This window comes from Flexithrix dorotheae DSM 6795 (assembly GCF_000379765.1).
Lineage (GTDB): Bacteria > Bacteroidota > Bacteroidia > Cytophagales > Flammeovirgaceae > Flexithrix > Flexithrix dorotheae.
The window spans coordinates 230685-288355 of sequence record NZ_KB903454.1 but is presented as its reverse complement, the minus strand read 5'-3'; the positions used below and the strand labels follow the sequence as shown (position 1 = coordinate 288355).

General features: G+C 36.1%; 45 protein-coding genes and 2 tRNA genes (2 of these 47 cut by a window edge). 31 read left to right on the top strand and 16 right to left on the bottom strand.

Annotated features, from left to right (window positions below):
• The 8 genes from A3EM_RS0123350 to A3EM_RS0123315 form a co-directional block, all read left to right on the top strand.
• A protein-coding gene (locus A3EM_RS0123350) for a TrmH family RNA methyltransferase (protein ID WP_020530677.1) crosses the window boundary here: on the top strand, window positions 1–165 show its end. It extends 588 nt beyond the left edge of the window; the window shows 165 of its 753 coding nt (coding positions 589–753); its start codon lies off the left edge, out of view; the stop codon is at window positions 163–165.
• A 34-nt stretch (window positions 166–199) separates the two neighbouring features.
• A complete protein-coding gene (locus tag A3EM_RS0123345; RefSeq protein ID WP_020530676.1) occupies window positions 200–808 on the top strand; it encodes a SprT-like domain-containing protein in 609 nt (202 codons plus the stop codon).
• A gap of 412 nt (window positions 809–1220) precedes the next feature.
• On the top strand, window positions 1221–3800 hold the full coding sequence (locus A3EM_RS0123340) for a circularly permuted type 2 ATP-grasp protein (RefSeq protein ID WP_020530675.1): 2580 nt from the start codon (window positions 1221–1223) through the stop codon (window positions 3798–3800).
• A complete protein-coding gene (locus tag A3EM_RS0123335) occupies window positions 3797–4669 on the top strand; it encodes a transglutaminase family protein (RefSeq protein ID WP_026210542.1) in 873 nt (290 codons plus the stop codon). Before A3EM_RS0123340 ends, A3EM_RS0123335 begins: the two co-directional genes overlap by 4 nt.
• A gap of 13 nt (window positions 4670–4682) precedes the next feature.
• A complete protein-coding gene (locus tag A3EM_RS0123330) occupies window positions 4683–5519 on the top strand; it encodes an AraC family transcriptional regulator (RefSeq protein WP_020530673.1) in 837 nt (278 codons plus the stop codon).
• A gap of 106 nt (window positions 5520–5625) precedes the next feature.
• Window positions 5626–6171 carry a peroxiredoxin family protein gene (locus A3EM_RS46170; protein ID WP_020530672.1) on the top strand — a complete coding sequence of 182 codons (546 nt, stop codon included), beginning with the start codon at window positions 5626–5628 and terminating at the stop codon, window positions 6169–6171.
• Window positions 6172–6302: 131 nt separating this feature from the next.
• Window positions 6303–6374: transfer RNA gene (locus A3EM_RS0123320), tRNA-Glu, on the top strand.
• A 31-nt stretch (window positions 6375–6405) separates the two neighbouring features.
• A tRNA-Glu gene (locus tag A3EM_RS0123315) sits at window positions 6406–6477 on the top strand.
• Between the two features lie 44 nt (window positions 6478–6521).
• On the opposite strand, the gene A3EM_RS0123310 is transcribed toward A3EM_RS0123315, so the two are convergent.
• The 3 genes from A3EM_RS0123310 to A3EM_RS46165 all read right to left on the bottom strand — a co-directional run bounded on the left by A3EM_RS0123310 (window position 6522) and on the right by A3EM_RS46165 (window position 11800).
• The gene (locus tag A3EM_RS0123310) at window positions 6522–6992 is read right to left on the bottom strand and encodes an OsmC family protein (RefSeq protein ID WP_020530671.1); all 471 of its coding nucleotides are present in this window, start codon (window positions 6990–6992) and stop codon (window positions 6522–6524) included.
• 66 nt (window positions 6993–7058) lie between these two features.
• A complete protein-coding gene (locus tag A3EM_RS0123305) occupies window positions 7059–8735 on the bottom strand; it encodes a sulfatase family protein (RefSeq protein ID WP_020530670.1) in 1677 nt (558 codons plus the stop codon).
• Between the two features lie 71 nt (window positions 8736–8806).
• The gene (locus A3EM_RS46165; RefSeq protein WP_020530669.1) at window positions 8807–11800 is read right to left on the bottom strand and encodes a family 10 glycosylhydrolase; all 2994 of its coding nucleotides are present in this window, start codon (window positions 11798–11800) and stop codon (window positions 8807–8809) included.
• A gap of 78 nt (window positions 11801–11878) precedes the next feature.
• Between A3EM_RS46165 and A3EM_RS0123295 the strand changes: the two genes are divergently transcribed.
• A complete protein-coding gene (locus tag A3EM_RS0123295; RefSeq protein ID WP_157638046.1) occupies window positions 11879–12799 on the top strand; it encodes a hypothetical protein in 921 nt (306 codons plus the stop codon).
• Between the two features lie 52 nt (window positions 12800–12851).
• Here the strand turns inward: A3EM_RS0123295 and A3EM_RS43450 are convergent, their stop codons facing one another.
• Complete coding sequence (locus tag A3EM_RS43450) at window positions 12852–14906, bottom strand: OmpA family protein (protein WP_052323381.1); 2055 nt, start codon at window positions 14904–14906, stop codon at window positions 12852–12854.
• Window positions 14907–14908: 2 nt separating this feature from the next.
• Window positions 14909–16054 carry a tetratricopeptide repeat protein gene (locus A3EM_RS0123285; protein ID WP_020530666.1) on the bottom strand — a complete coding sequence of 382 codons (1146 nt, stop codon included), beginning with the start codon at window positions 16052–16054 and terminating at the stop codon, window positions 14909–14911.
• A gap of 652 nt (window positions 16055–16706) precedes the next feature.
• Here A3EM_RS0123285 and accC point away from each other — a divergent pair.
• Entirely contained in the window at window positions 16707–18206 is a 1500-nt protein-coding gene (gene accC, locus A3EM_RS0123275; RefSeq protein ID WP_020530664.1) for an acetyl-CoA carboxylase biotin carboxylase subunit, read from the top strand.
• The gene (locus A3EM_RS46160; protein WP_157638045.1) at window positions 18203–18586 is read left to right on the top strand and encodes a hypothetical protein; all 384 of its coding nucleotides are present in this window, start codon (window positions 18203–18205) and stop codon (window positions 18584–18586) included. The genes accC and A3EM_RS46160 overlap by 4 nt, the downstream gene beginning before the upstream one ends.
• Window positions 18587–18592: 6 nt before the next feature.
• Here A3EM_RS46160 and A3EM_RS0123265 read toward each other — a convergent pair whose 3' ends face one another.
• The 3 genes from A3EM_RS0123265 to A3EM_RS43440 form a co-directional block, all read right to left on the bottom strand.
• Window positions 18593–19108, bottom strand: coding sequence for a YcxB family protein (locus A3EM_RS0123265; RefSeq protein WP_157638044.1), 516 nt, complete (start codon window positions 19106–19108; stop codon window positions 18593–18595).
• A 76-nt stretch (window positions 19109–19184) separates the two neighbouring features.
• Window positions 19185–21701 carry a DNA gyrase/topoisomerase IV subunit A gene (locus A3EM_RS0123260; protein ID WP_245576545.1) on the bottom strand — a complete coding sequence of 839 codons (2517 nt, stop codon included), beginning with the start codon at window positions 21699–21701 and terminating at the stop codon, window positions 19185–19187.
• A 267-nt stretch (window positions 21702–21968) separates the two neighbouring features.
• Window positions 21969–22463, bottom strand: a complete 495-nt coding sequence (locus A3EM_RS43440; protein WP_157638043.1) for a hypothetical protein — start codon at window positions 22461–22463, stop codon at window positions 21969–21971.
• 455 nt (window positions 22464–22918) lie between these two features.
• Between A3EM_RS43440 and A3EM_RS48370 the strand changes: the two genes are divergently transcribed.
• Window positions 22919–25126 carry a sensor histidine kinase gene (locus A3EM_RS48370; protein ID WP_020530659.1) on the top strand — a complete coding sequence of 736 codons (2208 nt, stop codon included), beginning with the start codon at window positions 22919–22921 and terminating at the stop codon, window positions 25124–25126.
• Window positions 25127–25136: 10 nt separating this feature from the next.
• On the opposite strand, the gene A3EM_RS0123245 is transcribed toward A3EM_RS48370, so the two are convergent.
• The gene (locus A3EM_RS0123245; protein WP_020530658.1) at window positions 25137–26510 is read right to left on the bottom strand and encodes a sigma-54-dependent transcriptional regulator; all 1374 of its coding nucleotides are present in this window, start codon (window positions 26508–26510) and stop codon (window positions 25137–25139) included.
• A gap of 319 nt (window positions 26511–26829) precedes the next feature.
• Between A3EM_RS0123245 and A3EM_RS0123240 the strand changes: the two genes are divergently transcribed.
• From A3EM_RS0123240 to A3EM_RS0123230, 3 genes are all read left to right on the top strand, one after another.
• Window positions 26830–28299 carry a cellulose synthase family protein gene (locus A3EM_RS0123240; protein WP_020530657.1) on the top strand — a complete coding sequence of 490 codons (1470 nt, stop codon included), beginning with the start codon at window positions 26830–26832 and terminating at the stop codon, window positions 28297–28299.
• 74 nt (window positions 28300–28373) lie between these two features.
• Window positions 28374–28898, top strand: coding sequence for a TrmH family RNA methyltransferase (locus A3EM_RS0123235; RefSeq protein ID WP_020530656.1), 525 nt, complete (start codon window positions 28374–28376; stop codon window positions 28896–28898).
• 24 nt (window positions 28899–28922) lie between these two features.
• Window positions 28923–29672 (top strand): hypothetical protein, encoded by a 750-nt coding sequence (locus A3EM_RS0123230; protein ID WP_020530655.1) that lies wholly within the window; start codon window positions 28923–28925, stop codon window positions 29670–29672.
• A gap of 163 nt (window positions 29673–29835) precedes the next feature.
• On the opposite strand, the gene ruvC is transcribed toward A3EM_RS0123230, so the two are convergent.
• On the bottom strand, window positions 29836–30399 hold the full coding sequence (gene ruvC, locus A3EM_RS0123225; protein WP_020530654.1) for a crossover junction endodeoxyribonuclease RuvC: 564 nt from the start codon (window positions 30397–30399) through the stop codon (window positions 29836–29838).
• Window positions 30400–30447: 48 nt separating this feature from the next.
• The gene (locus tag A3EM_RS0123220; protein WP_020530653.1) at window positions 30448–31392 is read right to left on the bottom strand and encodes an alpha/beta hydrolase; all 945 of its coding nucleotides are present in this window, start codon (window positions 31390–31392) and stop codon (window positions 30448–30450) included.
• A gap of 399 nt (window positions 31393–31791) precedes the next feature.
• Here A3EM_RS0123220 and cyoE point away from each other — a divergent pair, with 399 nt between their 5' ends.
• From cyoE to A3EM_RS43430, 7 genes are all read left to right on the top strand, one after another.
• Window positions 31792–32694, top strand: coding sequence for a heme o synthase (gene cyoE, locus A3EM_RS0123205; RefSeq protein ID WP_020530651.1), 903 nt, complete (start codon window positions 31792–31794; stop codon window positions 32692–32694).
• An 11-nt stretch (window positions 32695–32705) separates the two neighbouring features.
• Entirely contained in the window at window positions 32706–33293 is a 588-nt protein-coding gene (locus tag A3EM_RS0123200) for a cytochrome c oxidase subunit 3 (RefSeq protein ID WP_020530650.1), read from the top strand.
• A gap of 175 nt (window positions 33294–33468) precedes the next feature.
• The gene (locus A3EM_RS0123195; RefSeq protein WP_020530649.1) at window positions 33469–34218 is read left to right on the top strand and encodes a cytochrome c oxidase subunit 3; all 750 of its coding nucleotides are present in this window, start codon (window positions 33469–33471) and stop codon (window positions 34216–34218) included.
• A 62-nt stretch (window positions 34219–34280) separates the two neighbouring features.
• Window positions 34281–34613 (top strand): cytochrome C oxidase subunit IV family protein, encoded by a 333-nt coding sequence (locus A3EM_RS0123190; RefSeq protein ID WP_020530648.1) that lies wholly within the window; start codon window positions 34281–34283, stop codon window positions 34611–34613.
• Between the two features lie 163 nt (window positions 34614–34776).
• A complete protein-coding gene (locus tag A3EM_RS0123185) occupies window positions 34777–35409 on the top strand; it encodes a hypothetical protein (protein ID WP_020530647.1) in 633 nt (210 codons plus the stop codon).
• Between the two features lie 20 nt (window positions 35410–35429).
• Entirely contained in the window at window positions 35430–35978 is a 549-nt protein-coding gene (locus tag A3EM_RS0123180) for a DUF420 domain-containing protein (protein ID WP_020530646.1), read from the top strand.
• Window positions 35979–36035: 57 nt separating this feature from the next.
• On the top strand, window positions 36036–36320 hold the full coding sequence (locus A3EM_RS43430) for a hypothetical protein (RefSeq protein ID WP_044239487.1): 285 nt from the start codon (window positions 36036–36038) through the stop codon (window positions 36318–36320).
• 187 nt (window positions 36321–36507) lie between these two features.
• On the opposite strand, the gene A3EM_RS43425 is transcribed toward A3EM_RS43430, so the two are convergent.
• The 3 genes from A3EM_RS43425 to hutG all read right to left on the bottom strand — a co-directional run bounded on the left by A3EM_RS43425 (window position 36508) and on the right by hutG (window position 41186).
• Window positions 36508–37902 (bottom strand): LptF/LptG family permease, encoded by a 1395-nt coding sequence (locus A3EM_RS43425; protein WP_245576540.1) that lies wholly within the window; start codon window positions 37900–37902, stop codon window positions 36508–36510.
• Between the two features lie 264 nt (window positions 37903–38166).
• Complete coding sequence (locus A3EM_RS43420) at window positions 38167–39915, bottom strand: LptF/LptG family permease (protein ID WP_020530643.1); 1749 nt, start codon at window positions 39913–39915, stop codon at window positions 38167–38169.
• A gap of 269 nt (window positions 39916–40184) precedes the next feature.
• Window positions 40185–41186, bottom strand: coding sequence for a formimidoylglutamase (hutG, locus tag A3EM_RS0123160; protein ID WP_020530642.1), 1002 nt, complete (start codon window positions 41184–41186; stop codon window positions 40185–40187).
• Window positions 41187–41504: 318 nt separating this feature from the next.
• Between hutG and A3EM_RS0123155 the strand changes: the two genes are divergently transcribed.
• The 6 genes from A3EM_RS0123155 to A3EM_RS0123125 all read left to right on the top strand — a co-directional run bounded on the left by A3EM_RS0123155 (window position 41505) and on the right by A3EM_RS0123125 (window position 49891).
• Window positions 41505–42305, top strand: coding sequence for an outer membrane protein assembly factor BamD (locus tag A3EM_RS0123155; protein ID WP_020530641.1), 801 nt, complete (start codon window positions 41505–41507; stop codon window positions 42303–42305).
• 84 nt (window positions 42306–42389) lie between these two features.
• Complete coding sequence (locus A3EM_RS0123150; RefSeq protein WP_020530640.1) at window positions 42390–42731, top strand: DNA-directed RNA polymerase subunit omega; 342 nt, start codon at window positions 42390–42392, stop codon at window positions 42729–42731.
• A 6-nt stretch (window positions 42732–42737) separates the two neighbouring features.
• On the top strand, window positions 42738–43958 hold the full coding sequence (gene coaBC, locus A3EM_RS0123145) for a bifunctional phosphopantothenoylcysteine decarboxylase/phosphopantothenate--cysteine ligase CoaBC (protein WP_020530639.1): 1221 nt from the start codon (window positions 42738–42740) through the stop codon (window positions 43956–43958).
• A gap of 103 nt (window positions 43959–44061) precedes the next feature.
• Entirely contained in the window at window positions 44062–44958 is an 897-nt protein-coding gene (gene porD, locus A3EM_RS0123140; protein ID WP_020530638.1) for a type IX secretion system protein PorD, read from the top strand.
• Between the two features lie 90 nt (window positions 44959–45048).
• Window positions 45049–46851, top strand: a complete 1803-nt coding sequence (locus tag A3EM_RS0123135; protein WP_020530637.1) for a chloride channel protein — start codon at window positions 45049–45051, stop codon at window positions 46849–46851.
• Window positions 46852–47017: 166 nt separating this feature from the next.
• Window positions 47018–49891, top strand: a complete 2874-nt coding sequence (locus tag A3EM_RS0123125) for a M16 family metallopeptidase (RefSeq protein WP_020530636.1) — start codon at window positions 47018–47020, stop codon at window positions 49889–49891.
• 82 nt (window positions 49892–49973) lie between these two features.
• On the opposite strand, the gene A3EM_RS0123120 is transcribed toward A3EM_RS0123125, so the two are convergent.
• A complete protein-coding gene (locus A3EM_RS0123120) occupies window positions 49974–50297 on the bottom strand; it encodes a hypothetical protein (protein WP_157638042.1) in 324 nt (107 codons plus the stop codon).
• 252 nt (window positions 50298–50549) lie between these two features.
• On the opposite strand from A3EM_RS0123120, the gene A3EM_RS0123115 reads away from it, so the two are divergent.
• Window positions 50550–52028, top strand: a complete 1479-nt coding sequence (locus A3EM_RS0123115) for an ArnT family glycosyltransferase (protein ID WP_020530634.1) — start codon at window positions 50550–50552, stop codon at window positions 52026–52028.
• Between the two features lie 298 nt (window positions 52029–52326).
• On the opposite strand, the gene A3EM_RS0123110 is transcribed toward A3EM_RS0123115, so the two are convergent.
• Entirely contained in the window at window positions 52327–53013 is a 687-nt protein-coding gene (locus A3EM_RS0123110; RefSeq protein ID WP_020530633.1) for an SOS response-associated peptidase, read from the bottom strand.
• A 400-nt stretch (window positions 53014–53413) separates the two neighbouring features.
• Here A3EM_RS0123110 and A3EM_RS0123100 point away from each other — a divergent pair, with 400 nt between their 5' ends.
• Both A3EM_RS0123100 and A3EM_RS0123095 read left to right on the top strand, forming a co-directional pair.
• Window positions 53414–54208: an SdiA-regulated domain-containing protein gene (locus A3EM_RS0123100; protein WP_157638041.1), complete on the top strand. Its 795-nt coding sequence runs from the start codon at window positions 53414–53416 to the stop codon at window positions 54206–54208.
• 210 nt (window positions 54209–54418) lie between these two features.
• A protein-coding gene (locus A3EM_RS0123095) for a metallophosphoesterase (RefSeq protein ID WP_211212009.1) crosses the window boundary here: on the top strand, window positions 54419–57671 show its 5' portion. Its footprint extends 542 nt past the window's final position; only the first 3253 of its 3795 coding nucleotides appear in the window; its start codon is at window positions 54419–54421; its stop codon lies beyond the right edge, outside the window.

The following is a 57671-nucleotide window of genomic DNA, read 5'->3' as shown; positions in this document are numbered from 1 at the left end:
TCAGTTATCGTTTTAGGAAATGAATCAAGGGGCATAAACCCTGATTTGGAAAAATATGTAAATGAACGCGTATCCATTCCAAGCTTTGGTGGTGCGGAATCTCTTAATGTTGGGGTAGCCACTGCCATTTTTTGTGATCATTTCAGGAGGCAGATTAAACCTTGAGTTTTTTTAAATTATAGAATAAAATTTTTATTAAGTGATAAAAAGCCAGCTAGTAAAATTAATAAAAGGAAAGGTACCGGAGCAGGCTGTGGATATATTGGCAGACTGGATTATTGAATATAGAATTCAGGTAGTGATTACCAGAGAAAGGAAAACAAAAAGAGGTTCTTATTATGCTCCTCATAATGGCAGAGGGCATAAAATTACCATTAATCATAACCTGAATCAGTATAGTTTCCTCATTACTTTTGTACATGAAGTTGCTCACTTGCTTACCTGGGAGCAACATAAAAACAGAGTAGCCCCTCATGGGAAAGAATGGAAAAGAAATTTCCAGGAACTCATTTATCCTATGCTGAATGGAGGGTTTTTCCCTAATGATATTTATGATTCTTTGAGCGAATACATGCGAAACCCTGGGGCCTCCAGTTGCTCTAACCCTCAACTAATCAAGGTGCTGGAAAATTATGATGAAAACAATGGTTATACTTATCTGGAAGATTTGCCCGATAATAGTATATTTCGGCTGGAAGATGGCAGGGTTTTCAAAAAGCTGGAAAAACTGAGAAAAAATTACCGTTGCAAAGAAATAACTACGGGGCGGTTATACTATGTAAGCCCAATTGCAAAAGTAGTGGTTTGAGTTTTCGTTTTACTTTTCAGCAATTCCCAATGTATCCCAAAAACGCTTTTTCCAAGCAAGGTCGCGAAAACGCAGCCTCTGCTGGTGAATGCTGTCCGGGGCATCCTGCCCGGAGCATCTTTTTTATATAATGGGAATTGAGGTTACTACTCTCCAAATGTGGTAATTATTTCAGAATTAAGACTTTACCTTTCTTTTTTTTATGTGGATAGTTTTCTCTGAGTTTGGGAGAAATTATTATTGCAATTCTTCTAAAACAATTCCTGAATATAAATAAATCATAATCTGCTATTGATTATATTAGCATTTAGTCTCTGATTTAAGACTTCAGTAATGGATAGTTTAAATCAGTTTGTTTAGGTCAAAATCTGAACACAAACAACTTTTATTACGACAATAAATAACTATAAAAATGGAGGTTGAAGCCAGGAATGTAGAGGTCTTACAAAATTATGCATCATCATTATATTCTTATGATGAAATGATGACCGCTAAGGGAGAAATAAGGCCTCATTGGATGCATTTCTATGATGTTTTAAAAGCACTTTCTGCGGAAGAATTGGCAGGAAGACAACGAGAGTTAAATGCGGTATTAAGAGAGAATGGAGTAACCTATAATGTTTACAATAAAAACCAGGGCATGGAAAGGCCCTGGGAACTGGATCTTATTCCCCTGATTATCCAAAATCAGGACTGGCAAATTATTGAAAAAGGTCTACAGCAAAGGGCCAGATTACTCAATCTTATTTTATCCGATTTATACGGGCAAAGACTTTTAATTAAAGAAAAGCTTTTACCCCTTGACCTTATTTATACCCACAGTGGATTTTTACGGCAATGTGATGGAATCAGGTTCCCGGGAAGTCAGCAACTGATTATACATGGATGCGACCTGGCCAGAGGACCTGATGGAAGAATGTGGGTGATTAACGACCGCACTCAGGCCCCTTCCGGAGCTGGGTACTCGTTGGAGAACCGCTCGGCAATGCTAAGGGTGATCCCTGATTTTATCAGGCCAATTAATGTCCAGAAGTTGTCTAATTACTTCAGAAATATTCCGGAAAACCTCAGTAATCTGGTTTATAATTCCCGGGAAAATCCAAGAACCGTTGTTTTGACTCCCGGCTATCATAATGAAACTTATTTTGAACATGCATATTTGGCTTCAAAGCTTGGGTTTAGGCTGGTGCAGGGAAGTGATTTAATGGTAAAAAATAACTACGTCTGGTTAAAAACACTTGGAGGTTTGGAGAAAGTAGATATTATCCTGAGAAGGGTAGATGATACTTACTGTGACCCACTGGAGCTGCGTCCTGATTCTCATTTGGGTATTACTGGGCTGCTATCTGTAATCCGGCAGAAAAATGTGGCTGTAGTGAACCCTTTGGGAAGTAGTGTCTTGGAAAATCCCGGATTAATGGCTTTTCTTCCTGGAATTTGCAAGTTTTTTCTGGATGAAGAGCTGATTTTACCGTCAGCGGCTACTTGGTGGTGTGGACAGGAAAAGGAATTAAATTATGTACTGGAAAACATTCCCAAGTTTATTATTAAGGCAATTGACAGGGGAATGAATATGCAGTCGGTAATTGGTTCAAAATTGAATGAAGTGGAAATCGAAAATTTAAAACAGAAAATACTGGCGAACCCTAAACTATACATAGGACAACAGCAGGTAAGTTTTTCTACCTCTCCATCTTTTGTTAAGGGGATTCTTGAACCTAGGTATACTGTTTTAAGAACCTTTTCTTTTGCTTCTTCGGAGGGCTATTCAGTGATGCCCGGTGGACTTACCCGAAGTGCATCTTCCATGGAGGATTCATTTGTTTCCAACCAGTTGGGAGGTGTAAGTAAGGATACCTGGGTAATGGAAGATATAAAAAATGAAGGTATAAAATTATCCTCTCCAAATAAGAAAAAGAAGACTCCTGTAGTGTTTGCCAGGGAAAATAATGCCCTATCCAGTAGAACAGCAGAGAACCTCTTTTGGGTAGGTCGGTATTTAGAAAGGAGCCTGTATACTGCCAGGATATTGCGTATTGTTTTACAGAATTTTAATGAAAATAAAATATCTGGTAAAGATGCTATTGAATCAGAAGAATTAAAATGTCTGCTCAGGTCTTTAACCCATCTCACCATGACTTATCCCGGTTTTGTAGGTAAAGGGGCTGAAGGGAAGTTTAAATATCCGGAAAGGGAATTGTTATCGGTGGCACTAAGTACCAAACGAATTGGATCACTTGCTTCGAATCTGATCTTTCTTAAAAATAACATTTTTGCTGTGAGAGATCAGTGGGCAAAAGATACCTGGCGGTTGATTGAAAATGTGGAATTGCATTGGGAGTCTGCCATTGGCAATAAACAAATCAGGTTACGTAAAGTTCAGATATTATTAGATCATATTATTACTAACCTGGTGGCTTTTGTAGGTTTAAATGCAGAAAATATGCAAAGGGAAATGGGATGGTTTCTTTTGCAAATAGGTAGGCGAATAGAACAGGGATTATCCATTGTCTCTACTATGAGAACCATGCTGGTCCCCTGCTTTGATGAACAGGTAGAATCTACCTTACAGGAATCATTATTGAATCTGCATGAGGGATTGGACAATTACAGGTCAAGATATAAATCAAAGTTTTATCTGCCATTTGTTCTTGAGTTACTTTTAATGGATAAACATTATCCAAAATCACTTGCTTTTCAATTTGAAAAATTGCAAATATACACGGCAAGGCTTCCCGAAATTACCTCCGGACCTGTATTGGATAAACAGGAAAAGCTGGTGTTAGAAGGTTTTACCAATATTCGGTTGGCAGAGCCTGAGAAGCTCGCAGAATATGAAAAGGAAACTTTTGTAAGGGAAAAATTAGACACACTTTTGGGCCATTCAGGAGATTTGTTAAATGAAACTGCTATGGTCATTATCCAAAATTATTTCAGTCATACACAAATCCAACAACAGTTAACTGGCCTAACAATAGATCCTGAAATATGAAATTTCAAGTTACGCACAAAACAATTTACCAGTATGGTGGAATTGTCAATCTTTGTTATAATGAAGCGAAGATGATTCCGAGAAATCTGCCTAATCAAAATTGTTTGAAATACGAACTTTCAGTGGAACCCAATCCCATGGATTTTGATGAAAGAATAGATTTTTTTGGAAATAGAACGGCTTATTTCAGTATACAGGAGCCACATAAAGAACTGAAAGTAGTTACAAAAAGTGAAGTGGAAATAATCCCGAATCTTCCGGTAAATTTAAGTGAGAGTCCAAATTGCCAGGAGGTTCGGAAAATTTTGGTATCTTCAAAGGAGGATGCAGTAATCGATGCCAAACAATACGTGTTTGCCTCTCCCTTAATTCACCCTTTTCAGGAAATACAAGAATATGCAGCAGTATCTTTTTGGGATGAAAGGCCGGTTTTAGAAGCTGCCTTTGAGCTAACCCAGAGAATTTTTAAGGATTTCAAATTTGTACCCGGGTTTACCTCTGTCACTACGCCCTTGCATGAAGTCGCCAGACATAAAAAAGGTGTCTGCCAGGATTATGCACAGTTTGCCATAGCCTGTGTCCGCTCCATGGGTTTAGCAGCCAGATACGTAAGTGGCTATATTGAAACTATTCCTCCGGAAGGGGAGGAAAAACTCGAAGGGGCTGATGCCTCTCATGCCTGGCTTTCGGTTTTTAGTCCTGGTTTTGGCTGGCTGGATTTTGACCCAACAAATAATCAAATTCCCAAAGAACAACATGTGACGGTAGCCTATGGGAGAGATTACCTTGATATCACGCCATTTAAGGGTGTAATTTACAGCAGTGGAAAACATAAGATGAATGTGGAGGTAGATATGAAAAGGATCTAGAAAGCTGATTAAAATGATTGTAAGTAGGCAAAAATTTGACATTGGAGAAAAATGCCTGATTGAAAAATTAATCATTGAACCGCCCTTTGTCTATCAGGCCTTTTTTGAGGAAGAGGCTTGTTTTGTGTATGTGGAAAATGGAAAAACGCACTTTAATGCAGCTCATGAACGGGAAAATGTAAACTCAAAAGAATCTGTGCTTTTAAAGTGCGGAAGTTATTTCGTAGAGTGGTTGAAATTTAAGGAAGCAGGGTATTGTAAAATTTATGCCATCCATTTTTATCCGGAAATCCTCAAACAACTTTATCAAAATGAAATTCCGGAATTTATTAATCAGAATGGGGTAGGGGCCAGTCGAATTCAAAAACTGGCTTCCCACTCGGTAATTCAAAAATTTATAGAAAGCCTTGAGTTTTATTTTGAAAATCCCCATTTGGTTAATCAGGAACTGCTAAAATTAAAAATAAAGGAACTGGTTCTGTTGCTTATTCAAACCCAATATGCTGATTCAATAAAGGCATTGATAGCTACTATGTTTTCTCCCTTGGAGGTGAACTTCAAAACTGTGATAGAGAGCCACCTTTACGGGCCTTTTACCATAGAAAAACTGGCAATGCTTTCCCACTTAAGTGAATCTTCATTCAAAAGAACATTTAAAAAAGTCTATAATGATACTCCGGCCAATTATTTCAAAAAAAGAAAATTGGAAAGAGCTGCTGAACTCCTGAAAATTTCCCCTCTTTCCATAGGAGACATTGCCTATAAAGTGGGATTTCAGGATTCTGCTCACTTTTCCAGATTATTCAAGTCCCACTTTAAAATTTCTCCTTCCGAATACAGAACGAAATAAACTTTCAGCCAGCCACTCTGAACTTAATGTTCAAAAAATTGAACCTCTTGTCCTATCTTCGATTTCCCTTTCCAAATAATTTTGAGTAATCATCAAAAATGAAAAAATGGAAACGATCACTTTTAAAAATCAAAAGGCCATCCCTTTTGAAACTCAGGATTATTTAGGGAATGCTATTTCACTTGCAGACTATAAAGGAAAAAAGGTCTTGTTAACTTTTTTTCGATATGCTTCATGTCCTTTCTGTAATATGAGAATGCAGTTATTGATTAGGAATGCTGAAAAACTTAAAAAAAGTGGTGTAGAGATTTTAGTGCTTTTTGCCTCTTCAGCCCAACAAATAAAAAAGTATGCAGGTAAACAAAACCCTCCATTTCCTATTATTCCTGATGCCGGTAGAGATATCTACAAAGATTATATGATTAAAAGCTCTACTAAGGGAATGCTGAAAACTATGGGGAACATGAAGATGATGATGAAAATGATGGGCAGTGGCTTTTTTAGTTTTGATTCCATGCCAAGAGAGTCCCTTTTACCTGCTGATTTTTTGATTGATGAAAACCAAAATATTGTGGAATCATTTTTTGGAACAGAATTTAGCGAGCACATAGATATTGATAGCGTGTGGAGATGGGGAAAAGGTGAAAAATAAATCTGTAGTAAATCGCTCTTTATTTGTGTTTTAGGGGCGTTTTTTTACTTTAATTAAATTTTTTTTATCTTTTTTTGAGGTAATACTTTGTAAAATTGAAATGGGTTTTTACATTTGCATCTCCAAAAAATGCTCCGTTCGTCTAGGGGTTAGGACGCCAGGTTTTCATCCTGGTAGCAGGGGTTCGATTCCCCTACGGAGTACATTTTTTTTGGAACATAAACATAGCATTTAGCTCCGTTCGTCTAGGGGTTAGGACGCCAGGTTTTCATCCTGGTAGCAGGGGTTCGATTCCCCTACGGAGTACAAAAAAGTCGGTTGATTCAACCGGCTTTTTTTTTGCTCTAAAATTAATTAACGATTATCTCTGGCTTATGCATAACCTTAAAATTGACTGACCTGGCGATAAAGCACATATTATTGGCTTTTTGATGAAGTTGACGGGCAAGGTCTAGTTTGGTTTCTTCTAATATAATGACTTTGGGTTTCAGGGTTACTTCAGCAAATTGCCCGCTTCCATCTTCGTTTTCTTCCATTATTCCCTCTGGAAAATCTTCATAACTGGTGACAGTAATTTTATTTACCGCACACAAATGTAAATACCATAACAGATGGCAGGATGAAAGTGAAGCAACCAATAAATCTTCCGGATTGTATTTGCCAGGGTCGCCAAGAAAGCTGGGATCTGATGAACCTTGAATAGTCGGTTTCCCAGGTACTTCTACTTCATATTCCCGGTCATAATCTCTGTATGATGAAGTACCCTTACCCAGGTTTCCTGTCCATTTTACTTTTTGAGAATAATGATGAATTTTGCCCATTTTTCTAAATGTTTAGTTTTAATGGACTAAAGATAAATATCCCGATGGAGAAAGGCTTCTATTTTATTAATTTGCTTCTTTTGCCCAATCTGGTTTCACAAACTGACGTATGTGTGCATAGCGTTTGTAACCTTCCCAAACTTCGGGGTTATCACCCACCATTCTGGGATCTTTAGTTTCGATAAGGTAATTGTCCAGTTGATTCCTTAGATTGGCTTTAATGCCCTTATATTCCGGGTTGTTTGCCAGATTAGTCAAACATCCGGGATCAGTCCTAATATCAAATAACATTTCCTCAGGCCAGAGGTCTACTGTAAGATGAAAGAAGTGCGCGACCTCCGGATTTTCCCGGTTGGCAATTAAAAAGTCTTTGGATGGGCAGGCATCAATATCTGTATAGGCACCAATATATTCTCCGGTTTTCGGATCTGGTTCTCCATGTAATTTGGAAGTCACCCCATTATCAAATATTTGTTGTGGAGAACCTGCAGGGTATCTTTCCGGATGGAAGTTTCTAATGAATAAAAAATCTTTGGTTCTCATTGCCCGCTGCGGATAGCCGGCATTATTATACCGGGAAGAAGAATGCCTTTCTCTGGCAAAGTATACTGCTTTTCTCTCCTGATCTACAATACCTTCACTTTCAGATTCAAAAATATTTAGCAGACTTTTCCCTGAAAGGTTTATGGTATCAGGAGGCTGGATTCCGGTGGCTTCAACAATCGTAGGGAAAATGTCAGTAGAGGAAATTAAATCTTCATTGACTCTTCCAGGATTCTTGATCTGGTTGCCCCACCTGATTGCCATCGGAACATGGGCACCATATTCGAAGCAGGTTGCCTTTGCTCTTGGAAAAGCCATGCCGTTATCCGAAGTCACGATAATGATGGTATTGTCAAGTTCACCAATTTCTTCCAGCTTTTGGATTATCCTGCTCAGGTGTAAATCGAACCATTCGATATGAACGGAATAATCAAGAATATCACTACGAATTTCGGGAGCATCTGGTAGAAATGGCGGGACGTTAACATCTTCTGGTTTTTTCCCTCTTTTCAGGCCAATTCCTTCTTCAAATCTTCGGTGAGGTTCATGTGCGCCAAACCAAAAGCAAAATGATTCTCCTTCTTTTTTCTGGCTGAGGAAATGCTCAAAATTTTTGGCGTAATTTTTTGAAGAGATTTTTTTAGAGTATTTTTTTTCCGGGTAGTATTCATCATAAGTATGTGTAGTATCCTGATAGTAATCCCCAGCCGGGTTTTTATCCCTACCTCCCTTTTCCCAGGAACCAGGTCCCCAGCCTTTTCCTGTATACCCGACTTTATATCCCTCCCGATTGAGTAAATCGGTAAAAATGATTAAATCCGATGGAAATTCACTGCTATGCGTACCTGCATTTCTGTTTTGCCATGGGTACCTTCCGGTAAATATTGAGGCTCTGGAAGGAGCGCAACCAGGAGAAGCCACAAAAGCATTGTGAAATAAAATACCCTCATTGGCTATTTTATCGAAAGCAGGTGTCTGTGTAGTTTTGTCACCGTAAATACTGGTGTATGGATAAGACTGGTCATCACTTATCGCAATTAGAATATTTGGTCTTTTTACTGGAGTTTCTGTTGTTGGAGTTTCTTTATTTTGGCAAGCCTGAAAGAAAAACAGACTTGCCAAAAATAGAATTGGGGTGGTAATTTTCATTCTCAAATAAGTAGAAGTTTTGGAATTAGTTTTAAAGTTAATTGTTTGCATAAGAGTTGAAATTTATTTGATATAAGGAGGGAAAAAGGAATAATTGAACGGGAAATTAAGCCATCAAAATATCACTCCTCCTTCGATTTTTGTTTAGGTTTGGGGTAGCTGTATTTATATCCATATTCAATTATTTTAGATTCACCAGGCTTAAGTTCGAATTCCCATTCCAAATTTCCATTTTCCTTTTCTGTGTATTCACTTTCAGTAAAAATTTTGGTATGATGCCATTTTTTATCCCGGTAGGGAATTGTTTCTTTTAACTCTACAGTCACCTCTTTTTCCTTTAAGTTTTTGATCGTGATTTTAAAATGTCTGATATCTTTTTTAAAAAACACAAAATGTGGCTTTTCGATTTTTTCGGAGTGAACTGATTTTTCCACAATTACCGTTTTATCTTTCCCCACAATAAAAGGAAGGGTGTCTAGGGAATTATTCGTTTCCAAATAGGAATTGGCATAAAATAAATTATCCACAAATATTTTGGCTTTCCCTGAGGATAAATTCAATTTTCTCCATTCTGGTAGTTCCAGTTTTAAAAAGCTGTAATTTGATTTTTCCGCTATTATTTGATAGATGAAATCAGCTTTTATTTTTTGGTCAATCACGTGAATGAGATGTGCAATAGAGTCCGATGGGATGGAGACAGGGTTAGGAAGTTTAATATTAACAATTGGGTCGAAATTATTTTTAAAATCTGTACTGACCGAATCTTTTAAATTACCATTCCAGTTATTTTGTTTGGAGAATAACCCAATATTTACCTGTTCCCAGTCTTTTTCCGTACGCTGGGAAATTTTTGCCTGGTAGCCTAACCAAACATCATTTTTAGTTTTATCTATTTTAAAATTATAAATGGGTTTCCAATCAGTATTTTTAACCAGAAAGCTAATCTCAATTGGAATCGTTAATTTTTCTTTTGATTCAACAATTAATTCAATTTTGCCAGATTCTTTACCCGCCCAATTTTCATATTCCTTTACCTTCCTCCTTACCTCATTTAAAATTTTAGCTTGTATTTCTTCTTCCTGAGTGAGTAGTCTTTGTTTGTTCCGGAATTCATTGAGCTTTTCCTGAAAGAATGCGGTAAATTTTCTGACTTCCTCAGTGGAGACTGTATAATTTGTTCCTTCCAGCTTCTGATTAGCCATCATCACTTTTTCGGTAAGTTGAAGTACTTCCATGGAATCGGTAATGGCTTTCAGTTTAAACTGAATAGCATTTATGGAATCATATAACTGGGAAATTAAACTGTTATATTTTTCAAGATCATTAAATGCTATATGGTGCCTGATTTCCGAAACTTTTACATCCGCTGAAGTAGTAACAACCAGACTTTCCGGGATTAACTTGGGGCTTAGTTCAGGAATGTAAATACGGTTAAACCCTTTGTCAACCAGTACATGAGTGGCTCTGTCTACCTGAGCCATGCCTGGAAATATCGCTATGTTTGTGATTTCTGAAACTGCAGAAGTTTCCTTCATCTGAAATGGTAAATCAGATTCATTTTGCAAAGAATCCAGGGCGGTAATGGCATATTTAAAAGACTTTGTAGGCATTTCAGTTTTATCGAAAAATTCTTTTTTATCTCCGGGCAAAATTTCCTGAATGAATTGCCCATCAACTTCATCAAAATTTAAGGAATCGGGAAATTTATAAACCAGATACTGATAAGCATTATCTCCATCGCTTGCCGTGGAAGCACTTTCCCAACGAATTAAATTTCCATCTTTTCCTTGTTGAACCTGGAAGTTTTTAGGGCTTCTGGGAGGAATAGAATCCTTCCAGGACATGGTGGGTAATAGGGCAGTAGTAGTAAATAAATTTTGTCGAAGGCTATCGGTAAAATAACCAGGGTTTTTCTGCAAGTGGCTGGCACTAAAAAACAAGCTGCCATGTACATGATCAAATTGTCTGTTGTACCTGATCTGGCCGGGAATTTCACCATTTTTTTTCCACTGTTTCCCATTGCCGTAGTGAATATTAAACACAGCATGTCCCACGTAAAGGTGCTTGTCTCCTATGTTTTCCGACCACCACTTTACAAGCTTATCATAGGAGGCTGGCTTGTAATTTTTGGTCCAGTACAACTGTGGGGCAATGTAATCTATCCAGCCTTCATTTATCCATTTTTTCGTATCTGCAAAAAGTTCATCATAAGCAGAAAGCCCATTGGTATCCGAACCATCAGGATGATTTCTTTTGTTTCTCCAAATGCCAGATGGGCCAATTCCAAACTTTATTCTGGGGTTAATTTGAGTAATTAATTGATGCGTTTCACGAATCAAGGTATTGATGTTTTCTCTTCGCCAGTCTCCTTTTACTAATTGATTGGGATTATTCTCCTTGAAGGCCTCCTCATCTTTAAAAATAATTCCTCTTTCGGGATAAGGATAAAAATAATCATCAAAGTGAAGGGCGTCTACTTTGTATTTTGTCAGAATTTCTGCAATCACATCCAAAAGGTAAGCTCTTACTTCCGGGAGTCCCGGATTGAGCATTTTTAAACTGCCATATTCCACAATCCATTCCGGTTTTTTTTGAGAAATATGATTTTCTGCAAATTTGTAATGTGCAGGAGTGGCTACACGAAAGGGATTAATCCAGGCATGAAATTCAAGGTTTCTTTTGTGGCATTCTTCAATCATGAATTTTAAGGGATCGTAGTAGGGGTCAGGTGCTTTCCCCTGTGCTCCGGTAAGCCAGTAGGACCAGGGTTCCAGTTTACTGGGAAAAAAGGCATCGGCTGCAGGTCTTATCTGAACCACTATCGCATTCATTTTGCTTGCGGTAAGATTATCCAGAATTTCTATAAACTCTTTTTGTTGTGTTTCACTGGATAGATTTTTAGCAGAAGGCCAGTCGATATTGGCAACAGAAGCTACCCAAACGCCCCGGAATTCTCTTTTTTTGGACTGATTTTGGGCAAACCCGTTTGCTGTAGAAAATAAACAGAACAGAAAAAGGATGAAATTGGTTAGTGTATAAGTCAGGGAAATGAAAGGTGTTTTCCCACTGATTAGACTGAAATAATTGTTTATTTGTGCCGGGTTGATTTTACTCATATATTTTTAGTCATCCAATAGATATTTTTAATTTCATTGTCACTTTTTCAAATTAGAAAAATTATCTGGAAAATCATTATGAATTTTAGAATAGAAAAAACTTTATTACTTATTTTATTCATCACTTTGGGTTGTGTACCCATTCCACCAGAGGAAAGTGATTTTAGTTTAAATGAAAAGTTTGGAGATTACTGGTACCAGGGAGAAGCGGAACTGACCAGTTATAAATTGGAACAGGCCAGGTATGGGGAAATCCATGAGGGGAAAGCTGTACTGATTTTCGTGACGGAGGGATTTTCTAAAAAGAAGCAGGTAAAGCTGGATAATCCGGAAACAGCAGGTGATGATCATGTCACGGTGATGAAATTGAATTTTACCAAAAAATTTGATACCGGAATTTATCCATATTCCTTAATGGCATCGGTATTTACCCCGGTAGAAAGAAATAAATATTCCAATACCTTGAAAGTAACTGCCTCAGCACAGGAATGGTGCGGACATACATTTACCCAATTAAATTTGAAGGGAAATCAATATAAGGGTTCTCTGAAATCTTATTTTGAAAGCGAAGGCGATCAGGAATTAACTTTAAATAAAACTTTTCTGGAAGATGAAATCTGGAATATCATTAGGCTCCATCCTCAATCATTGCCTACGGGAGATTTCAAAATCATTCCCGGGACATTGTTTCAGCGATTGAAACACCTTGAGTTTGATATTGTAAAAGCTTCTGCCAAACTGGAAGAAGGGCCAGAAGAATCAGGTTTAATGCAGTATCATGTCCATTTTGAACAGCCGGAAAGGGATTTAACAATTCTTTTCAGAAAGGAATTTCCTCATGAAATTATTTCCTGGGAGGAAAGCTACAAAGATGGCTTTGGGGAAAATGCTCCAACCTTGACCACAAAAGCCACCAAAATTGAAACTTTAAAAACAGATTATTGGACCAAGCATAATAATGAACATGCTGGTTTAAGAAAAGAGCTAGGGCTGGAATAATTTTATGCGATTCAAAATTCCTAATCGATATCGCAGGTTTTTTTTAATCCAACTAAAGAATCTTAAATTCAGTTCTTCTGTTTTGTTGCCTGCCCGTTTCTGTTTCATTGGAGGCTACCGGGGATTTTGAACCGTATCCCACAGGTTTTAATCGGTTTTTCTCAATTCCTGCTTCTGCTAATTTTTTTACCACAGAAATGGCTCTTTTTCGGGAAAGTTTGAGGTTATAATCCTCATTTCCCACATTATCGGTATGCCCGGATATTTCCACCTTTAGTTCGGGGTTTTCCTTGAGCAATTTTACAATGTTTTCCAACTCAGCTTCCGAAGTGGGTTTTAGATCATATTTATCGGAATCAAAAAACACATTGTTGAGCACTATTTTACTGCCGCTTTCCAGTTTGCTCAGCACAATTTTTTTGTGGATTTTATCTTCTTCTTTTTTGGGAATAAAAATGTTTTCCGAATGAAAAAGAAAACCTTCTGCTGATACAGTGATGCCATAATTTCTGCCTGTGGTAAGGGTTACTGAAAAACCACCATTGGTTTCATTGGAATAAATTTCTTCCACAATTTCATTCTTTTTCAGGTCAGTTAGTATCAATTTGGCTTTTACCGGATTTCCATCTTTTCCTTCTACAATTAATCCTTCAAAAGGGATAAGCTTGGATTTCCCCTTTTCCATTAAATGGTTAACAATCAGGGACTTTAAATCTAAAGATTCGGTTTTTTCTTTAAAATTAAAAAAGGCAATATCGGTTTCGGTGTGTTTTTCCGGACCAAGAAATGAGACCTTGTACAAATCTTTCTCTCCAAAACCATCCTTCCTGAAAGTAGCATAATAACCTGTTTGATGATCTGCGGTAACCACCATGAATAAATCGTCTCCGGGGGTATTGATGGGAATGCCAAGGTTTTCCGGATTACTCCATTTTCCGTCATCTAATGTACTTTTGAATACATCATATCCTCCAATGGAATTGTGACCTTTGGAACAGAAATAAAGTGTTTTGCCATCCGAATGCATAAAAACCGCTTCCTCATCATAAGGGGAATTGATGGTTTTACCCAGATTTTTGGGGGTGGTCCATCCGGTTCTGGAATTCCTTTTACTTACATAAATATCCAGTCCTCCTTTATTATTTTCAGGTCGGTTACTGGTGAAATAAAGGGTGTTTCCATCGGGGGAAAGGCTTGCTGAAGTTTCCCTGTATTTAGAATTTACTGCACCTGACACTTTTTGTGGTTCCTGCCATGATTTTCCTTTTCGTTGAGAGAAATAAATATCCCCATTATTACTACCTCTGTAAATCAATAATTTATCCTCCTCAGGGGAAAAACCAATTACAGCCTCATGCCCGGCAGTATTGATGGGTTTCCCTAAATTTTTCACTCTGCTCCAGTCTCCATTTAATGTACTGGCCTCATAAATATCTTCAAAGTAATAGCTGTCCTGATCAATTTCATTTCCTACGGCTTTGGGTTTTCTGGCGGTAAAATACAATTTCGAACCATCCTCTTTAATCACCATCCCAAATTCAGGATAAGGGGAATTTATTTTTTTACCCAAATTATCAATAAATACCCTGACTGGATTTTTGCTAATGGCCTTTCCATTTTCGCATTCCTCCAACCTTTTCTTTGTAGCCTTTTTATCCTCTTCAGATAAGTTTTTATGCTTTAGAAATTTATCAAAGTGTTCTATAGCTTTGTTCCAGTTTCCGGAAAGATGGTAAGCTTGGCCAATGAGAAAATCGATTTTATAATCAATACCTTTGTCCAGTTTTTTTGCTTTTTCCAAATAAGAAATGGCATTGGTTTTATCCTGTAAATCAGCATTTAAATAGGCATTTCCAATTTTAAAATTCAATTCGGCATTGGAAGGTAAATATTTATAGGCAATCAGGTAATGTTTTAAAGCTTTGTCATAATCCTGATCTAATTCTACCCACTCATCACCTTCGTAAATTGCCTTTTTAGTTTTTTGGAAAGTATCCTTCGATTTAAAGCTCTCCTTGGCCAGCGGTTTATTTTGAGCAAAGCCATGGGAGCAACCCAAAATCAGGCAAAACCAAAATATATAAATTGAAAAAAATCTCATATTCATTTTTATTCTTTATTGCCACAGTTGGTTTTAATATATTCTCCTGCGATTTCTACACCTAGTTTTTCGGCTTTTTCCCAGGCTTCGCAGGCTTCTTCAGGCAATCTTAGCATTTCATTAATATTCCCTAAAGTCAGCCATGCATTGGCATACTCACGATCAAGTTCCAGGGCTTTTTGACAATCCGCTTTAGCCTTTTCAAATTCCTGGTACTTAAGGTAAATCACGGCTCTGTTTTGAAGGGCAATTGTGTTTGTCGGATTAATTGCTATGGCTTGGGTGAAGGCTTCCATGGCATGTGATAATTCTCCCATATCATAAAGGGTTTTCCCTTTGTTATTGAAAGCAATATCGGCTGATTGATTTAGTACAATGGCTTTCTCAAAATCTTTTTTGGCCTCTGCCTTTTTATCATTAAAATAATGGGAAATGGCTCTGGCTGTGTATGCTGTACTTGAGGTATCGTTTAACAGAATAGCTTTTGTATAAGATTGTTCCGCTTTTTTCCACTGTTTTGTGGTAAGCCATATATTTCCGGATGATAGATAGATTTCTGGATTTAATGGATCTTTTTCGGCCTGCTTTTCTAAAAATTTACTGGCACTTTCAAAATCCTTATTTTGCAGGTAAATCTGAAATAGCAAAGATTGTAGCTCCTGGTTAGTGGAGTCTAATTTAATGGCTTTTGTCAGGCTTTTTTGAGCTAGGTCAAATTCACTGTTTTTTTGATGGATAATGGCTTTGGCCATATAAGGGGTTTCATCTTCAGGATTGAGTTCCAATACTTTGTCAAAATCTTTAATGGCTTCTTCCTGATATCCCAATTCAGATTTTAAACTTCCTCTGAGCAAATAGGCATCGGGAAAGTCCTTGTTTAGGGCTAAAGCCTTATTCAATTGATTCACAGCTTTATCCAGCTGGTTATTAGCATAATGGGAAAGACTGTATTTGTAAGCTTCTTTCGCTTTTTCAACCTTTAGCTTTTCAACTTCTTTCAATTGATTTTGATCCAATTGATTCAAGTCAAAAACATTTTTCCCTATTCGAATTTTATTTGGTCCGATGAAATCAGCCTCAGATAAATCTAATTTCTGAGCGAAAAGCTGAAGGCCAGATAAAAAAATAATTACCAGATATAAAAAAAACCTCATTCTTAATGAGTGTTATGTTAAAAAATCAACTCTATTCAAAACGAGGTTTTCTCTGGTATTTTATTTAATTCCCTGATTATTTTTTTCTTGAACACGAAATGGAAAATTGCAGAAGAAAAAAAGGAGAGCAAACAAGATGTTTTATTAGGATTATTTTTACTTCATTAAAATACGGGATGGGTGAACCAAATTAGTCTTTTTTTTGGCTTGAAATGATAAACTTGTAATTACCAAATTTGTGTTCTGGAAAAAAGTTTAATAAATCAGTAAAAAATCACCTATACCATTTTGCTGAAATATGCTTTTGAAAGCATGAAATAGTACAATAAAGTTCCCAAATTGTACAAAAAAACGCTGTATATTAACAATTGTTAAAAAAAAGTTAAAAAAAATGAGGTATTTTACACATTAGGAATTTGCAAATTCAATAATTTTTGTACATTTGTAATCAAAGTAGTAAATATTTAACGCTCTGTGTTAGATATTTCTTTTTCATAGCTGGTTGAAAGAATCACAAGGGGTAGATTAAGTTCTACCCTTGTGTTTTTCTAAGACTTAGATTTCTTTTTTTACTTCAAAATTTTCCTTCCTTTTTCCTCTCTTTTTTTTAACTTTCCACTTCTTATTTTTTGATCACCTTTAACTTTTCAATTTGAAAAAGTTTAAAAAAATTTTAATTGCCAATAGAGGAGAAATCGCCTTAAGGGTAATTCGTTCAGCAAAAGAATTAGGAATAAAAACTGTAGCGGTTTTTAGTGATGCCGATAGACTGGCTTTGCACACCAAAATGGCTGATGAAGCAGTGTATATTGGAGAGTCTCCCTCCAAAGCTTCCTATCTGGATGGGAATAGGATAATCAAAGTGGCAAAAGATTTAAATGTTGATGCCATACATCCTGGTTATGGTTTTCTTTCCGAAAATGCCTCATTTTCCAAAAGTGTTACAGAAGCGGGTATTGTTTTTATAGGCCCTTCGCCTTCGGCTATCGAAATAATGGGTAGTAAGCTGGCCGCAAAGGATGCGGTAAAAAAGTATAATATTCCACTCATTCCGGGTACAGATAAAGCCATTTCCGATGTGGATAAAGCCATGGAGCTGGCTGTTGAAATAGGTTATCCGATTTTGATTAAAGCCAGTGCAGGAGGAGGTGGAAAAGGGATGAGAATTGTGGAAAAGTCGGAAGATTTCAAGGAACAAATAGAAAGAGCTATGAGCGAAGCAAATTCTGCTTTTGGCGATTCTTCTGTTTTTATTGAAAAGTATATCACCTCGCCCAAGCATATCGAATTTCAGATAATGGGAGACCAGCATGGGAATATTGTTCATCTTTTTGAAAGAGAATGTTCCATTCAAAGAAGGCATCAGAAGGTGATAGAAGAGGCTCCTTCAGCAGTTTTAAGTCCAGAGTTAAGAGAAAAAATGGGAAAGTGTGCGGTGGATGTGGCAAGAGCCTGTAATTATTATGGAGCCGGAACGGTGGAATTTATCCTGGATCAAAATCATGATTTTTTCTTTCTGGAGATGAATACAAGATTACAGGTGGAGCATCCTGTAACTGAAATGATCACCAATATCGATCTGGTGAAAGAGCAGATAAATGTGGCTCAGGGGGGAAACCTTAGCTTTACTCAGGAAGATTTATCCATTCGTGGACATGCGGTAGAAGTTCGTGTGTATGCCGAAGACCCAACCAATAATTTTCTGCCTGATATTGGCCAGTTAGCGACTTATGAAAGACCTCAGGGGATAGGAGTGAGGGTAGATGATGGCTTTGAAGAAGGAATGGAAATACCCATTTTCTACGATCCAATGATTGCCAAATTAATTACTTACGGGCACGATAGACAAGAAGCTATACAGCGGATGATCAGGGCAATTGATGAATATAATATTACCGGAATTAAAACCACTCTTGAGTTTTGTAGTTTTGTTTTAAAACACGATGAATTTGTAAGTGGAAGGTTTGATACCAAATTTGTGGAAAGGTTTTTTAAACCCGAATATTTAAATTCCGATGAAGCCACTGAGGAAGCCAAAATCGCTTCTATTTTAGTTCATCAGCTATTAGAAAGTGATAGTGGCCAAAATAGCCAGGCCTCGGAAGTTGGAAAAACATTAAAAATTTCGAATTGGAAAAAACGATTAAATTGACAATATTAAAATTCCTCACTTCTTCTCTTTGGGTTTTGTTTGTTTTAGGGAGTTGTACCGGATCGGGTATACCCGAGGAGGCTTTTGATACCCAAACCTGGAAGAATGATCCAAATGGATGTAATTCTGAAAGATTAACAATGCTTGACCAGTTTAAAGGGGTTCAGGATAAAATAATTGGCCTTAGTGAATTGCAGGTGAATAAATTATTAGGTAAGCCGGATAAGGTAGAATTATATATCCGAAGCCAGAAATTCTATGTTTATCACCTGAAGCCCGGAAGTCAGTGCAATGCTGAAACTTTTGATAAGGCAGGAGAAAATATTCAGATTAGGTTTAATTCCTTGAATGAGGTAAATGAAATTATTTTTAATAAGTAATTTCATTTATCCTTTCATCAGTTCTGCTTTAAGCCCTGGTTTACTTTTTATTAATTTGAGGAGATTTTGCATATCTGCTTCGGATGAAAAACAGGCTTTTGGGACGTAAGAAGCGGTGATTTTATCCACATAGAACAAAAACCAGCTTTTGGTTTCTTTAACTTTATGCAACTTTTCCCAACTGATTACTGAATCAAATGTCTCTCCTTTCAATTTTATTTTAGTAGTAGAAAATTCGTACTTCACCATTTCCTTCAACATATGGTTAGTTTTTAACTTTTTTGACATTTGTCTGTAAATGGAGAAAGGAAGTAAAACTACAATTATTGAAAAAACAATAAACATATTTCTGAGAGAATTTTCCGAACCCTGACCATCACTCAAAAGCATAAGATTTGCAATTACAGAAATGAAAATGATCACGTGTGGGATAATGATCATTGGTTTGGTATAAAATTGTTTAAATCCCAGTTTGAAGAAATCCTGCGGATTAATTCTGGCGTTTACTACAATTGGCTTCATAGGAGAATTTTTTATGAAATTGGAGGGAAAAGGAAAGCAAAGCTCTTGGACTTCACTTTCCTTCAAGTAAATTGTTTTAAAATAACTTTAATTGATCTTTGTCATCCTTATCTTTTGGCTGGCTATCCGCATCCTTTGGCTTTTCCTCTTTTGTTTTAACCTCTTCAGCCACTGGCGTAGTCATCTTAATTTTGATTACCTTATCGTAGGAAAGTTTATTGCCAATAGCTCTCCAGCCTTTCACATCAATAAATTCATCCAGTTTAATTTTTTGCCATTCCACCTGCTTTTGGCTGTTTTTAGTTTGCACTTCCACTTCAGGTTGTTGAAAAGTGGCTACTACAGTTAATTTAGAGGCTGGGGAATCACTTATAAAAAGATATTTTTTATTAGGAGTAGTGGCTTCAATCTGGAATCTTTTCACATAATAAGTTTTGTTTTTGCCTTCATAGTGGATGGCAGAAACAATCTTTTGAGGATCATATTTTTCTAATATGGCTACGTTCTTGGCATCATACCTATTAGTCAATTCAAAATTGGTGATTTCATATTCCCCACTCTTGTAAAAAACAATTATGGAATCCTCACTCCTGAATTTGCCCAGATAAGTCCCTGTTTCATCCTTGTTGAGTGTACCAATGGAATCATCGTACCATAAATCTACCGCACCAAGCGTGGACACGCCCTCTTTTTTAAGCGTAACTTTCCTCACCGGATATTTGGAGAGAATATTTCCCTGGCTTCCTCTTCCTTTGATATCAAGCTCTGCAAAATCATAATCAAACACTTTATTTCTGGCAGTAGATCCACTTGTAAGGGAAACACTTACCAGCTCAGCTTCTCCGTTTGGATTTGCTGTAAAATAAAGTACTTTCGATCCTTTTGTGCCTTTTGTTAAATCATATTCCCGATCTCTGGTAACGGCAAGTACCTGAAACCGCTTAGCTCTGGAAATTCCGGTTTTCCCGTCTTTGTAAATCAGGTTATATACCTTCCTTTCATCTCCTTTTACAAAAACTTCTGTATGGATGATATTTTTCCCTACAAATACCTTATCTGAAATCTTGGTGACCACACATATTCCATCGGCCCTGAAAACGATAATATCGTCAATATCAGAACATTCGGAAACATACTCATCCTTCTTCAGTCCATAGCCAATAAAACCTTCCTTTCGATTGACGTACAATTTGGCATTATTAGCGGCTACTTTAGTAGCGGTAATGGTATCGAATGTGCTGATTTCCGTTTTTCTTTCCCTGCCTTTGCCGTATTTCTTTAAAAGGTTGGAATAGTATTCAATCGAAAATTCAATGAGGTTTTCAAGGTTGTAATTAACCGTATCCAGTTCATCTCCATATTTTTTCATCAACTCATCTGCTTTAAATGAATCGAATTTGGAGATTCTTTTTATTTTAATTTCGGTTAATCGAATTAAATCTTCTTCGGTTATTTCCCTGTAAAAATCCTTCTTGAAAGGGTCTAATCCCTTGTCAATTGTTTTAAGCACATCTTCCCAAGTTTCACATTCTTCTATATCCCGGTAGATTCTGTTTTCGATGAAAATCTTTTCCAAAGAAGAGAAAAGGAGTTTTTCCATCAATTCTCCCTTTCTTATTTCCAGTTCCTTTTTAAGTAATTCCACCGTCTGGTCGGTGCAGATTTTCAGCATTTCATTTACCGAAATAAACCTTGGTTTATCTTCAATGATAATACAGGCATTTGGGGAGATGGAAACTTCACAGTCTGTAAAAGCATAAAGGGCTGCTATAGTTACATCCGGAGATTGCCCTGAAGCCAATTGCACTTCAATTTCTACATCTTTAGCCGTATTGTCTACAACCTTTTTAATCTTAATTTTTCCCTGATCATTGGCTTTAATAATCGAATCGATGAGACTCTGGGTGGTAGTAGTATATGGAATTTCCTTGATTAGAAGCGTTTTATTATCTACTGTTTCAATTTTTGCACGAACCCTGATTTTTCCTCCTCTCAAACCTTCATTATAGTTTGAAAAATCAGCCTGTCCTCCGGTTGGAAAATCAGGTACAATGCTTACACTTTTACCTTTTAATATTTTGATAGATGCCTGAATCAGTTCACAGAAATTGTGAGGCATTATTTTAGTGGCCAAACCAACTGCTATACCTTCTGCTCCCTGGGCTAATAAAAGTGGAAATTTTACCGGAAGCGTAACAGGCTCTTTTTTTCTACCATCATAGGAGGCCTGCCATTCGGTAGTTTGCGGATTATAAACCACATCCAGTGCAAATTTGGATAATCTGGCTTCTATATATCTGGCTGCGGCCGCTCTGTCTCCGGTTCGAATATCTCCCCAGTTCCCCTGTGTGTCAATCAGGATATCTTTTTGACCGATATTCACAATTGCATCTCCAATAGAGGCATCTCCATGAGGATGATATTGCATCGTGCTGCCAATAATATTAGCAACTTTATTGAACCTGCCATCATCAAGTTCCTTCATGGCATGAAGAATCCTTCTTTGCACAGGTTTAAGGCCATCATTTATGGCAGGTACAGCCCTTTCTAATATTACATATGAGGCATAATCTAAAAACCAGTTCTCATACATCCCTTTTACAGGAATGACTGTGTGTAAGCTGTGATTTTCTTTAGCTTCTCCGTTTTCCACTTTTCCTTCTATTTAATTCATAACCCGGCAAAAATAGCGATTATTTTAAGCTATAAAAAAATATCAATGCTTTATTACTAAGCAATTTAATGTTTAAATAAAGCACTTTTTAAATCTTTTAAAAATCTGCTTTTGGATCATAAAAAAAGGAGTTGATTGTAACTCCTTCATTTTGAGAAAAATGTACTTATTTGCAGGGAAATAAACTTAAGAGGGTTTATCGGTATCTCCCGGTCCAATGTTTTTGGTTTCCATTCCGGATGAATTGCTAAAAAATGAAATTGGCGAAATTATTTTTTTTACGAAAGAGGTTTTTCCCTCCACAAACTGTTCAATATCTTTTTCAGATTCCTTTACCGCTTTCTGCCACATAGGTGCAAAACCATGGGCACTTTCCGACATAATATCAATAGCCCGCTGGTAAATATGCAGGTTGATTAATTCTCTTCTCCCAGGTTTTTGGGCAAGGGTCTGATTGGTGATTCTAAGGTTTTCATTTTCCTTTTTTAGCTCCTCTATTTCCGTTTTTTTGAAATGTGTAGCTTCTGCATCTATTTCCATCTTTTGATGAAGATGGTTTTTTAAATCTTTAATTTGTTTTTTGAGTGCACTTCTTTTGAAGGATTCCCGCATTAAAATAATCAGACAAATCAATAAGCCAATTCCCAAACCAAGTAAAAATGGTTGTATCGCATCTTCCATTATCATTTTTTCTTTTTTTATGTTTAGTTGAGCAAGTTTAAATTTTTCCTTTCGACTTCAATTGATCGCAACTTTTCCTGCCTGGTTTACCCACCTTAAAATGATCATTTTGGGTCTGGTGCTATATTGAGGGAAAAACAAAACTTAAACAGGCTCTAAATTTATGACTAATATCTTTTTATCCCAATGAATATATACTTTGAAGTGATTTAAACTTATTTCTTTTGGCTGCAATTTGCCGTTTTAGAATCTTATAATATGTAATTTTCACAAAGAAACAAAAAGATGAATTCTCCTCATTTGGAAAACAAAGTAATCAACTATAAAATCCATTTTTTAAATTTTTCGTTGAATTGTAATTGTAAATCGGTAGATTTCTATCCAACTTTATCCAATTTTTAATCGGAAATTTTTTCCCGCCAAAACGCAATTTTTTCTGCTTTGGTGGAATCGAAATGAGGACTTTATATTTTTCTATATTAATTTTTTTCTTATGCCCTTTTTTACTTAAAGGACAGGAAAGTTCCAGAGAATTGGAAAAAAAACTGAATTCTTCCCTTGGGTTGGAAAGGCTCAGTACTATTGCCAGTTTAATGGAAGCCTATAATAATGAGAAAAAACCTAAAAAAGCTATTGAGCAGGGAGAAAGCGGACTGGATTATGCCAAAACATTAAGGAAAAATACAGATAAAACTTTACTGGAAAGGGGAAAAGCGGATATTCAGATACAATTTGGACGGGCATATTTTATCCAGAATATAAGGGATAAGGCTTTGGCTTATTTTTCAGAAGCGCTTGAAACATGCGAAAAGATTGGATATAATGAGGGGGCAGAGGAGGCTATTTCATTTTTGGAAGAAATGGAACAGACCGAACCTGAGAACAATACCCCAAAATGGTGGGAAACCATAAAAGGGGAAATGAATTCCTGGGAGCTGAGCAAAAAATTCAATGAGAAAAAAAAGCATGTAATTTTAAATCATTATGAAAAAACTGCTCAGAAATATGAAACTGAGGAAAATTACGAGCAGGCCACCATTTTTTATTTGAAAACCATCAAATATTATGAGGAAGCTCAGGATACCATAAAAGTTCTGGAAACTTATAAGCATATAGCCGAGCTGTTTCTGGCTATGGGAAACACCGAAGCCGCGGAATCTGCCTTAAGTTATGCGGAAAAAATCGAAAATTCGTCTCCAACCATAAAGCCCAAAGAAGTAGGTATACTTCCCAGCAAAAAAGAGATTATTACCGATACCGTAATTACCCTGAAACCAGCCACTCCAGAACCATTAAAAATTGACCCGAAAGATAAGCCAAAACAAGAATCTTCCGCTTTAATGGATGCCTTAAAACTTGAAGAAGAGTTGCTTACAGAAATGAAAAATATGGAACTGGAGAAAGAAGAAAAAAAGGCACTTGAAATAAAAACTGAAGAGTATAAAAATTTGGCAGAAACCTTATCCGATAAAGGGGAATTTGCCACTGCTGCCAAGTATTATAAGCTTTATATTCAAGCGAGGGAAAAACTTCATATGATGGAGAAAAAGGCTTATTTCGATTCATTACGGACTACATTTAAAATTGAAGCCAATGCAGATTTAATTGAAAAACTAAAAGTTCAAAAAGAAAAGCAGGAATTGGAGATTGAAAGCCAAAAAGCAGAAATAAGTAAAGCAGCCTTACTCAAAAATATACTTTTAGTCGGACTTGTAGTCACCATAGGCCTTGTCATTCTATTTTATTGGTTGTTTACCTCTAAGCGAAAGTCCCACAAGCAGGTAGTTCAAACTTTAGTACAATTGGATGAAGCACACCAGAAATTAAAGTCCACTCAGACTAAATTGGTGGAATCGGAAAAAATGGCCTCTCTGGGCCAGTTAACCGCTGGCATTTCCCATGAGTTTAATAATCCCCTCAATTTTATTTCTTCCAATATTTACCCGCTAAAGTTAAATATTGCAGATTTAAAGAAACTCTTTGGTCAATATGCGGAATGGAAAACAGCAGATGATTTAAAAAGCTTTTTAAATCGCCTGGATAAAGAAAAGGAAGCATTGGATTTTGATTTTATCTGGGAGGAAATTAAAGTTTTACTGGAGGGAATAGACGAGGGTTCCAACAGAATTGCAGAGTTAGTAAACGGATTAAAACAATTTGTCCGGCTGGATGAGGATACCCTAAAGCGCATCAATATCCATGAAGGACTTGATACCACTTTGTTGCTTATGAAAAACAATTTGAAGAATGGGATTCAGGTGAAAAAGGAATATGATGTTGCCTTACCAGAAATTGATTGTTACCCCGGTGCGCTCAATCAGGTATTTATGAATATTCTAACCAATGCTGTTCAGGCCATAGAATCCAAATCGAAGGAGAATGGCTTAAATGGAAATGTGGATAAGGCCATTATTATATCCACAAAAATTGAAAATGAAGTGGTAAAAATCTCTATAAAGGATAATGGAAATGGAATTCCTGATGAAATAAAAAGTAAAATATTTGATCCGTTTTTTACAACTAAAGAAGTGGGAGAGGGCACTGGTCTGGGGCTTTCTATTGCCTTTGGAGTAATTGAAAGACACCATGGACAAATTGAGGTAATCAGTAAAAAAGACGAAGGATGCGAGTTTTTAATTTCTCTGCCAGTTAATCAGAATTGATAAAAAAATCCTACAATCCATGTTTATTTAATCTTCTGTAAAGTGCAGTTCTGGTCAAGCCTAACTCTTTTGCTGTTTTGGATACATTTCCCAAGTTTCTTTCCAGCGCCTCTCTGATAAACTTTTGTTCCATGTCTTCCAGTGTCATAATTTCCTGTGCTACATTTTTTACAGGTTGAGTCGGCCCCAGAGGAAAATCTCCTGCACTTATTTGATTTCCAGTAGATAAAATCACCGCCCTTTCTACCGCATGCTGCAATTCCCGGACATTTCCCGGCCATTGGTATTTCTTTAATTTGGATATACTTCCCTGATCAATTCTCAGGTTGTTTTTCTTGTATTTTTTACTGTAAATATCCAAAAAGTGCTGGATGAGCAGCGGTATATCTTCTTTTCTTTCTCTTAATGAGGGCAGCCTGATTTCCACTGTATTAATTCTATACAACAAATCCTGTCTGAATTCATCAGTTTCTACCATTTCGTAAAGCGGGAGATTAGTAGCACAAATCAAACGGATATCCACGGAAGTTTTTCGGTTAGCTCCAACTCGTTTAACTTCCCTGTTTTGAATAACAGTAAGCAATTTGGCCTGAAGCGGAAGAGAGAGATTACCAATTTCATCCAAAAATATAGAACCTCCGGAAGCCAGTTCAAAACTTCCCGGTCTGTTTTCTTTGGCATCTGTAAAGGCCCCTTTCACATGACCAAATAACTCAGTTTCGAATAAGGTTTCGCTAATGGCACCTAAATCCACACTGATAAATATATTATTTTTTCTTAGTGATTTTCTGTGTAATGCTCTAGCTACTAGCTCTTTACCTGTTCCGTTTTCGCCTAAAATCAATACATTAGCATCTGTGGCAGCTACCTTATCTATTAAATCAAATACCCGCTGAATAGCCGGGGAATTCCCTACAAACTCCTGGTAAGGACGATTGCCCTCCTCGGTCAATTTCTTTTGGGTATTTTTTAATTGTTCTACTTCTTTTTTCGATCGGCTTAACTTTAAAGATGAATTTATAGTAGCCAGTAATTTTTCATTTTTCCATGGTTTTAACACAAAATCGACTGCGCCATTTTTAATGGCTTTTACCGCCAAATCTACTTCCCCATAGGCAGTGATTAAAATTACTACTGCTCCGGGATTGATCTCCAGTATTTTATTTAGCCAAAATAGTCCTTCTTCACCATCATTATCTCCCTTGCTAAAATTCATGTCCAGAAGGATGAGATCGAAATTATCCTGAGCAAGAAGTTTGGGAATGTTTTCAGGATGTTGGTCCACTTGTACTACGGAAAAATGTTGCTTTAAAAACATTTTTGCAGTGCTTAACACATCCACATCATCATCCACCACCAATATTTTTCCTTCCGTCTTACTCATTTTTAAGCCAAAATTAAAATTAAACCCAAGTGCTAAATATACACAGGTTGTTTGAAATATGTAATCGGCTTGTCAGAAAAAACTGCCTTTTAATTGCTATATCTGATTGATAATGAGATGGTAGTTCTTTGTGTAGATGAGTACTGGTGCAAAATTCAATTGACTCCAAAAATTCAGCTCATTTGGAATTATTTTTATCCGGATTCACTTTAAATTCATGAAATGTCAACAAGAGGACTAAAAATGATGAATAAGTCTTAGTAAGTTTGTACCAGTAACTCTTATTAATTATTGAGGAAAAGTGTAGGTAATCATCCATATGGAATATTTAATTCTGATCATATATTCATCTAGTTTATTATTTATCTTCCTTTTCAGCCTGGGTCAGTTGCACCTGACACTCCAGTACCTGAAAAGCAAGAAAAAAAGCAGGGAATTAAGCCTCGTTGAAGACGGAATACAGGAGGATAAATTACCCGCAGTAACAGTGCAGTTACCCATTTACAATGAAAAATATGTGGTGGAAAGGCTGATCGACACCATAGCCTGTTTCGAATATCCATTGGATAAAATGGAAATTCAGATTTTAGATGATTCTACTGATGAAACGGTTGACCTAATTGCCAAAAAGGTACAGTATTATCAGGAAAAAGGAATTGATATTCAACATATCAGAAGACCGGACAGGGTAGGGTTTAAGGCAGGAGCTTTGGAATATGGATTGGATATCGCCAAAGGAGAGTTTATAGCCATTTTTGATGCTGATTTTCTTCCCAGACCAGACTTTTTGAAACTTACAGTGCCCTATTTTTTGGAAGATGAAAATATAGGAGTGGTCCAAACCCGCTGGGGGCATGTAAATAAAGATTATTCCATTTTAACCAAATTGCAGGCTTTCGGTTTGGATGCGCATTTTACTATAGAACAAGTCGGGAGGAGTGCTGCCGGAAGTTTTATTAATTTTAATGGTACCGGTGGGGTGTGGCGAAAAAAATGTATTTATGATGCGGGAAACTGGCAACCCGATACACTTACCGAAGATTTAGATTTGAGCTATAGGGCACAAATGAAGGGCTGGAGATTTAAATATTTGGAAAAGGTTGAATCTCCTGCCGAATTGCCGGTTTACATGCCTGCCATAAAATCTCAGCAATTTCGGTGGAATAAAGGTGCAGCAGAATCTGCCAAAAAGCATTTGGGTACAGTTTTAAAGTCCGGGATTTCGTTTCCCAGCAAGGTGCATGCGTTTTTTCATTTGTTGAATAGTTCGGTCTTTTTGTTTTTACTTATAGCCGCATTGTTCAGCATTCCTATGCTTTTTGTAAAATATGCTCATCCGGAATTGAACTGGTTGATCAATATTGGAGGGATACTTTTAGTGGGGTTCTTTTCCATTAGTTTTTTCTATTGGGTAGCCACCAAAGAATTTGTGCCCCAAAATACATTTGGCTATTATATTAAAGTTTTTCCCATGTTTCTCATGATTTCTATGGGACTTTCTCTTCACAATTCAATTGCAGTGCTAGAAGGTTTTTTAGGCTTCAAATCCCCTTTTGTTAGAACTCCTAAATTCAATATCCAACAGGTTTCCGATAGCTGGAAAGGAAATATTTACATTAAGCAAAACTTTAGTTGGCTAAATATCCTGGAAGGTCTGCTGGTTTTATATTTTCTGGCTGGAATAGGAATTGGGTTTTATTTTAATGATTTTGGATTAATCATTTTCCACATTATGCTGGCCATTGGCTTTGGGAATGTGTTTTTCTATTCGATGAAAACTACTGGGTGAATTTATCTTTGTAGTTAGCTTAAATATTTACCTAGCGACTACTTAGAACTGAGTTTCTTCTAAAAATTTAATTCATGATCTTTAATACGGTTTTATTAAATGTGCAAAGTCCTAAAAATGTAGGAATGATAATTCGATCTCATGTAGCTTTTAATGGGAATAAAATTGTATTTGTTGGTTATGACAAACCTTGGAATTTTAAGCATGGTTCTCAGGCATTTTCCAGAAAATTGGAATCAAAATGTGATATCTTAAATTTTAAGGAAGAGAGTGAGTTTTTTGAATGGTCCAAGAAAAATGAATTATTAAATCTGGCAATTGAAATTGATGAGAGTGCTACAAACATTACAGAATATGAATTTCAGCACAATTGCAATTTGATATTGGGAAGTGAGGGAAAAGGAATCGAAAAGGAATTCTTGCAAAAATGTGATGATGTATTGTTCATTCCTCAATTTGGCACTGTGGAATGTTTAAATGTTTCCATTTCTGCTTCTATTGCACAGTTTGAATTTTGTAGGCATCAAAATTATCCTGTAAATTCAATAAGTGGATCAACCTTTAAAGTTGAAAATCAAGCATCTTCACCAAATTCTTAATAAGAATATTTTACATCGGAAAAAATGTTGAACCCAATCAGAAGAAATAAAAATATCGGAACGGGAAAACAAGGTGTTGGGAAAAGTAATAAACTTGTTATTCCCGATCCGGATGTCAGACATTTTTGTGAACGATTGGGGAATTATAAAAAAACTAAGAGGGTAATTAATAATCATGAGTTTATCATAATTGAGGAAGAAACGAATAAGAAGTATTCCCATGCTTGTTCACTGGAGGATATTGTTAGACTAATTAATTTAGTCCCTAAAGAAGATTATGGAGAACTTAAATACATAATTTTAAGACAGCCAAAACATAAAGAAAATTTGCTTTCGCCAGTTTGGGGGAAGTTAATGTATTCTTATGAATTTGAAAATGAATTTTTTCCTGCAATTATTTTAGAATCCCAAAATTACACTAAACCATTAAAATGGCCTAAAAAGCTTTCTCCTGATTCCAGATTAGAGGTTGAAAGATTAAAGGAAGATGGTCATTTGTTTGTGGAGGATAAAAGACATTTTACTATAGAATTGAGTTTGCAAAATGTCAGATCTACCCAGTTATTTAGAACTATATTTCATGAATTTGGGCACTATGTACATTATATGAATATAGTAGAAAAACCAGGTTTGGATGAGGAAGAAATTGAGGAATGGGATAAAAGGTATAATTATTACTTTTCATTGCCTTCGAAAGAAAAAGAAACCTTTGCAAATCAATATGCCGAAAATTTGAGGGAAAGTTTAAAAGAATATGGTTTAATACCATTTTAATGTTTTTCCTCCACTGGCTTAAGTATAAGCTTAGCGACTACTTAAGCCCAACTAATATTTGGAAGTTTGTAACTTCCGTACTTTTAATCCAGATACAATCTGGATTTTATTTTTAGGCTAAAGTTGTAAACTTTAGCCAGATATGAGTGGGACAAAAGCAGGTTTACTTCACTCTCCCGGGATTTTCCGATAAAAAGGCTTTCCATGATTTGGATTTTGGGGTGTTGTTTCCCCTTTGGTAAAAATGGCATAAAGCCACTCCAAGGGCATCGGTGGCATCAAGCATGCTGTTTTCCTCAATCTTAAAATTCAGTATGCTCATAATCATGCTGGCTACCTGTTCTTTAGAGGCATTTCCATTTCCCGTTACCGATTGTTTTACTTTCTTGGGGGCATACTCTACAATGGGAATTTCCAGTGAAAGTGCGGCAGCCATCGCTACTCCCTGAGCCCTTCCCAGTTTTAGCATGGACTGTACATTTTTACCATAAAAAGGTGCCTCAAGTGCCATTTCATCCGGGCTGTAATCTTTGATGAGTTGCAATATTCTTTCATAAATCTTTTTGAGCTTCAGGGCATGTGTTTCATACTTACTCAAATGAATTACGCCATATTGCAACAAACTTGGTTTGTTTTTTTTAATTAATATCACCCCATAACCCATCACATTGGTTCCCGGATCGACTCCTAATATTATTTTCTCCTGGATGACTTTTTGGGTAGGCATGATATTTTAAATTTTGGTTGAAGGCAAAGTTAATGATTTAAAGAAAACCTATTGTATTGCTGTAGATGCTTTTATGAATTCCCTAATTTCACCCATCCACTCTACAGGGTATTGTTCATAATAAAGTTTGTGCCCAATACCTTCGAAAGTTCTCAATTTTTTTATCCCGGAAAGATTTCCATAAATAGATTTTGTAGCTTCCAGGGAAACCCTGTCATCTTCCAGTCCATACATTAATAAGGTGGGGACTTCTACCGATTTGGCATAATCGGCCGGGTTGTGGGAAAATCCCCAGAAACCTAATTGTGTTCCTCCCCAGAAAACCAGCATTTGGGAAAATGGGAAGGTAGGAACTTTCATGATTCTAAAACGATTTTTGGTGGTTTCCAATAAGCTGGCAAAGGGGCATTCCAGAATGATACCTGCAGGTTTTAGTTGGTGAATAGCTTCTGCTCTTAAAATGGCGGCAGCACCCATAGAAACACCATATAAATAAATGGGTTGATTGGGAAATAACTGTTCAACGGCTTGAAAACTGGCTAAAACATCCGCTGCTTCATGATAGCCAATAGCAGTAGTATTTCCTTCCGAACCTCCAGATCCGGGAAAATCCACCATTACAGTATTCAGTCCCATATCCATAAAAGCATAAGCTTCCTCCAGTAATTTCGATTTATGTCCGGTATATCCATGGAATAAAATAACCGTTCCGGTAGGCTTATCTGATTCCATTACCCAGGCTTCCAGTTTATTATTACTGGCTATTTCTATTGTTTGGAATGGTCTGACTGGTTGTTCCTTATTTTCCGGTCGGGGATTTTCAATGCCATTTAAAAGAACCATTAGTTTTGTGGAGAATGGTGTTGCTGAAGTGATTTTTGTTTTCGTGCGAACAGTATCAGAAAAATGGGTAAAATGATAGGCGTGTTGGTAAGCGACAAAATTCAGGGAAATAAATAGAACTGTAATGATGATTAAGATTTTCTTTTTCATGAATGACAATGTTACAGATTATGCTGGAAAATTAACAAAAGAATTACAGGTAGATTTCATTTTTGAAAATTTAAAAAAGTAAGTGGTTGAAATTAGATATTAATCCTAAACAGAAACTGGATTTAAGTGTTATTACCATAATCGAAACCACATAATCATTAGCTTAATTTTTAGAGAGAAATTTTAATTTAAAAATAATGTAAGGTCACAAGCAATTTTGTTGGGTATAAAAATCTATAAGTACTATCTTTGCGGAAATTTTTGCACAACGAAGGTGATATTTTATCCACCATTTTTTTTGGATTGAATTGAAATTAAAAACCATAAATTGTTCAAAATCAACGTCCTTGATTTTAATCCATAAGCTGGCTAAAATTCTCTTTCGAAAAAGCATCATTTATGATAACAGAAAATTCAGAAATAAAGGAATTGGCAATTGAAGGAATAAGTTGGAAAGCTAAACAGTATTTTCAATTATTGAAATTCAGGCTTTCGGCCCTTGTGGTGTTTTCGGGAATGTTTGGATATGGTTTAGCTCAGCAGGGAGCATTTGACTGGACCAGGCTTGGTATGTTTCTATTAGGTAGCTTTTTTATCACTGGATCTGCCAATACCATCAACCAGATAATCGAAAAGGATTTGGATAAATTAATGGCCCGTACCAAAGATCGTCCATTACCCACCGGAAGGTTATCCGTTTCTGAAGCCATCATTTATTCAATGGTGCTTGCAGCTTTGGGAAGTGCTTTATTAGTCTGGTTTGTAAGTCCTTTGGTGGCAGGGCTTTCATTATTCTCTTTAATATTATATGCATTTGTATATACGCCATTAAAGCAAATTTCGCCCATTTCTGTTTTTGTAGGGGCTTTTCCAGGGGCTTTCCCTCCGCTTATAGGCTGGGTAGCCTGCACCGGATCATTTTCCACAGAAGCTTTTATTATTTTTAGTATTCAGTTTATCTGGCAATTTCCTCATTTTTGGTCTATTGCCTGGATTGGTTTCGATGATTACGATAAAGCCGGGTTTAAAATGTTGCCTTCTGCAGGAGGTAAAAATTTCAAATCGGCACTTCAGATTTTTTTATACACCCTGTTTTTAATTCCCTTGGGAATTTTACCCGCCCAATACGGAATGACCGGAATGGTATCTGCGATGGTCGCCATTATCAGTGGGGTGTTTTTTATCTTTCTTGCATTCAAGCTTCTAAAATCGGGATCGAAGGAAGCCGCTAAAAAAATCATGTTTGGCTCCTTTTTTTATCTTCCCATTATTCAGATTGCATTTTTGATTGATAAAATTTAAACGAATTAGTTATGAATAGCGGAACTCAAAATATAGAAAACGTGAAAAAACCTATTGCCATGAATGCCAAAAAATTTGGCTTATGGTTGTTTATGGTGAGTGTAGTGATGTTATTTGCAGCCTTAACCAGTGCTTACATAGTAAGACAGGCAGAAGGCAACTGGTATGTTTTTGAATTACCGGAATTATTTACTTACAGCACCATTACCATACTTTTAAGTAGTGTGACCATGCATTGGGCATATATTTCAGCAAAAAAGGATAATTTAGAAGTATTAAAAACAGCTATGAGTATCACTGCCATTTTGGGTGTGGCTTTTTTAGTACTACAATTTTTTGGCTGGGGACAAATGGTTGATCTGGGTGCATTTTTTTCTGATACAGTAAACCCTTCAGGATCATTTGTTTATGTGATTACCGGGTTGCATGGCCTGCACATTGTGTCTGCGGTAATTTTTTTACTGGTAGTTCTGGTAAAGACTTATAAATTTAAGGTACATTCCAAGAATTTAAATACCATGGAAATGTGTGTTTCCTACTGGCATTTTCTGGATGTACTTTGGATATATTTATTTGTTTTTTTACTATTGAACAGATAATTGTATTTTCGCGCTGCGTTAGCAGTTTATGAGTTAGGAGGTTGGACAGAAATGTAAACCTTTTGAATTGCCACAATTATTTGATATTGAGAGATGAAAATCCTCAATATTAAAGATAGGTTGGTACTTAATTAATTAAACATTAGACAAATTATTTAAAAAACAATTACACTTTATGTCATCATCAACAGCGGTAGTTAAGAATCCGAAGGAAAACGTATGGAGTGGCGGAAATGCCCCAATGAAGGCGAGCTATGGTAAATTAATGATGTGGTTTTTCCTACTATCAGATGCATTTTCATTTTCTGCGCTTTTAATTTCCTACTTGATGGTTAGGTTTATGCATCCGCAGTTTACCCAACCTTATTCTGAATTTTATTTTTCAGATCAGCACTGGCCCATACCCGAAAAGGTTTATAATGCCATGCCATTTTTTCATGGTATAGAAATGCCTTTGATCTTTGTGGGTATCATGACGTTTATCCTTATCCTTAGTAGTGTGACAATGGTTTTGGCTGTAGAAGCCGGAAACAGAATGGATCAAAAGGAAGTAGAAAAGTGGATGATCTGGACCATTATTGGTGGAATGACATTTTTAGGTTGCCAGGCTTGGGAATGGTCTCACTTTATCAGTGGAACTGATGTAGCTACTAAGCTAAGTGATGGCACCATGTTCTTTGGAGCCAATTTGCATGCCAATCAATATGGACCACCATTGTTTGCCGATTTCTTCTTCTTCATTACAGGGTTTCACGGTATGCACGTAACCAGTGGAGTAATCCTTAATATTGTGATTTTTTATAATGTGGTAATGGGAGTTTATGAAAGAAGGGGACATTATGAAATGGTGGAAAAAGTTGGTTTATACTGGCACTTTGTAGATTTGGTTTGGGTATTTGTATTTACCTTATTTTACCTGATCTAATCGATAAACTGCTCAAGAAAATTTTTAAAGATTTAGAACATAGATTTTATATAAATTAAATTATGGCTTCACACGATCCATCTCTTTCACAGGAGGAAATTAAAAAGGCAAATATCAGAAAAATAGTAAGAGTTGCTTTAATTCTTGCTGTAGTTACAGCAATCGAATTTGCATTGGCTTTTATCTGGCCTGATGGTTCTGATAGAACTTTATTGAATATCCTGTTCCTTGTACTTACAATTGTTAAAGCATTTTACATTGTATCAGAGTTTATGCACTTAGGACATGAAGTTCCGGTATTGATTTATTCAATTGTGCTTCCATTGGTATTTATTGTATGGTTGGTAATTGCTTTAATGAATGAAGGTTCGGCAATTTTCAACAGTTTCTTTTAAAAGATTAGTCTTTTTAGGATAGAAATAGACTTGGGTGATTAGTTTTGCCCAAGTCTATTTTTTTTAAGTTCTTAAGCTAAACCATTTCAATATATTTTGGTTTATTCAGAGGTGATTTACAGGTGTTTTTCACCTTTATTGATTTATTTTTGTCCCGGTAATTATGCTTAAAAAATATATTGTTCTGGCTTTAATGTTAATCATTCCGGCCTGCCTCTTTTTATTTTTAAAATTTCAAGGGAAAAACCATTTCCAATTGGAAGTGATGGTTCCCGTTTTGAGCGAAAATTGTGAAAATGTTACTGCTGAAGTAGATTCTAATTATCAATTAACTGATTTTTCCTTTGCTTCAAATCAGGATCAATCATTTTCATATAATCAATTTGAGGGTAACATTTCAATTCTTCATATTCTTGAGAACCCGGACCTGAAAAAAGGTTTGACCCAAATGAATGAGTTGGAAAGAGTACAGTCAGTAATTGCAAACAAAGAGGAGATAAGCTTGTTTACAATTTATGGTAATGAGCAAAATGAAGAAAGTCAAATATATACCCAAAAACTGGAATCATTCAATCGGGAAAGTAGTTCTCCATGGGGCTTATATATTTTGACAAAACCAGATGTGGAACAGTTATCCAAGTGTTTGGTGGGAGTGGGTCAGGGCGAAGCCATAGAAGCAAATATTGTATTGGTGGATAAGCAGAAAAGAATCAGGGGTTATTATAATGGAAATGAACGTGAGGAAATAGATCGTCTGATTACCGAACTACAAGTATTGGAATTTGAATATAAGTAATTGAATATATTGTATAAAAAATGGAAATTTCATCAGCTAATTCTCAAGGAAAATATTATTGGTTAATTGGAATATTATCGGTGGCTATCCCGGTGGTAGTCGCCTTATTGTTGTTTAAGCCTTCTGGTATGTTGGTGGTGGATAAACCATGGGTATATTTTCTCCCTCACCTAAATGGAATGATTAATTCTGCCACAGCCGTATTTTTGGTGTTAGGGGTGTATTTTATCAAAAATAGAAATGAAAGTCTGCATAAACTATGTATGAATATTTCCTTTATTCTAGGTTCAATATTCTTAGTATCTTATGTGGTTTATCATGCATCATCGGAACCAACCTCATTTGGTGGGGAAGGGCTTATTAAAACCGTTTATTTTGCCCTGCTTATCAGCCATATTATTCTTGCTGCAGTAGTAGTGCCATTTGTTTTACTTGCATTTTATTTTGCCTGGACTGAAAACTTTAAAAGGCACAGGAAAATCGTGAAGTTCACGTTCCCTATCTGGCTCTATGTTTCGATAACTGGAGTGATTGTTTATCTTATGATTAGCCCCTATTTTCCATACTGATTCATCAAAAATTGACCTTAATTGTTTTCTTTTGTAGAAGTAAAAAGGAGGTAAAAAATGAGTAAATTAATTAAAAAAGTAATCCCGGTTTTCTTAATTATTTATTGTAGTTCTTTTAATTTGTTCGCCCAATGCGCCATGTGTAGAGTAGGAGTAGAGAACAATGTCAGTGCAGGAGAAAATTCCTTTGCTGCAGGTTTGAACACAGGGATTCTATATCTAATGGTAATGCCTTATCTAATCCTCATGTTTGTAGGCTACGCCTGGTACAAAAAAAGCCGACAGGAAAGTGCCAGTAGAGATAAAATATCCAATATTCTGAAAGCTAAATTGGGGAGTTGAAGATTACCACTGTGTTTATTTCAACCCAAGGTTTGGGAAATTTTTGTATTGATTAAATAATACTACATTTTAAATAAAAAAATGAAGTAAAAGTGGCACACATATGCCAGTTTTGCTTCATTTTTTATTCTATTATCTTCTATAATTTGCCTAATTTCAGACTTCCATTGGTATTCTTGCATTGAATTCAAGTCGCAGATTTCCCTTTCTTTGTAATCTTGTGCCACTTGGATAAGCTGGATAAAACAATCTTCCCCTTCTCCCAAAAATTACTGAAAACCACCAAATAAAAATCTGTATCAAAAAGCCGGGCATCTCTTTTGGCTTGTCGGAGGAAAAATAGCCCAAAACCTAATAAGATTACATTCCCCAGCCAGCATCCTGTTTCAGGACTCAGAATCATTTCTTTGGCATATTTTTCTCCAATAATGGTAGAAATATAAAAGATGACAAAAAAGATAATGGAAATGAGTACAGGCAGTCCCAATCCTCCTTTTTTGATGATAGCTCCTAAGGGGGCTCCAATCAGAAACATCACAAAAACAGCCACTGATTTGGTGAATTTTTTATAAATATCAATTTTATAGTTGTTGAGGAGCTGGACCTGTTTTTTATCAATTTCTACAAACTCATTTAATTTGTTTAACCTGACTTGGGAATTAATTTTTGCTTTTCCGAGCTGTTGGAAAGCAATCTGCTTATGGCTGTCTTCCCTCTTTTCTTTTGATACGAAAATAGGAAGAATTGAATCTTTTAAGTTGGCGCTATAAGATTGATTGGCCATGCTTATAGAATCTTTTTCAGCAATAAGTTTGCGAGTTGTTTTTGTGTTGTTGTTATATTTAAAAAGTTCTTCTTGTGTTTCTTTAAATCCGTAGGAATCCAGACTAAACCTAAAGTTGGCAGTTTCAAAATTCTGGCAGAAATATTCGGAAGTGTTTAGTTGTTGATCAGGTTTTTCTGCATAAATATTTCCGCTTTCCAGTATCAGTTCAAGGAAATTACCTGTTATTTTCATGGTGCCATGTTTGGCCATAATCAATTGAGAATTGCCCTTTTTTTGGGTATGATCATAGATCATGATTCCTTCCAGAACTTCATTACCAGGCCCGGATTTATTTTCTACTTTAATTCGGTACCTGGGTAAATCGTAATAAAAAGTATTGGGTTTAAATTCCAGTGTTGGCTTTTTATGCCTCACATCGTACAAGAGATTATAGGTTTTTAAATTGGCCCAGGGTGCAATTTGATCATTGAAAAAAAAGGCCGCCACAGTGATTGAAATGATGATAAGAGATATGGGCATCAGAATTCTTGGAAGTGAAATTCCTGCACTTTTTATAGCGTTTAATTCTCCATGTTCTCCTAAACCTCCAAAGGCCATAAGAGAAGCTAAAAGAACGGATAAGGGTAAAGTTAGGGGAGTCAGTACCAAAGAGAAATAAAAGAACAATTCCAGGTAAATTTCAAAACCCAGTCCTTTTCCCATGAGGTGTTTAAAATTGAGGATCATGGAATGGGAAAGGAAAATAAACAATAATACCGCAAAGGTAAGGACGAAAGGACCTGCGAATTTTTTCAATAGAAATTTGTCTAACGTTTTAAACATATGCCACCTAATCCAGAATTAATATTTTCCACAAGGTAACTGCAAATGTTCAGGCCAAAGTAGTATTTAACAGACTTTAGTAAGAAGAAGTTAAAAACAGAGAAGTAGTGTTAAATGGATATAAAATTTGTTATCTCATAAAAGTATAGAATATTCCTTTCTTATAAATAAAAAATGGTTCTCCAATTCTAAAAATAAGAGAACCATTTTTGGAAAGTTTTAGCGGCTAAAATTGTACTAATTTACAAGACTTGCATCCGATTCTTTTTGAGGGATTTTCACCTCTCCAGATCCCTTATTCTCATCTTTTTTGGAGATCATAGACTTAATCTTATCGGAAAGGTTTGTATAAACCACATAGTAGAAATCTGTATCGAAAAGTCTGGCATCACGTCTGGCTTGCCTGAGGAAAAACAAACCAAAACAAAGGAGAATAGTGTTAGCCGCCCAGCAACCAACTAGTGGGCTCAGAAGCATTTCCTTTGCGTATTTCTCTCCCATAATGGTAGAAATATAAAAGATCACGAAAAAGACAATCGATATCAAAACGGGAACGCCCAGGCCTCCCTTTTTAATAATGGCGCCTAATGGAGCACCAATCAGGAACATGGCAAAAACTGCAAAAGATTTAGTGAAATTTCTGTAAATATCAATCTGATATCCATTCATAATTTTCTTTTGCCTTTCATCTTTTTCCGAATTGGTATTGAAAACATTTAAAATACTTTGTGCTTTTGATTTTGCACTTACTACCAGTTGTGCTGTAGTTTTCTTGTTTAAATACTTTTCTTTATCAGCCTGAGAAATGACAATTGGTGGTGTTTCTTTTGCCTTTTTGATATTTGGCTTATTCTTCGAAGAATCGGCTACAGCTATATAATTGGCCTTTACTGCAGGGATTTTTTTATTTTCAAGTTTTTTGGGTTTAAGGAGTTTTTTGTCGTTGGGTTTTTTGACATCCTTATCCTTGGGTTTATTTAGCTTCGGTGTAGCATTGGGCTTGTCTTTAATCACATTTCCCTCTTCATCTTTCTCCAGATCTTCTTCTTTGGGTTGGATTCTATGAATATTTTTGCCGTCTTCGTCTTTCTCCCAATAAGAATAATAGGAGAAAATGGCGGTTTGGAAATTATTCATATACTTCCAATACATGTCATTGACAGAATCCCGCTCCGAAAGTAGCTGTGAGGTAGTTTTCATCAGGTTATGGCCTTTAAAGAAATCTTCTTTTGTTTCCTTAAAACCATAGGAATCCATACTAAACCTGAACCGTGCTGTTTTAAAGGTTTGCCGGAAATATTCATCGGTCTTTATTTTCCTTTTCTTAGCCGATTCCTCTGAATAGATATTGCCATTTTCCAAATCGAGTTCCAGAAAATTACCCACCATTTTCATGGTCCCTCTTTCCGCCATAATTACCTGAATATTCCCTTTTCTATCGGTATGATTGTAAATCATAATCCCTTCAAGCAATTCGTCATTGGGAGGTAGTTTTCTGTCAATTTTTATCCTGTAACCTGGAAGATCGTAATAGAAAATTTTGGGTTTAAACTCAAGGGTTGGTTTTTTCTGTTTAACATCATAAAGCAGACTATAGGCTTTTAAATTGGCATAGGGAGCTACCTGATCATTAAAGTAAAAAGCTGCAATAGTTACAAAAACAATATAAATGGAAACCGGTCTTAAAATCCTTGGAAGAGAAATTCCTGCACTTTTAATGGCGGTTAGCTCGGAATGTTCGCCCAAACTTCCAAAAGTCATTAGTGAAGCTAAAAGTACCGCTAACGGCAGGGCAACCGGTGTAAGCACCAGTGCAAAATAGAAAAACAGTTCGGCATAAACCTCAAATCCCAGACCTTTTCCCACAAAATGCTTAAAGTTTTTAATCATTGTTTGGGAAAGGAAAATAAAGAGCACTACGGCAAAGGTCAGGAAAAAAGGACCATAAAATACCTTGAAAATAAGTTTATCTAATTTCTTTAGCATTAGCTACAAATTCCTTCTTAATTTAAAAAGTAATTGCCTGAGCAAAAGTAAATATTACCCAAATTTGCTGCAATTCACTGAAAATGAGTATGCTCACTCATTTAAAAAATCGCCAGGAACATTTCCCGGACATTACTTCAAAATAAACGGAGGCAAAAATACTTTAAAAGTTTTTAACAAACTTTAATACGCAAGAGTTTAATTTATCTTATTTTCCTCCAAAACTAATTGAAATAGTTTTTCGCTGGTAAAAAGTGAAATTTTCCTTCTTAAATTCCCGCCAGATGATCTATGATTTTAAAAGTTAAAGCAGCAGCCAGTTTTGCGGTTTTGTTATCAATATCAAAATCCGGGTTTAATTCAGCTAAATCCAACAGGTTTAATTTCCCTGATTGAATAATTACTTCAAGGCAATTCAGAACCATTTCCGGAGCAAATCCTAAAGGTGAGGGGGCACTTACCCCTGGGGCAATACTGTTCTGAAAACCATCCAGATCAATTGTTACATATAAAATATCACATTTTTGAATGAATTTTTCGATTACCTGCTTTACCGTTTGGAAATTATTGATATGGAAATCATCAGCTAAAATATAGTCAACCTCAAGTTGTTTTGCAGTTTCAAAAAGTCTTTGGGTATTTCCCATTTTTTGAATTCCAAGGCACAAATAATTAAAAGGAACACTTTCCTTTTTACATAAATTCCCAATTTGTGTAAAGGGGGTGCCAGAACTTGTGGTTTGGGAAAAATCTCTTAAATCGAAATGTGCATCGAAATTAATGATTCCTATTTTGGGTAGTGCTATATTTTGAGGGTACTTTAAAAAAGAATACAGGCCTTTAAAGCTTCCCCAGGCCATTTCATGTCCTCCCCCCAATACGATAGGGAAATAATTGGAAGTTAAAGCTTTTTTGAGTGTATTGGCCAGTAATTGCTGGGCAATTTCCATTTCATTCTGGTCACACATGATATTTCCCCCTTCATGGATGGAAATTTTATCAGGCCAATGGAAGGGTAAAGACATTAATTGCTTGCGGATTGCCTCAGGACCATTTCTTGCTCCTGGTCTTCCATTATTCCTTTTAACTCCTTCGTCACAGCAAAACCCTAAAAATAGAATATCCTTTTCGGAATTATTCGAATTGTCTGATTGTAAGACTTCAGGGGAAAGGTCTTTATATTGAATGACCTGATGCCATCTGTATGTGAGGACATCCTCAGGATGATCAATTCTGCCTATCCAGTTTACTTGTTTTGCATATAAGTACATTTCATTTCCTATATTTTGAGCGTTTGAAATAAATACAATGGGCTCAATTTAGGAAAAATTTAAATCTATAGGTAAAGTTGAAAAAATAAAGAAGTATTGGGTAAAAAGAACAAGTAAGAAAAGGGGAAATTGATTTTGATCCCTATTACAAGAATGTTTCCATTCCTTAAAAGGCATCCTGTTTGATACAAATTGCATTCCTACCAATAGAACTCATTTTAGGCTAATTATCCTCTCCATATATTATTCTCAAAGGGATTTTGGGAGAGTCTGAAATTAGTTGTTAAAATTAAATAGCTGAATTACCTTTGCAGTCTCATGGAAAAAAATGTTTTAAGATTAATTGTTGTTGGGCTAATAGGGTTAGCCTCATGTAGTCCCTTAACCAGGGTGCTGAAAAATCCTGATATCAATGAAAAATATCAGGCCGCTTTAAAATTCTACGAGAATGAAGATTATTACCGGGCCGGTTTGGTATTTGAAGATTTACTCCCCAATATGGCGGGTAAGGCAGAGGCCGAAAATGTGCAGTTTTATTATTCTTATTGCCAGTTTCACCAAAATCAGTTTGATTTAGCAGCTTACTATTTTAAGCAATTCTATGATACCTATAGGCGAAGTGACTTTGCGGAAGAAGCGCTTTATATGCATGCCTATTCCAATTATAAAGCTACTCCTGATTATAACCTGGATCAGTCCAATACTACTAAAGCCATTGAGACTATGCAGGATTTTATGAACAGATTCCCCGAAAGTAGTTATTCGGATAAAGCAGCAAGTATTATCAATGAACTCAGAGGTTTATTGGAGAAGAAGGCTTATAGTATTGCGAAGCAATACCATCGATTAAGGAGATATCAGGCTGCAGTAATTGCCTGTGATAATTTTCAAAAGGATTTTCCTGATTCTGAGCTTAAGGAAGAGATTTCTTTCCGTAAAATGGAAGCCCAGTATGAGTATGCCAAAGCAAGTATTTACACCATGAAAGTGGAGCGATATGAAGAAGCTATGGAATATTATTATTATCTGGTAGATCGCTATCCCAATTCTGAATATATTAAAATGGCCGAAAGCTATTTCAAGAATACCCAGAGAGAATTACGAGATTTGAACCCTTAAGGGAAATAATTGTTATTAATCAGAGGTTACTTTTAGATAAAATCTTTATCTTAGCAGATCAATTTAAAAATTTAAATAAGAAGAATGGCAAACGCATCATTAATTACCAGGGATGTACCGGCAATGACCCAGGAAACCGGTAATACCTATGAGTCAGTTGTAATTATTGGAAAAAGAGCAAGACAGATTTCCACAAAGCTAAAAGAAGAATTAAACAGCAAATTAGCAGAATTCGCTACTACTGTTGATAATCTTGAGGAGGTTTTTGAAAATCGGGAGCAAATTGAAATTTCTAAGTTTTATGAAAGAATGCCTAAAGCTACCACAATTGCCACTGAAGAGTTTATAGAACAAAAGGTTTACTTTAAAAGAGGAAATCACCAGCAAGAAGAGGATGAGCCTCAGTTGGATCTAGGCGAGTTTTAATTTTTTATGCTTAAAAATAAAAAGATACTTTTAGGAATTACCGGTAGTATCGCTGCATACAAAGCGGCACTTTTGGTAAGACTTTTAAAAAAGCAGGGAGCTGAAGTAAAAGTTGTAATGACTACTTCAGCTTCTTCTTTTATAACCCCTCTCACTTTAGCAACTTTATCTGAAAATCCGGTTTTAATCGACTTTGTGAAAGATGATTCAGGACAATGGAACAATCACGTTGACCTGGGAATTTGGGCGGATTTAATGATCATTGCTCCGGCAAGTGCCAATACTATAGCCAAAATGGCCAATGGCATTTGTGATAATTTGTTGATGGCCGTTTACCTGTCGGCCAGATGTCCAGTGTTTCTTGCTCCGGCAATGGATTTGGACATGTATGCTCACCCTGCCACACAGCAGAATATAGAAAAACTAATCAATTTTGGTCACCATATCATTGATGCAGAAAGTGGAGAATTGGCCAGCGGTTTGGTTGGGAAAGGTAGAATGGCTGAACCTGAAAATATTCTCCAAAAAATTGATCAGTTTTTTCAGAAAGACCTGCCTTTACAAGGAAAGCAAATTATGATTACGGCAGGTCCGACCTATGAATATATTGACCCGGTTCGCTATATCAGCAATGGTTCTACTGGTAAAATGGGATTTGCTCTGGCCGGTGTGCTAAATGATCTTGGAGCCGAAGTGACTATAATAAGTGGGCCAACTCATCAGGAATTACCTCATAATAATATCAGGTTGGTGAAAGTGGAGACTGCACAGGAAATGTACGAACAGGCCCTACTGTATTTTACAAGTTCAGATGTGGCTATTTTTAGTGCCGCTGTGGCGGATTATACGCCTGCGGAAAAATCTAAGGTGAAAATTAAAAAATCCACAGCCACACTGAATATTAAGCTTTCTAAAACAAAGGATATTGCAAAAGAATTGGGTAAAATAAAAAAGTCCAATCAACTATCTGTTGGGTTTGCTTTGGAAACGAATGATGAAATTGAAAACGCAAAATCCAAACTGAAATCAAAGAATTTTGACCTGGTTATTCTAAATTCTTTAAATGATAAGGGAGCTGGATTTGGATATGATACCAATCAGATTACGATGATCGATCAAAATGGGGAAATGAAAAAATTTGAATTAAAGCAAAAATCTGAAGTTGCAAGGGACATTTGTGAGGAGATTATTTCCAAATTAAAAGCATTGAATATTAGGGTGCTCTAAAATTTACCTCAAAAAAGATCATTAAATTAATAAGGTTTCATAAATTTCAGGTTCATCCGGCTTTATGAATAGATTTTTTTATTAAAAAGTAGTAATAGTGCTTATGCGTTATTTCATTTTTATTTTTTCATTATTTTTTATCCCGGCTATTTCCACTGCTCAGGAATTAAATTGTAATGTAATTCTCAATTACGAAAGAGTTCAAACTCAGCAAACAGATATGTTTCAGGGATTGGAACAGGCAATTTCCAATTTTATGAATACTACCAAATGGACTCAGGATACTTTTGATGAAAATGAAAAAATCAATTGTAACCTGATGTTGATTTTAGGAAAGAATTCATCTATTACCAATTTTACCGCCACGGTGCAGGTTCAGTCTTCACGGCCAGTTTATGGAACTGATTACGAATCTCCATTATTAAATCTATTTGACAACAGCTGGGCCTTTTCCTATCAGCCTTCCGAACCGCTGATTTACACGGAAAATACCTATGCCACGGAATTGACTGCTCTTCTGGCTTTTTATGCCTTTATTATTATAGGGTCTGATTACGATTCTTTTGCTCCAATGGGCGGGACTCCCTTCTTTCAAAGGGCCCAGAACCTGGCTTTAATTGCCGAACAAAATGGTGCACCAGGCTGGACTTCCAGTGGAGATATCAGAAACCGGTACTGGATAAGTGAAAATCTAAATAGTGCCCTATTTGAAGATTACAGACAAGCCATTTATGAATACCACAGGCTTGCCATGGATGTTTATGAAGAGGATGTAGATAAGGCCAGAAAGACCATACTGAACTGTCTCGAAAAAATTGCTAAAGTCCGAAAAGCGACTACTTCCTCTTTAATGGTTAATGCCTTTTTTGATGCAAAAGCCTCCGAATTAATCAATATTTTTTCCTCAGCCAAACAGGATGATAAGGATAAAGCGGTGGAATTACTCACCAGACTGGATCCTCAAAACTCCAGTGACTATAAGAAAATATTGAAGCAATAAGCAAATAATTCACGATAGCCATTAAATTTGAGAACTTAAATTGTGCCTTGACACCAGTTAAAGTTCGAATCTAAATCTACCAGGCTTATCATGTGGCTTAAAATTGCCCAATTTTTTAATGAAAAGTTTATTGCCTTCCTAAAATGGCGTATTCGCCATGTAAGTGACCAGCGGTTTATCCTGATTTTAAGTGTTTTTCTTGGGATTGAAATTGGGGTAATAGTTGTGGCTTTAAAGTCCTTTGTTTATTTCATAAAAGAATTTTTTGAGGGAGATTTATTCCAGGGTGTAGACAGGTTCATTATTGTGATACTGCCTATCATTGGTATTAGCCTGAGTGTTTTAGTAATTAAAATATTTGCTAAAGGCAAACTGGAAAAAGGAATCCCTTATGTGCTTTATTCTATCGGCAGGAATTCCTCTTTTATTAAAAAAATAAACCGGTTTATTCAGGCCATTACAGGAGGGTTGACAGTGGGCTTTGGAGGGTCAGTAGGGCTGGAGGGCCCGGTGGTGGTAACTGGTTCGGCCTGGGGTTCTTATTATGGAAGTTTTTTTCATTTAAATAGCCGACATACCACAATTCTTATTGGATGTGGCTCTGCGGCTGCTATTTCCGCAATTTTCAATGCTCCGGTAGCCGGGGTAATTTTTGTGCTGGAAGTCATTATTGCCAACCTGAATATAGTTTTTATTATTCCTTTATTGATTTCGGCTGTTGTTGGCACCATGGTTTCCCAATTGCTAATGGGGGAAGAAGTCCTGTTTCATTTTACTGAAATCGATCCTGTGAAGAACAGGGAATTGTTATTCTTTATCCTTTTGGGTGTGATTTGTGGGTTTCTTTCTATTTATTTCATGAAAATGATTTATCTGGTCGAAAATCAGATTGGGAAAATAAAGCAAAAAAAACAGAGGCTTTTAATTGGAGGGGGAATTCTTGGTGTTTTGATTTTATTTTTTCCCATTTTGTACGGTGAAGGATATTATGCTTTAGCCAAAATTATTCGGGGGGATGCTTATGGATTAACTGATGGTACATTTTTCGGTTTTTCTTATGGAAATGACTGGATTTTGTTAGGATTTCTTCTGGCTTCTATGTTGTTAAAAGTATTTGCCACAGGTCTAACCCGGGCTGCCGGAGGAATAGGAGGGGTATTTGCCCCATCCATGTTTATGGGAGGACTGGCCGGGTTTATTTTTGCCCGGGCACTTAATTTACTTTTCCCCGATCTTCTATTATCGGAAACCAATTTTACCCTGGTAGGTATGGCGGGAGTAAGTAGTGGAATTCTTCATTCTCCCTTAACCAAAATTTTCCTTATCGCTGAAATTACCAGAGGCTATGATTTGCTGGTTCCGCTTATGCTTCTTTCAGCAATTTCATTTGCCATCAAAATTTATTTTGAATCCCATTCTTTTTATACCAAACAATTAGCCCTAAAAGGAGATTATATAATTCATGATAAGGATAAAACAGTATTGCAGGATATCAGAATGAATGCAGTAATCGAACGGGATTTTGTGACCGTAAAGGAAGATGGCATGTTGGGCGATTTAGTAGAAGCTGTGGCCAGATCTACCAGAAATATATTTCCTGTAGTGGGGGAAGAGCGGGAATTAAAGGGGATTATTCTATTAAATGATGTCCGGAAATTAATTTTTAAATCGGAACTCTATCAGGAAAAACAAATCAAACTGCTCATGTCTAAACCTCCTGCGATTATCGATATTTCCGACTCCATGGAGGTTGTAATGGACAAATTTGATAAAACTAATGCCTGGAATTTGCCGGTAGCCAAAAATGGGAGATACGAAGGCTTTTTATCCAAGTCAAAGATTTTTTCAATTTACAGAAGTCAGTTGCGAAAGCAGACCAGGGAATTAGGTTAAATTTTCCCACTTTCTGACTTCAGCCCCATTTTTAATTTTTAAATAAAACCAGTTGGGGATTGGTGTAACCACTTATAAAATTTAATTTGATAAAAGGCTTTAATTTGCTTAATTATGTGTAATTTTTTTGGATAAAGAAGATAGATAAATTTTTAACCTGAACATTATGAAAAATAAACTGTTTCAAACTCTTCCCATCCTGCTTTTTTTAGCTACAACAATTTCTAACGCACAAACCAAATTAATTGAGAAAGTAACTAAAAAAGGAGATGAGGTAGTCATTCCCTACGAAAAATATGAACTTGAAAATGGACTGACCCTAGTCATTCATGAAGACCATTCCGATCCATTGGTACATGTGGATGTAACCTACCATGTAGGATCCGCAAGAGAAGAACTAAACAAATCCGGATTTGCCCACTTTTTTGAGCACATGATGTTTCAGGGTTCTGATAATGTGGCCGATGAGGAACACTTTAAAATTATATCAGAATCAGGTGGAACCCTTAACGGGACCACCAATCGGGACAGAACGAATTATTTTGAAACTGCACCAAGTAACCAGCTGGAAACTATGCTTTGGCTGGAATCGGACCGAATGGGCTTTTTCCTTGATGCAGTTACACAAAAAAAGTTTGAGGTGCAAAGAGCCACGGTAAAAAACGAAAAACAACAAAATTATGACAATCGACCTTATGGAAGATATTCGGAAATTTCTGCAAGCGCATTGTATCCATTTGGCCATCCGTATTCGTGGTTAACAATTGGAATTTTAGAAGATCTTGACCGGGTGGATGTTAATGACCTTAAAAAGTTTTTCATGAGGTGGTATGGTCCTAATAATGCCACTTTAACCATTGGAGGAGATGTGAATCCCAAGGAGGTAGTGAAACTCGTTGAAAAATATTTTGGAGAGATTCCAAGAGGCCCTGAGGTAGAGAATATGAAACTGGAGCCTGCTGTATTGGAAGAAGACAGATACGTTTCATATGTAGATAATAATATTCGTTTCCCGGCCCTTATTATCACCTATCCAACAGTACCCAGGTTTCATCCTGATGAAGCTCCTTTGGATTGTCTATCAGGAATTTTAGGAGCTGGTCAGGGTTCTTATTTCTATAAAAAGTTTGTGAAAACACAGCAGGCTATTCAGGCAAGTTCATTTTCCCCAGCTTCTGAACTGGCAGGAGAATTCTCCATGTTTGTATTGCCTTATCCGGGAAAGTCATTAAGTGAGTTTGAAACAGAAATCAGAGCCATATTGGATGAATTTGAAAAAGAAGGAGTAAAGGATGAAGATCTGGAAAAATTTAAAGCAGGATATGAATCCAGTACGATTAACGGATTAGCCACAGTTAGCGGAAAGGTTTCTCAATTGGCATCTTTTGAAACGTTTAGGGGAAATCCTAATTACATTAAAGAAGACCTTGAAAGATATCAAAATGTGACAAAGGAAGATGTCATGCGGGTATTTAATAAGTATATCAAAGGAAAGCATGCTGTTTATTGTAGTGTGATTGCCAACGAAGAACAGGAGCCTGCAAAACCAGATAATTTCACTCCACAAAAGGAAGGAGAAAATCCTTTCCCAACTACAGATTATTCGGGATTAACTTATAATAAAACAAAAAGTGCATTTGACAGAAGTGTCAGGCCTGTACCTGGAAAGTCACCATTGGTAAGCGTTCCCGAGTTTTGGGAAGAAACCACTGCCAATGGCATAAAAGTGATTGGAACCAAAAGTGATGAAATTCCCACAGTAGCCATACAGCTGACCATAAATGGCGGGCATAAGCTGGATGCCCACGATCCCTCCAAATCCGGATTGGCCGCTTTAACTGCTTCATTATTGGGAGAGTCAACTTCTAAAAGGAGTGCTGAGGAAATGTCTGTTACACTTGAAAAACTTGGTAGCAGTATTAATTTTTATGCTGGCAATAGCAACACTACAGTTTCAGTAAGAACTTTGAAAAAGAATTTGAAGGAAACAGTGGCATTAATGGAAGAAGCGCTAATGTCTCCCGGCTTTGTGGAAGAGGATTTTGATAAGGTGAAAAAGCAGCAATTGGAAGGTATAAAAGCATCCCAGAAACAGCCCTCTTCGATTGCCAATAATGTATACAGAAGACTCATTTATGGAGATGAACATATTTATTCGGTACCGGCAAGTGGTATTGAAGAATCGGTAGAGAATATTACGTTGGATGATGTAAAAGCATTTTATGCTAAATATTATGCACCAAATATTTCAGAGTTGGTCATTGTGGGGGATGTGACAAAGGATGAAATCATGCCTGCAATGTCATTTTTAAAAGATTGGGAGAAAAAGGAAGTGGAAATCCCTGAAACAACTGAAGCATCTTCTGTTGATAAAACTAAAATATTTTTAGTGGATAAAGTCAAAGCACCTCAATCCGAAATTAGGATTGGATATATGACAGATATGCCTTATGATGCTACAGGGGAATATTTTAAAACCTATTTGATGAACTACCCACTAGGTGGAGCTTTTAATAGCCGGATTAACCTGAATTTGAGGGAAGACAAAGGCTGGACATATGGTGCACGATCTTATTTCCAGGCTGAGGATGAGCCCGGTCCATTTACAGCTTTGGCAGGTATAAAAGCTGTAGCCACAGACAGTGCTGTTTATGAGTTTATGAAGGAAATTACCGATTACGGGAAAAATGGCATTACTGAAGATGAACTAAATTTCATGAAAAAGTCCATTGGACAAAGGGATGCCAGAAGTTATGAAGCACCCTACCAAAAAGCTAGTTTTTTAAGGAGAATTGTGCACTACGATCTGGATAAGGATTATGTGAAGGAGCAAAACAAAATTATTGATAATATCACCAAAGAAGAGATTGATGAATTGGCTAAAAAACATCTGCCTTTTGAAAAAATGAATATTTTGGTAGTGGGGGATAAAGCCTCCTTAAAAGAAAAACTTGCAGAATTAAATTACGATATTATCGAATTGAATGAGAAAGGTGAAGTAGTAAAGGATGACACTGTAATTGAAAAAGAAAATAAGTAATTAGAAACATTCTTATCTGAATTTTTAATTAATAATAAAACAGAGGGTTAATTGTCAATGGCAGTTAACCCTCAACTTTTCTTTAATATTTAGGAGAATATAATAGAAGAATAGGGATCAAAATAAGGGTTCCGAAGGTTATTCTAAAATGTTCGAGTACTTCAAAGGCAAAGTAAGGAATGAAATCACCTGTTATTGGTACAATGGACAATACGGATAAAATAAATAGTACGAGACCTGTTTGGTATCGTTTTTTACCACCGAAACATTGAACTTTCTTTGAAAGATAATAAAAGTAATCCTCTAAGCTTTCCAGGTTAGTGCTTAAAACCGTGATTTGCTTATATTTTGCCAATTCCTCAGGTTTGATGATATCAAACAAAACATCCAGTAAAGTTTTCATCATCGCCAAGTTTGCCAACCCGAAAAAATACTTAAAATAGAGCATGTAAAAAATTGAACAGCAAATGGAAGAAGTGGCTTTGCATATGATAACACTCTGAAATAGGCCTTCTTTATGTCCTAAACAATAACTTTGTGTTATTAATTTAAGATGGCTGCAAGGATAACATATGCTATAATGAAATTTATTAATCGTAAGGATTAAAGGACTTTTCTATTTTAAGTTTAAAAATTTAGCTTTGCACCCAAAAAAAATATGATTTCAAAAAAGGCATTGTTTTCTACTTTTGTGTTTTTATCAATTTCAATTGTTATCCTTTTCCTAATTAGTATACCAAACAGAGAAACCGGAATGGATGAATCCTTATTTGCTGAGCAGGTTTTCATGTTTGGTAAGGATGGTGTTTGGTTAAAAACATACCTTTTCAATGGAATGGGTCTTGATTTTGAAACCAGACAATACCATTATCACAAATTTTTCATCCTGCTGGGAGTTTTGTTTGTACAAATATTTGGTTATTCAATCTATACTTTTAAAGCTATTCCTCTATTATTTTTAATCGGCTTTACCTTCCTTGCAAAAGCCTATTTAAAGAAATTTGGGAAAGAAACGACAACAAACCTTAACATTATTTGGCTGATATGGATGGTAATCCTGCTATTCCAGCACGAGGTTTTCATGTTTTCCTTTTATTATCGGCCAGAAATTATTCTTATGACTATTGGTTTTTCTAGTTTTTATTTTTTAGAAAAATGGGTTTCAAGTCAGGATTTAAAATATTTAATTTTTTCAGCAATTTTTGCCGGCCTGAGTGCATTTACCCACCTCAACGGACTTATTTTTATTTTTGCAGGTTTTATTCTTTTATTAAACAAAAAAAAATACAAGGAAATTTTATATTTTATGCCTATTTCCGGCTTAACTGCTGCTTTTTATTTATTTGATATTTGGCACCCGGCTGATTTCTTAGCGTTTTTGGACCAGTTTAGAAATGATTATGTATTAGAAAAAGAAGACTTTAGTATTTTTACACCCTTTATTAAAATTTTTAGGGAGCACAAACGGTTTTTTCATGATTATGAAGAAGCTTTTTATTCATCCTTACTAATTCTTTGCCTTATTTTTAATTTCAAATATTTAAAGGAAAATCATTCAAATCTGTTGGTTTATTATTTAGCGCTGGTTATTGGTCTTGCTGGACTATCTCACGGAACTACCTCAAAATATGCGCTGCTTCATTTACCATTTGCCTCCTTTATTATTGCAGTATCCTTATATAGAATTTTAGCATTAGAAAAATGGCAGCAAGTTGTATTAATTATTGCTTTTTGGGGAGCCATTTTTAGCCATTTGTATAACGATCTGGGTCATACTTTTAATAAAAGAGATATAACTGCAATTAATGAGCACATTTCCTCATATTTACCAAAAGAAGAACAAAGGGTTTTGGCTGATGATATTTTTGTCTTTAACCAAATAAAAAACCATCATATTAATGGATTGCATGGATTTATGTGGTATTACAAGTTTAAAGTGAGGAAGGAACCTACTCCCGAAGACTTCTTTAATTTTGCTGAAAAGCATAATAATCAATATATTGTTCTGTACCCTGAAAGTTTCAATGATGAACTTATGGGAATGATGCAGAAAAAAGATATAGTAGAAAATAAAAACTACTTCGGATATGGGTTGTTAGAAAAAAATGAAGAGTTTGTAATATTAAAAAAACTATAAATTTATTTTGAGTACAGTCGAATAAATAAAATCCGTTATTATACCCCTTTATTTTTGCCAAGTAAGACGCGTATTGAGGTGAATAACAGCCTTAGGTAAAGAAAAAGCAAAGAACTTTACGATAAAAGGACAAAGAGAAAATGAAAGGGGGAGCAAAATAATTAGGCTTCCCTTTAACCTTACCTAAAGGGAAGCCTAATTATTTTCTTGCTCTAAAAGTTGGGACCCTGCATAAAGGTAAACTTCAAAATCTCCACTATTTTTTGCATGTTTTTAAAAAAAAATAAAGATAAATTTGTTAGAATAAACTTCCCTGCACAGAATAGTTATGAGGTTTGATTAAATCAGGTCCTTCATTTGTTGCAGAATTTACCTGCTTGGAAACAGAATAAAAACCTAAATATTTTTCTGCCGGTGGCTGTAATAGTTCAATTCTTTCATCGTCCGAAAGATCATTTTCCAACCAGTGTTGTTCATTTATTCTGGAAAGGATAGCCGGCATTCTGTCATGGATATGCGCGATTTTATGAGGAGCAGGAAGTGTTATTACAGAAAATGAATGAGTGATTTGTCCCTGAGGGTTGGTCCATTTTTCCCAAAGCCCTGCCATGGCAAAAAGGGCTCCGTCATCTAATGTAATTCTATAAGGAATTTTTTCTTTGCCAATTTTTTTCCATTCATAATAACCATCGGCAAGCACCAGGCATCGTTGCTTAGTAAAGGCAAATTTAAAAGCAGGTTTTTCTGTCACACTTTCGACTCGTGCATTTATGGTATTAAAACCAATGGCCTCATCTTTTGCCCATCCGGGAATCAATCCCCATTTATATTGTTGAATGATTTGGGGTTCGTGGTTTGTAATTATGGGAAGTAAATTTGAAGGGGCCGCATTCCATTTTTTCTCAAATGATTCTGCGGAAATTCTGGCTTCAAATCTTTTTTCTATTTCTTCTGCCTTTTTGGTTATCGTGTATCTACCGCACATTTTTCTAATTTTTGTTTTGCAACTAATGAATGAATAGTAATTTTAAATTTTATGAATCAAACCGGGAAAATGATCAAAATGATACCGGATGTTTATTTCTTTTAAAATTAAAGATCAGTTAATTTAAAAAGAAAAAATAAGATTCATTTAATTTTTGTCCTCAAATATTGCAATAGGTCGGGAGATTTTGAAAGGATAGAGAAAGTATTTTTTAACAATCAGCTACTCGGAATAGGTGGGTTGTTTCAGGGAATTTAAAAAGGACCCGACTATGTGATTTTCATAAAAAATTAAACTGATGGATTTTTTTTATAAAACGATACTGTTATTTTTTTTCATTTTCTTAATTGGATGCCAGAAAGAATCAGAACTTCAAGAGGGGAAAAAAGAAATACCAGTGATGAAAACCAGAAAAGTAATGGATGATTTTAAGTATGATTTCAAGGATCCGGATAAGAAGTATAAAATAGATAAAAAATTAAAAGAAATATCAGGGATTCATTATCTGGGAAATCATGAGTTTGCCTGTGTGCAGGATGAAAAGGGTGATATCTTTATTTATGATGTAAAGAAGGAAGAGATTGTAGAAAAAATTAAGTTTGCAGGTGATGGAGATTATGAAGATATAGAGATTATAGGGGAAGATGCTTTTATCATTAGAAGCGATGGAAGATTATTTGTTGTGAAAAACTTTAGGTCGGAAAACAGGGAAGTTAAATACGAGCAAACTCAACTGAATGACAGAAATGATGTAGAAGGATTGTGTTATGACAAGGATAGAAATGTACTTTTACTAGCCTGCAAAGGACAAGCCGGTATCAATGAAATTTTTTATTATACCAAAAGTATTTTTGAATTTGATTTGGATAGATTTGAACTGAATCCGGAACCTAAGTTTGTAATAGACAAGAGGGAACTATCAAAAAGGGCTGGAAAAAAGATTGATTTTGCACCTTCAGGGGTCGCTATTCATCCCATTTCTAAGGAAATTTATGTTTTGGGAACAGTAGGGAAATTATTGCTAAGATTATCTCCAAAAGGAAAGTTTTTGAAAGCTAAGAAATTGGATAATGATATTTTTAAACAACCAGAGGGGATTTGTTTTGAGGAGGATGGTACATTGTACATTTCCAATGAAGGCAGAGACGGAAAAGGGAATATATTAAAGTTTAATTATCAGGAAAATAAAAAGTGATGTAATTTGCGAAAATGAATTTTTTTTGATTGAAATTGTGTTTAGGAAGATTTAAATCTAATAGGGCTAAAGGGGACCTGAAGATGCGTTTTTTCCCCATTTCGGATATTACAATTATTTAAGCGGATGAATAGAAGAGCACTTTTTGAGACTTTTTCATTTAAATATTCTGGTTCACATTATTCTTTTTTGTCCCATTTTCCCTACAGGATGAAACCTTTTGTCCTTTTTGTATTTTTACTATTTTATTCTTGTTCACCAAAAGGCCCTTATTACAATAATCAGGCGAAAAACTGGAAATCTTCAGCCCCCAAAGAAAACGATATATATCATACCGTTTTTCTTATTGGTGATGCCGGGTATGCCAGAGAAAATCCTCTTGAGCCTACATTTCAATTACTGAAATCCCAAATGGATGATGTGGAAGAAAAGGGATCAATCCTTTTTCTGGGAGATAATATTTATCCAAAAGGATTACCGGAAGAGACACATCCTGACAGGTCAGAAGCGGAGCAAAGAATTAAAACGCAATTAGAATTAGTCAAAAATTTTAAAGGAAAAAAGTTTTTTGTGCCCGGTAACCACGATTGGGCAAAGGGAGGGAAAACAGGCTGGCAAAGAGTGAAATACCAGGAAGAGTTTGTAGAGAATTATCTGGAGGATAGTGATGGGGAAACCTTCCTGCCAAATGATGGCTGTCCCGGACCGGAATTAATCGAAATCAGTGAGGATATTATTTTAATTCTAATTGATACCCAATGGTGGCTTCATTATAATGAAAAACCGGGCGAAGACTCTGGTTGTGAGGCTTCAGACAAGGATCAGTTTTTAGTTCAGCTGAATGACCTTGTGAAGCAACATGAGGATAAAAAAATCATTGTAGCTGGTCATCATCCTTTTTACAGTAATGGATTGCACGGAGGACATGCACCACTTAAAAATCACCTTTTCCCCTTAACAGAATATAAGAAGAACCTATATTTCCCGCTTCCTTTTATTGGAACAGCAGCTGTTTTATACAGAACCAAATTTGGAGATATTCAGGATATCCCCCATCCAAATTACCAGTCTCTGAAAGATAATCTTGAAAGTATTTTTAATGCCCATCCAAATTTAATTTACGTGGCTGGTCATGATCATAGTCTGCAATATCTTCCTCAGGGAAATACACATTATATTGTAAGCGGGGCAGGAAGTAAAGAAACCTTTGTGAAGCACAAACCCAAAGCTCAGTTTGCTTATGCCAAAAAAGGTTTTTCCCGAATTGATTTCCATGAAAGTGGTGATGTTTGGTTGTCTTTTTATAATCCTAATGAAGATGGTTCTGCTGGAGATCTGATTTTCAGAACCAAGCTAATGGTTCAGCCCAAACCACTTCAAAAACCAAATGAGGAGTATTCAAATATCGATTTTTCGGGTAAAAAGTTAGAAAAAGCAGCCACAAAAATGTTAACTGCTGGGAAAGTAAAGAAATTCTTTTTTGGAGAAAACTATCGAACCGAATGGGCTCAGGAAATTAATAATGTGCCTGTTTTTGATATTGGAAAAGAACATGGAGGATTGGAAATCTTAAAAAGAGGAGGGGGAATGCAGACCATTTCCCTGAGAATGGAAGCAGAAAATGAAAAACAATATGTTTTAAGGTCCATTCAAAAATACCCGGAGGCTGCCGTTCCCATTGAACTAAGAGGAACCCTGGCTGCAGATGTAGTAGAGGACCAAATTTCCGGCTCCCATCCCTATGGCGCCCTGGTCATTCCTGCTTTGGCCAACCCTTTGGGTGTTTATCATACCAATCCCCAACTGGTCTATTTACCGGATGATCCCAGGTTCAGGATTTACAGAGAAGATTATAAGGATGGTTTGTATTTGTATGAAGAAAGACCGGATGATGACTGGCGGGATGCTGACTTTTTCGGGAATTCCAAAAAGATTGAAAGTACAGCCAAAACCATAAAAAAGACTAGGGAGGATAATGACGATATTATAGATCAAAAACATGTGCTAAAATCCCGGATTTTTGACCTGTGGATTGGAGACTGGGACAGGCATGAGGACCAATGGAGATGGGCTACATTTGAAGATAAAGAGAAAGGTATTAAAATGTACCAACCCATTCCCAGAGACAGGGATCAGGCTTTTTTTAATGCTGATGGGCTGGTCATGGCTGTTGGAACAAGAAAATGGGGAATGAGGAAGTTTCAGGGGTTTAAACATGAAATTAGGGACCCTGCAGGCATGGGCTTCAATGCCAGGTATTTCGACAGGTCTTTCCTGACAGAACCTGATTTGCAGGACTGGATGGAGGAAGTGGAGAAAATTCAGGAAATTATGACTGACTCCATTATTGAAGCTGCAATTAAAGGATTTCCTCCGGAAATTTACCAACACAGTGGGGAGGAGATCATTTCCAAATTGAAATCCAGAAGAGATGGGTTGAAGGAATCTTCCAAATTACTGTATCTTTCTCTGGCAAAGGAAGTGAATGTATTAGGCAGTGATAAGCACGAATTGTTTAAAGTAGAACGACTTGATGATGAAAAGACCAGGGTAAGGGTTTGGAAAATTAAGAAAGATGGAGAGCGCAAACACAAAATGTATGACAGGGTATTTCTTAAAAATGAAACGAAAGAAATCCGGTTGTATGGTTTTGATGGAGAAGACAGGTTTGAGCTGGAAGGAGAGGTGAACAAAGGCATAATAGTAAGAATAATTGGGGGAAAGGATTTTGACCGGATTACCAATAAATCGAACGTGAAAGGTATTTGGGATCATACCTATATTTATGACAAAAAAGATAAAAATGAAATTGAGTTTGGGAAGGATAGCCGAAATGAATTAAGCAATAAAAGCGAAGTTAATGAATATAACAGAGAGGAGTTTCAATATAATTTTTTTGGTCCTTTAGCCTACTTTAATTTCAACCCGGATGATGGGCTTTTTATTGGTGCCGGATTTTTAAGCAAATCCTACGGTTTTAGAAAAGATCCATTTAAACAAAAGCACCAAGTTCGGGGTAATTGGGCTCCAAAAACCAATTCATTTAATCTGCAGTATGATGGAGAATTCATTGAGTTGCTGGGGTCTTTGGATTTGGTATTATTGGCTGATTTTAAATCACCAAGTTTTGTGGATTTTTTCTATGGACTGGGCAATGAAACAAAAAATGAAATTGAGGAAAAAGGGAAACGATATTATGCAGTGAGATATAACCAAATCGAGTTTTTCCCTTCTTTAAGAAAAAGATGGCTGGAAGATAAAATTGAACTTTCAATTGGAGGCTACTACAGGAGTATCGAATTAAGGGATGAAAGGGATGAATTTCCAAATCGTTACCTCTACAATGAATACATAGAAACAGTTGGGGAAGAAGCTGCAAATAATATTCTGGGAAAGCAAAAATCCTATCTTGGTGCTTACACGAATTTGGAAATGGACTTTAGGGATAATGAACATCTACCCT

Coding starts and splice junctions, on each gene's coding strand:
- A3EM_RS0123340 (WP_020530675.1), top strand. CDS start 1,221: ATGGAGGTTGAAGCCAGGAATGTAGAGGTCTTACAAAATTATGCATCA.
- A3EM_RS0123335 (WP_026210542.1), top strand. CDS start 3,797: ATGAAATTTCAAGTTACGCACAAAACAATTTACCAGTATGGTGGAATT.
- A3EM_RS0123330 (WP_020530673.1), top strand. CDS start 4,683: ATGATTGTAAGTAGGCAAAAATTTGACATTGGAGAAAAATGCCTGATT.
- A3EM_RS46170 (WP_020530672.1), top strand. CDS start 5,626: ATGGAAACGATCACTTTTAAAAATCAAAAGGCCATCCCTTTTGAAACT.
- A3EM_RS0123310 (WP_020530671.1), bottom strand. CDS start 6,992: ATGGGCAAAATTCATCATTATTCTCAAAAAGTAAAATGGACAGGAAAC.
- A3EM_RS0123305 (WP_020530670.1), bottom strand. CDS start 8,735: ATGCAAACAATTAACTTTAAAACTAATTCCAAAACTTCTACTTATTTG.
- A3EM_RS46165 (WP_020530669.1), bottom strand. CDS start 11,800: ATGAGTAAAATCAACCCGGCACAAATAAACAATTATTTCAGTCTAATC.
- A3EM_RS0123295 (WP_157638046.1), top strand. CDS start 11,879: ATGAATTTTAGAATAGAAAAAACTTTATTACTTATTTTATTCATCACT.
- A3EM_RS43450 (WP_052323381.1), bottom strand. CDS start 14,906: ATGAATATGAGATTTTTTTCAATTTATATATTTTGGTTTTGCCTGATT.
- A3EM_RS0123285 (WP_020530666.1), bottom strand. CDS start 16,054: ATGAGGTTTTTTTTATATCTGGTAATTATTTTTTTATCTGGCCTTCAG.
- A3EM_RS0123265 (WP_157638044.1), bottom strand. CDS start 19,108: ATGAAGCCAATTGTAGTAAACGCCAGAATTAATCCGCAGGATTTCTTC.
- A3EM_RS0123260 (WP_245576545.1), bottom strand. CDS start 21,701: ATGTATGAGAACTGGTTTTTAGATTATGCCTCATATGTAATATTAGAA.
- A3EM_RS43440 (WP_157638043.1), bottom strand. CDS start 22,463: ATGGAAGATGCGATACAACCATTTTTACTTGGTTTGGGAATTGGCTTA.
- A3EM_RS48370 (WP_020530659.1), top strand. CDS start 22,919: ATGAGGACTTTATATTTTTCTATATTAATTTTTTTCTTATGCCCTTTT.
- A3EM_RS0123245 (WP_020530658.1), bottom strand. CDS start 26,510: ATGAGTAAGACGGAAGGAAAAATATTGGTGGTGGATGATGATGTGGAT.
- A3EM_RS0123240 (WP_020530657.1), top strand. CDS start 26,830: ATGGAATATTTAATTCTGATCATATATTCATCTAGTTTATTATTTATC.
- A3EM_RS0123235 (WP_020530656.1), top strand. CDS start 28,374: ATGATCTTTAATACGGTTTTATTAAATGTGCAAAGTCCTAAAAATGTA.
- A3EM_RS0123230 (WP_020530655.1), top strand. CDS start 28,923: ATGTTGAACCCAATCAGAAGAAATAAAAATATCGGAACGGGAAAACAA.
- ruvC (WP_020530654.1), bottom strand. CDS start 30,399: ATGCCTACCCAAAAAGTCATCCAGGAGAAAATAATATTAGGAGTCGAT.
- A3EM_RS0123220 (WP_020530653.1), bottom strand. CDS start 31,392: ATGAAAAAGAAAATCTTAATCATCATTACAGTTCTATTTATTTCCCTG.
- cyoE (WP_020530651.1), top strand. CDS start 31,792: ATGATAACAGAAAATTCAGAAATAAAGGAATTGGCAATTGAAGGAATA.
- A3EM_RS0123200 (WP_020530650.1), top strand. CDS start 32,706: ATGAATAGCGGAACTCAAAATATAGAAAACGTGAAAAAACCTATTGCC.
- A3EM_RS0123195 (WP_020530649.1), top strand. CDS start 33,469: ATGTCATCATCAACAGCGGTAGTTAAGAATCCGAAGGAAAACGTATGG.
- A3EM_RS0123190 (WP_020530648.1), top strand. CDS start 34,281: ATGGCTTCACACGATCCATCTCTTTCACAGGAGGAAATTAAAAAGGCA.
- A3EM_RS0123185 (WP_020530647.1), top strand. CDS start 34,777: ATGCTTAAAAAATATATTGTTCTGGCTTTAATGTTAATCATTCCGGCC.
- A3EM_RS0123180 (WP_020530646.1), top strand. CDS start 35,430: ATGGAAATTTCATCAGCTAATTCTCAAGGAAAATATTATTGGTTAATT.
- A3EM_RS43430 (WP_044239487.1), top strand. CDS start 36,036: ATGAGTAAATTAATTAAAAAAGTAATCCCGGTTTTCTTAATTATTTAT.
- A3EM_RS43420 (WP_020530643.1), bottom strand. CDS start 39,915: ATGCTAAAGAAATTAGATAAACTTATTTTCAAGGTATTTTATGGTCCT.
- hutG (WP_020530642.1), bottom strand. CDS start 41,186: ATGTACTTATATGCAAAACAAGTAAACTGGATAGGCAGAATTGATCAT.
- A3EM_RS0123155 (WP_020530641.1), top strand. CDS start 41,505: ATGGAAAAAAATGTTTTAAGATTAATTGTTGTTGGGCTAATAGGGTTA.
- A3EM_RS0123150 (WP_020530640.1), top strand. CDS start 42,390: ATGGCAAACGCATCATTAATTACCAGGGATGTACCGGCAATGACCCAG.
- coaBC (WP_020530639.1), top strand. CDS start 42,738: ATGCTTAAAAATAAAAAGATACTTTTAGGAATTACCGGTAGTATCGCT.
- porD (WP_020530638.1), top strand. CDS start 44,062: ATGCGTTATTTCATTTTTATTTTTTCATTATTTTTTATCCCGGCTATT.
- A3EM_RS0123135 (WP_020530637.1), top strand. CDS start 45,049: ATGTGGCTTAAAATTGCCCAATTTTTTAATGAAAAGTTTATTGCCTTC.
- A3EM_RS0123125 (WP_020530636.1), top strand. CDS start 47,018: ATGAAAAATAAACTGTTTCAAACTCTTCCCATCCTGCTTTTTTTAGCT.
- A3EM_RS0123120 (WP_157638042.1), bottom strand. CDS start 50,297: ATGATGAAAACTTTACTGGATGTTTTGTTTGATATCATCAAACCTGAG.
- A3EM_RS0123115 (WP_020530634.1), top strand. CDS start 50,550: ATGATTTCAAAAAAGGCATTGTTTTCTACTTTTGTGTTTTTATCAATT.
- A3EM_RS0123110 (WP_020530633.1), bottom strand. CDS start 53,013: ATGTGCGGTAGATACACGATAACCAAAAAGGCAGAAGAAATAGAAAAA.
- A3EM_RS0123100 (WP_157638041.1), top strand. CDS start 53,414: ATGAAAACCAGAAAAGTAATGGATGATTTTAAGTATGATTTCAAGGAT.